Annotated in this window: 40 protein-coding genes (1 of these 40 running past the window's edge); 23 read left to right on the forward strand and 17 right to left on the reverse strand. The window is 65.7% G+C overall.

From position 1 onward, the window contains the following. The 4 genes from ACM9HJ_RS17600 to ACM9HJ_RS17615 form a co-directional block, all read left to right on the forward strand. On the forward strand, positions 1-1,580 hold the 3' portion of the coding sequence (locus ACM9HJ_RS17600) for a tetratricopeptide repeat protein (protein ID WP_416573064.1). The gene continues 373 nt to the left of window position 1, outside the view; 1,580 of the gene's 1,953 nt are visible here — the last part of the coding sequence; its start codon lies off the left edge, out of view; it ends in the stop codon at positions 1,578-1,580. Between the two features lie 169 nt (positions 1,581-1,749). Beyond that, positions 1,750-2,229 (forward strand): hypothetical protein, encoded by a 480-nt coding sequence (locus ACM9HJ_RS17605; RefSeq protein WP_416573065.1) that lies wholly within the window; start codon positions 1,750-1,752, stop codon positions 2,227-2,229. Positions 2,230-2,495: 266 nt separating this feature from the next. After that, positions 2,496-4,391, forward strand: coding sequence for a flagellin (locus ACM9HJ_RS17610; protein ID WP_416573066.1), 1,896 nt, complete (start codon positions 2,496-2,498; stop codon positions 4,389-4,391). A 222-nt stretch (positions 4,392-4,613) separates the two neighbouring features. Continuing rightward, the gene (locus ACM9HJ_RS17615) at positions 4,614-5,075 is read left to right on the forward strand and encodes a flagellar biosynthesis repressor FlbT (RefSeq protein WP_416573067.1); all 462 of its coding nucleotides are present in this window, start codon (positions 4,614-4,616) and stop codon (positions 5,073-5,075) included. Here the strand turns inward: ACM9HJ_RS17615 and ACM9HJ_RS17620 are convergent. From ACM9HJ_RS17620 to ACM9HJ_RS17665, 10 genes are all read right to left on the reverse strand, one after another. Beyond that, on the reverse strand, positions 5,059-6,096 hold the full coding sequence (locus tag ACM9HJ_RS17620; protein WP_416573068.1) for a 3-oxoacyl-ACP synthase III family protein: 1,038 nt from the start codon (positions 6,094-6,096) through the stop codon (positions 5,059-5,061). The genes ACM9HJ_RS17615 and ACM9HJ_RS17620 overlap by 17 nt on opposite strands. A 16-nt stretch (positions 6,097-6,112) precedes the next feature. Beyond that, positions 6,113-6,841: an SDR family NAD(P)-dependent oxidoreductase gene (locus ACM9HJ_RS17625; protein ID WP_416573069.1), complete on the reverse strand. Its 729-nt coding sequence runs from the start codon at positions 6,839-6,841 to the stop codon at positions 6,113-6,115. After that, on the reverse strand, positions 6,838-7,992 hold the full coding sequence (locus ACM9HJ_RS17630; protein WP_416573070.1) for an AMP-binding protein: 1,155 nt from the start codon (positions 7,990-7,992) through the stop codon (positions 6,838-6,840). Before ACM9HJ_RS17630 ends, ACM9HJ_RS17625 begins: the two co-directional genes overlap by 4 nt. 41 nt (positions 7,993-8,033) lie before the next feature. Then, positions 8,034-8,213: a hypothetical protein gene (locus tag ACM9HJ_RS17635; protein ID WP_416573071.1), complete on the reverse strand. Its 180-nt coding sequence runs from the start codon at positions 8,211-8,213 to the stop codon at positions 8,034-8,036. Positions 8,214-8,217: 4 nt separating this feature from the next. Then, positions 8,218-8,469: an acyl carrier protein gene (locus ACM9HJ_RS17640; RefSeq protein ID WP_416573072.1), complete on the reverse strand. Its 252-nt coding sequence runs from the start codon at positions 8,467-8,469 to the stop codon at positions 8,218-8,220. Then, the gene (locus tag ACM9HJ_RS17645) at positions 8,466-9,296 is read right to left on the reverse strand and encodes an alpha/beta fold hydrolase (protein WP_416573073.1); all 831 of its coding nucleotides are present in this window, start codon (positions 9,294-9,296) and stop codon (positions 8,466-8,468) included. The genes ACM9HJ_RS17640 and ACM9HJ_RS17645 overlap by 4 nt, the downstream gene beginning before the upstream one ends. 1 nt (position 9,297) lies before the next feature. Further along, positions 9,298-9,528 carry an acyl carrier protein gene (locus ACM9HJ_RS17650; RefSeq protein ID WP_416573074.1) on the reverse strand — a complete coding sequence of 77 codons (231 nt, stop codon included), beginning with the start codon at positions 9,526-9,528 and terminating at the stop codon, positions 9,298-9,300. A 16-nt stretch (positions 9,529-9,544) separates the two neighbouring features. After that, positions 9,545-10,291, reverse strand: a complete 747-nt coding sequence (locus ACM9HJ_RS17655) for a cytidylyltransferase domain-containing protein (RefSeq protein ID WP_416573075.1) — start codon at positions 10,289-10,291, stop codon at positions 9,545-9,547. Next, positions 10,288-11,334 carry a pseudaminic acid synthase gene (pseI, locus tag ACM9HJ_RS17660; RefSeq protein ID WP_416573076.1) on the reverse strand — a complete coding sequence of 349 codons (1,047 nt, stop codon included), beginning with the start codon at positions 11,332-11,334 and terminating at the stop codon, positions 10,288-10,290. The genes ACM9HJ_RS17655 and pseI overlap by 4 nt, the downstream gene beginning before the upstream one ends. A gap of 96 nt (positions 11,335-11,430) precedes the next feature. Continuing rightward, a complete protein-coding gene (locus ACM9HJ_RS17665) occupies positions 11,431-11,682 on the reverse strand; it encodes a hypothetical protein (RefSeq protein WP_416573077.1) in 252 nt (83 codons plus the stop codon). A 253-nt stretch (positions 11,683-11,935) separates the two neighbouring features. Between ACM9HJ_RS17665 and ACM9HJ_RS17670 the strand changes: the two genes are divergently transcribed. The 5 genes from ACM9HJ_RS17670 (at position 11,936) to kdpC (ending at position 17,171) form a co-directional block, all read left to right on the forward strand. Next, complete coding sequence (locus tag ACM9HJ_RS17670) at positions 11,936-12,361, forward strand: septal ring lytic transglycosylase RlpA family protein (RefSeq protein ID WP_416573078.1); 426 nt, start codon at positions 11,936-11,938, stop codon at positions 12,359-12,361. A gap of 306 nt (positions 12,362-12,667) precedes the next feature. Continuing rightward, positions 12,668-12,754 (forward strand): potassium-transporting ATPase subunit F, encoded by an 87-nt coding sequence (locus ACM9HJ_RS17675; protein ID WP_416573105.1) that lies wholly within the window; start codon positions 12,668-12,670, stop codon positions 12,752-12,754. Positions 12,755-12,783: 29 nt separating this feature from the next. Beyond that, the gene (gene kdpA, locus ACM9HJ_RS17680; protein ID WP_416573079.1) at positions 12,784-14,493 is read left to right on the forward strand and encodes a potassium-transporting ATPase subunit KdpA; all 1,710 of its coding nucleotides are present in this window, start codon (positions 12,784-12,786) and stop codon (positions 14,491-14,493) included. 16 nt (positions 14,494-14,509) lie between these two features. Then, positions 14,510-16,591, forward strand: a complete 2,082-nt coding sequence (gene kdpB / locus ACM9HJ_RS17685) for a potassium-transporting ATPase subunit KdpB (RefSeq protein ID WP_416573080.1) — start codon at positions 14,510-14,512, stop codon at positions 16,589-16,591. 13 nt (positions 16,592-16,604) lie between these two features. Continuing rightward, positions 16,605-17,171, forward strand: a complete 567-nt coding sequence (gene kdpC, locus ACM9HJ_RS17690) for a potassium-transporting ATPase subunit KdpC (protein ID WP_416573081.1) — start codon at positions 16,605-16,607, stop codon at positions 17,169-17,171. Between the two features lie 241 nt (positions 17,172-17,412). Here the strand turns inward: kdpC and ACM9HJ_RS17695 are convergent, their stop codons facing one another. Next, positions 17,413-19,380: a S9 family peptidase gene (locus ACM9HJ_RS17695; RefSeq protein ID WP_416573082.1), complete on the reverse strand. Its 1,968-nt coding sequence runs from the start codon at positions 19,378-19,380 to the stop codon at positions 17,413-17,415. Between the two features lie 166 nt (positions 19,381-19,546). Here ACM9HJ_RS17695 and ACM9HJ_RS17700 point away from each other — a divergent pair, with 166 nt between their 5' ends. From ACM9HJ_RS17700 to ACM9HJ_RS17720, 5 genes are all read left to right on the forward strand, one after another. Next, entirely contained in the window at positions 19,547-20,110 is a 564-nt protein-coding gene (locus tag ACM9HJ_RS17700; RefSeq protein WP_416573083.1) for a cysteine hydrolase family protein, read from the forward strand. 87 nt (positions 20,111-20,197) lie between these two features. After that, positions 20,198-20,755, forward strand: a complete 558-nt coding sequence (locus tag ACM9HJ_RS17705; RefSeq protein WP_416573084.1) for a hypothetical protein — start codon at positions 20,198-20,200, stop codon at positions 20,753-20,755. A gap of 79 nt (positions 20,756-20,834) precedes the next feature. Then, complete coding sequence (locus ACM9HJ_RS17710; protein WP_416573085.1) at positions 20,835-21,947, forward strand: aromatic ring-hydroxylating oxygenase subunit alpha; 1,113 nt, start codon at positions 20,835-20,837, stop codon at positions 21,945-21,947. Between the two features lie 92 nt (positions 21,948-22,039). Beyond that, positions 22,040-23,038 (forward strand): KpsF/GutQ family sugar-phosphate isomerase, encoded by a 999-nt coding sequence (locus tag ACM9HJ_RS17715; RefSeq protein ID WP_416573086.1) that lies wholly within the window; start codon positions 22,040-22,042, stop codon positions 23,036-23,038. Positions 23,039-23,163: 125 nt separating this feature from the next. Beyond that, entirely contained in the window at positions 23,164-23,526 is a 363-nt protein-coding gene (locus ACM9HJ_RS17720; RefSeq protein ID WP_416573087.1) for a hypothetical protein, read from the forward strand. Positions 23,527-23,651: 125 nt separating this feature from the next. Here ACM9HJ_RS17720 and ACM9HJ_RS17725 read toward each other — a convergent pair whose 3' ends face one another. Then, a complete protein-coding gene (locus ACM9HJ_RS17725) occupies positions 23,652-24,281 on the reverse strand; it encodes a TIGR02466 family protein (RefSeq protein WP_416573088.1) in 630 nt (209 codons plus the stop codon). A 118-nt stretch (positions 24,282-24,399) separates the two neighbouring features. On the opposite strand from ACM9HJ_RS17725, the gene ACM9HJ_RS17730 reads away from it, so the two are divergent. Beyond that, positions 24,400-24,789: a hypothetical protein gene (locus ACM9HJ_RS17730; protein WP_416573089.1), complete on the forward strand. Its 390-nt coding sequence runs from the start codon at positions 24,400-24,402 to the stop codon at positions 24,787-24,789. Here ACM9HJ_RS17730 and ACM9HJ_RS17735 read toward each other — a convergent pair whose 3' ends face one another. Next, entirely contained in the window at positions 24,790-25,740 is a 951-nt protein-coding gene (locus ACM9HJ_RS17735) for an alpha/beta fold hydrolase (protein WP_416573090.1), read from the reverse strand. A 138-nt stretch (positions 25,741-25,878) separates the two neighbouring features. Here ACM9HJ_RS17735 and ACM9HJ_RS17740 point away from each other — a divergent pair, with 138 nt between their 5' ends. Then, positions 25,879-26,718 carry a helix-turn-helix domain-containing protein gene (locus ACM9HJ_RS17740; RefSeq protein ID WP_416573091.1) on the forward strand — a complete coding sequence of 280 codons (840 nt, stop codon included), beginning with the start codon at positions 25,879-25,881 and terminating at the stop codon, positions 26,716-26,718. On the opposite strand, the gene ACM9HJ_RS17745 is transcribed toward ACM9HJ_RS17740, so the two are convergent. Next, on the reverse strand, positions 26,708-27,862 hold the full coding sequence (locus ACM9HJ_RS17745) for a hypothetical protein (RefSeq protein WP_416573092.1): 1,155 nt from the start codon (positions 27,860-27,862) through the stop codon (positions 26,708-26,710). The genes ACM9HJ_RS17740 and ACM9HJ_RS17745 overlap by 11 nt on opposite strands. Before the next feature lie 239 nt (positions 27,863-28,101). Between ACM9HJ_RS17745 and purT the strand changes: the two genes are divergently transcribed. From purT to ACM9HJ_RS17780, 7 genes are all read left to right on the forward strand, one after another. Further along, on the forward strand, positions 28,102-29,274 hold the full coding sequence (gene purT / locus ACM9HJ_RS17750; protein WP_416573093.1) for a formate-dependent phosphoribosylglycinamide formyltransferase: 1,173 nt from the start codon (positions 28,102-28,104) through the stop codon (positions 29,272-29,274). Continuing rightward, complete coding sequence (locus ACM9HJ_RS17755) at positions 29,274-30,485, forward strand: MFS transporter (RefSeq protein WP_416573094.1); 1,212 nt, start codon at positions 29,274-29,276, stop codon at positions 30,483-30,485. Before purT ends, ACM9HJ_RS17755 begins: the two co-directional genes overlap by 1 nt. Before the next feature lie 3 nt (positions 30,486-30,488). Continuing rightward, a complete protein-coding gene (locus ACM9HJ_RS17760; protein ID WP_416573095.1) occupies positions 30,489-31,427 on the forward strand; it encodes an AEC family transporter in 939 nt (312 codons plus the stop codon). 174 nt (positions 31,428-31,601) lie between these two features. Next, positions 31,602-32,945: an efflux RND transporter periplasmic adaptor subunit gene (locus tag ACM9HJ_RS17765; protein WP_416573096.1), complete on the forward strand. Its 1,344-nt coding sequence runs from the start codon at positions 31,602-31,604 to the stop codon at positions 32,943-32,945. A gap of 26 nt (positions 32,946-32,971) precedes the next feature. After that, positions 32,972-36,061 (forward strand): efflux RND transporter permease subunit, encoded by a 3,090-nt coding sequence (locus tag ACM9HJ_RS17770; protein WP_416573097.1) that lies wholly within the window; start codon positions 32,972-32,974, stop codon positions 36,059-36,061. Between the two features lie 216 nt (positions 36,062-36,277). Next, a complete protein-coding gene (locus ACM9HJ_RS17775; RefSeq protein WP_416573098.1) occupies positions 36,278-36,625 on the forward strand; it encodes a RidA family protein in 348 nt (115 codons plus the stop codon). A 110-nt stretch (positions 36,626-36,735) separates the two neighbouring features. Next, positions 36,736-38,358 carry a fumarate hydratase gene (locus ACM9HJ_RS17780; RefSeq protein ID WP_416573099.1) on the forward strand — a complete coding sequence of 541 codons (1,623 nt, stop codon included), beginning with the start codon at positions 36,736-36,738 and terminating at the stop codon, positions 38,356-38,358. A 37-nt stretch (positions 38,359-38,395) separates the two neighbouring features. On the opposite strand, the gene ACM9HJ_RS17785 is transcribed toward ACM9HJ_RS17780, so the two are convergent. The 3 genes from ACM9HJ_RS17785 to ACM9HJ_RS17795 form a co-directional block, all read right to left on the reverse strand. Further along, on the reverse strand, positions 38,396-38,929 hold the full coding sequence (locus ACM9HJ_RS17785) for a PadR family transcriptional regulator (RefSeq protein WP_416573100.1): 534 nt from the start codon (positions 38,927-38,929) through the stop codon (positions 38,396-38,398). A gap of 118 nt (positions 38,930-39,047) precedes the next feature. Continuing rightward, entirely contained in the window at positions 39,048-39,485 is a 438-nt protein-coding gene (locus ACM9HJ_RS17790; RefSeq protein WP_416573101.1) for a nuclear transport factor 2 family protein, read from the reverse strand. Between the two features lie 22 nt (positions 39,486-39,507). Further along, entirely contained in the window at positions 39,508-41,517 is a 2,010-nt protein-coding gene (locus ACM9HJ_RS17795) for an FAD-dependent oxidoreductase (protein ID WP_416573102.1), read from the reverse strand. Between the last annotated feature and the right edge of the window lie 110 nt (positions 41,518-41,627).

The following is a 41,627-nucleotide window of genomic DNA, read 5'->3' on the forward strand; positions in this document are numbered from 1 at the left end:
GGGCGGGGGCGGAGCGGATGCTGCGCGAGGCGCTGTCCCTGGCGCCCGGGCATGCCGGGTCGCGGGGCAATCTTTCCGCCGTGCTGTACAACCGTTTCGCCGATGCGGACAGCCTGGACCGTACCGATGCGGCGGCCGGCTTGGCCGAGGCCGCGCGCCTGACGCCGGACCGGGTGGCGATCTGGCATCGGCTGGGACTGGCGCATCTGCGGGCGGAACGGCCGGCCGCCGCACTGGAGGCGTTTGATACGGCCCTGGCGCGGGGTGGTGGTGGCGGCGCGTTGCTGCTGGCCCGTTCCGATGCGCTGTCGGTGCTGGGGCGGTTCGAGGAGGCGCACGAGATGGCGGAACGTGCCGCCGCCATCCTGCCGCCGGATGAGACCGGGCCGCTGGTGGCCGGGGCGGTGGCGCTGCATGGGCTGGGGTTGCTTGGCGAGGCCGCGGATATGCTGCGCCGCGTGCTGGCCATCGATCCGGGTCATGTCGCGGGCCTGCTGAACCTGGGCAATGTGCTGGAGGACCAGGGCGACGGGGACGGTGCGGAGGAATGCTATCGCCGCCTCCTGGCCCGCGCCCCGAACCTGCCCGTCGCCCATTGGCAGCGTGCCCAGGCCCGGCTGCGGGCGGGTGACCTAGCGGAAGGCTGGCGTGAATATGAATGGCGCTGGCACATGCCGGGCTTCGGGCTGCCGGCGCCGCTGCGCGGCCTGCCCGTTTGGGACGGGGTCGCCGATCCGCCGGGCGGATGCCTGCTGGTCCATGCCGAACAGGGGCATGGTGACAGCCTGCAATTCATCCGCTACGTCCCGATGCTGCGTGCCCGTGGCCTGGACCTGCATGTCCAGGTGCAGTCGGCCCTGGTGCGGTTGTTCCGCGACAGCCTGCCGGACGATATCGCCGTGGGGACGCTGGGCGATGCGGTGCCCGACGGCATCGCCTGCCGGTGCCCGCTGCTGGGCCTGCCACTGCGCCTGGGCACGGGCAGCCTGACGGACATCCCGGCCGACATTCCCTATCTGCGGGTGCCGGAGGTGCGGCGGATGCCGTGGCGGGCCCGGTTGCGGGACCTGCCGGGGCTGCGCGTGGGGCTGGTCTGGGCCGGCGACGGACGTGCCGGCGATCCACGTGCCGCCGCCACCGACCGCCGCCGCAGCCTGTCGCTGCCCCAACTGGCCCCCCTGCGCGATATACCGGGCATCAGTTGGGTCAGCCTGCAGAAGGGCCCCAAGGCCGCACAGGCGGCCGACGCCCCGTTCGCCATCGCCGACTGGACGGAGGAATTGTCGGATTTCGCCGATACCGCCGCCCTGGTCGCGGAACTGGATCTGGTCGTCGGTGTCGATACGGCGGTCATCCATCTGTCCGCCGCGCTGGGCCGGCCGACCTGGGTTCTGTCGCGCTTCGACGGCTGCTGGCGCTGGTTGCGCGACCGCGGGGACAACCCATGGTACCGCGAACTGCGCCTTTTTCGACAAGCCGTGTGGGGCGACTGGCGGCCGGCAATCACCGAACTGGCGGATGGGCTGGCAAGGCATACATCCGAAAGTGCAAGTGAAGTCAAAGGGCGGAATCCAAAATGAAAATTCCGGATTCTCTGTGGCCGCTGAAATGAAAGGGCCCGCCTGTGGGGCCTGGCAACAGAGCTGGGACTCCCTTATGATTCAGCCTACTTGGCGGCGCTGAAGAATCCGTTTGCACGCCTTTGGGAACTAGGTTAATGTCATGGTCTGGAGAAGAAGGCTCACGGCCATGCAGATCGAGGGGATCAGGAGTGTAGCGGCACCTATCGCGACCGCGGTTACGCCCAGCAGCGCCGCGGCGGTAGAAGAGTCGACTCCGCCCCAAGCCATCCGGGCCAGCAGCCTTCCCTATATCAGTCCCGTCCTGCAATATGACAGCGACGCCGCCGTGGCGGTCCTGATGTTCCGCGATGGCGGCAGCGGCGATGTGGAAAACCAGTATCCTTCCAAGCGGGTGGTGCGCGAGTACCAGTTGAGGGGCCGCGAGGGCCTTGTGCCGGACGCGGGAGAGGAGCGTGGTGGCGAAGCCTCTGCCGACAATCGCCTCCTGTCCTTGGCGCGCGGCAGTTTCGGTGTGGTTTCGACCAGCGGTACGCCGGGATTCGGTGTCTCGTCGGGGGCCGGTACCTCGCCCACCGTGGCGGCTTCGCCCACGGTCGCCATCGGCGGCGGCGGCACGGTGGTCAGCACAGTCAACTTCGTCGCCTGACCTTACTCTCTTTGATGCCGAATATTCCGATGCCGGAGCGCAGCCAGGGTATCCGGCATTTTATTTAATTGCGGGCGGGAGTTGTTCTGGCCCGTGGCGGGGAATTATTTGACGTCCGGTGACGCGTGCCGTGGGGTGGTAACCTGACCCTACGGATAGTCGAGCGCAAAGCCTGATTCAAACGGCTTGACTCTTTCCGGATAAGGGTGTTCCCTGCCCTTAACCCGAAAAATTCGGGTAGATCATACCTCCAAAGGAGAGACACTATGTCTTCGAGTGACGTCAGCCTTACCGCTGGTATGCGGAACAACCTCCTCCTCCTGCAGAAGACCAACAAGCAGGTCGAGTCGATCCAGTCGCGTCTGGCGACGGGCAACAAGGTTAACAGCGCCCTTGACGGCCCCACCTCCTTCTTCGCCGCGAAGGGCCTGAACACCCGTGCCAGCGACCTGTCCAGCCTCAAGGAGGCGATGGGCCAGGGCATCAGCACGATCCAGGCCGGTGACAAGGGCATCACCGCCATCGAGGATCTGGTCGAGCAGGCCAAGGGCTTGACCACCACCGCCTATTCCAACCTGGGCAATGACGCTGCTTCCATCTCGACCCGCAAGTCGCTGGCTGAGCAGTTCAACCGCATCAAGGAGCAGATCGACAAGATCGCTGGCGATAGCGGCTACCAGGGCAAGAACCTGCTGACCGGTAACGGTCTGACGCTGGACAGCACGTCTGAAAGCCGCGCCGAAGTGAACGCGCTGGAGGGTCTGTCGAACAGCCGCGTGACCAATGTGGTCAGCGCCGACACCTATTCGGTCAGCGTTTCCGGCACGGGCGCCATCAGCGCCGACCTGGAAGATATCGCCAAGGCCGAAGACAGCCGCGGCATCACCTCGCTGAAGGTTTCGGGCACCCTGTCCGCCACCGCCGGCAACTTCGCCGACATCAAGATCGAAATGCGCGGCAATAGCGGCCGTGAGCGTACCGCGGTTGTGACGGAGAATGGCGAGTCGCGTACCGTCAAGTTCTTCGACAACACCCAGTCCGCCACCGCCAGCAGCGTGACGGCCGGCAAGCCCGGTGGCGGCGGCGTCTCCGGCGTGTCGCAGGTTTCCAAGGTCACGATCGGTGGCGCCATCGAAGAGGGCGATACCTTCACGGCGACCGTGAACGGCCAGGCCTTCACCTACAAGGCCACTGCTGCCGACGTTTCCAGCGCTGATCCGGTTGATCGTCGCGAAGCCATCGCCACCGGCCTGCAGGCCGCGGTCGAGGCGGGTGTCGGTGCCACCGGTTCCAACCGCTTCACCATCGCCAGCGATGATGCCGACGGTGACGGCAGCAACGACGGCTTCACCATCACGTCGAACGACACGTCCGGCACGGGCACCAGCTTCTCCATCGGCGCCACCAGCACCAACACCGCCAGCAAGGCCGTGTCGATCACCTTCTCCTCGGGCACGTCGATCTCCTTCACGGTTGACCGCGCGCAGCTGGAAGCCCTGGGCACCTCGGCCAATGGCGCATCCACGATCGAGAAGAATGTCGACATCACTCTGTCGGCGACCAACCTGAACGGCGTGACGGTCGAACGCTCCGGCAACAATGCCCGCGGCGCCGGCAAGCTGGCCGATGGTGAGAACTCGCTGAACTTCGACAGCGGCACGGTCCGTGTCACGGTCGACAGCCAGACCGTCAAGGCCACCGCTTCGGCCAACTCGTCCGCCAACCTGACGACGGTGCAGCGTACCGACGCCAACACGGAAAACGACTTGGCCGTGCAGTTCAACGCGGACAACACGTCGAACATCCAGGTTGTCAGCCGCAACGTGACCTCGGGTGGTCAGGGCCTGCGCATCGACTATGCCCAGAACGATTTCCTGGATCGTTCGGACATCGACAAGGCCGTGGCCAGCCTGGACTTCGCGACCTCGACGCTGCGCAGCGCGTCGCAGGCCCTGTCCACGAACCTGAACGTCATCCAGACCCGCGAAAGCTTCACCAGCGAGTTCTCCAACGTGCTGGTTGAAGGTTCCAACAAGATGGTCCAGGCCGACCAGAACGAGGAAGGTGCGAACCTGCTGCTGTTGCAGACCCGCCAGCAGCTGGGCACCATCTCCCTCTCCCTGGCCAACCAGGCCCAGCAGTCGATCCTGCGGCTGTTCTAAGCCTCAGGGCCGTAAGGCGAAGGGAACGGCGGGCCAAAAGCCCGCCGTTCCTGATTCTGGCCTCTCCCCTGCTTCCCGCTGTCGCCGAACCGGACCTGGGTCAAAAAGTTACGGTGCCCGTATCCGTTTTTTCGTGACCAGCGGGGGGTGGGTGGCTTACTTCCTTGTTCTGCCCGGGGCGGCCGCGGCCATGTCTGGGCATATTGAAACGGGAATGCTGCCGTGCCTTTGAAACTTGTCCTGCGACCGGGGGAAAAGCTGATCGTGAACGGTGCCGTTCTGGGCGTCGGCGATCATCCGGTCTCGCTGTTCTTCTACAACAAGGTCAATTTCCTGCGCGGACGGGAAATCCTGAAGGAGGAGAACTGCGATACCATTGAAAAGAAGCTCTATTTCATCATCCAGCTGATCTACATCTTTCCCGAGGATGCCGAACTGAACCTGATCAAGTTCGGGATCATCCTGGAAGAGGCGCGGCTGTCCCATCCGGGCGAGGCGGCGCTGTTCGACGATGTCCAGACGCTGGTTCAGACCGGGAATTATTATCGCGCGCTGAAAATCTGCCGGAAGCTGTTTCCGGCCGAGTCGGCGGCCCCGGCCTCCGACGCGGTGGAAAAGCCGGCCAAGACGCCGGTGGTGGTGACCAAGGTCCGCCGCCGCCCCGTGCTCAACCAGCCGGAATAATCTCTCCGCTGGCATTTACCAGGATGGTCCGGCAGACCCGCGCCGGGCCTGTCCGCCAGACGGTGGTACCCCAGGACCAGCCGACGCCGAAGCCGCACAACAGCAGGTTTCGCTCTCCGTCCGTCAAGGATGGGGCCAGTGCGTCCGTCATGGCCAGCGGAATGGTGGCGGAGCTGGTATTGCCGCGGTCGGCCAGGGCCAGGACCAACTGGTCCTCCCGCGCGCCGATCTTGGCCCCCAGCCGGCGCAGCATCATCTCGTTCGCCTGGTGCAGCACGACATGGTCGATATCGGCGATGGTCCTGCCGGATGCCGCCAGGGTGGATGCTATGGCCTTCGGCACCTCGCGCAGGGTGAAGGCGAAGACCTGGGTGCCGTCCATGAACAGCAATGGGCCGTCCGGCTGCCGTGCCCCGCCGCCCGGCTGGATCAGATAGGGCCCGCCGGCCCCGTCGGTACCGACATCCACGGTCAGGGGGCCGGCATCGGCATCCCATTCCAGCGCCGTCACCGTACCGGCATCGCCGAACAGCGGGGCCACGGACCGGTCCTGTGGGTCCAGGGTACGGCTGGTCGTGTCGCCGGCCACCAGCAGGGCCCGGCCGCGTCCCATGCTGGACAGCAGCGATGCCGCCAGCCACAGGCCGTACACATAGCCGGAACAGCCGAGGCCCACATCGAAGGCGGCGCATTGCCGGCCCAGCCCCAGGCGGTTCTGCAGCAGGCAGGCGGTGGCGGGCAGGGGATGGTCGGGCGTCTGGGTAACGCAGATCAGCAGGTCGACCGAATCGGATGCCCAGCCCAGCCCGTCCAGCAGTTCCCTGGCTGCCGGTAGGGCCAGGTCGGACATGCATTGGCCGGGGGCGGCGATATGGCGGCGCCGGATGCCCGTGGCGGCGGCGATGCGTTCGGCCTGTTCCGCCCCGAACCGGGCGGCCAGATGCGTCACATCCTCCACGCCTGTGGGCAGGGCCGAGACGATGCCGCGAAGGGCGATGCCGTTGATGCTTGCCTGGGCCATGCGCCGTGCCTTTCCCTCAGCAGGTGATACCGCCATCGATGGTCAGGGTCTGGCCGGTGATATAGGCGCCGCCATTGCCCAGCAGGAACAGGATGGCGGGTGCCACGTCCGCCGCCGTGCCCAGCCGACCCAGGGGCGTGCGCCGCACAATCTGGTCGCGCTGTCCGGCCGACAGGGTGCCCGACATTTCGGTGTCCAGATAGCCGGGCGCCACACTGTTCACGGTGATCTGCCGCCGCCCCACCTCGCGCGCCAGGGCACGGGTCAACCCGTCCAGCCCGGCCTTGGTCGCGGCATAGGCGGCAAGGCCGGTATAGCCGCGCTGGCCGATGATGGAGGAGATGTTGATGATCCGCCCGCCACCCGGCCGCGACAGCATGTGGCGCAGCACGCCGCGCGCCACCTGGATGGCACCGGTCAGGTTGGTCTGGATGAGATGGTCCACCTCCACCAGCGGCAGGGTGGCCAGGATACCCTCGCGTGCGATGCCGGCATTGTTGATCAGGCCCCAGGGGGCACCGAAACGCTGCACCGTGGCATCGATGAAGGCTTGGGTAGAGGCAGCATTGCCAATATCCGCCTGTTGCCAGAACAGGCGATCGGGATGGACTTCCAGCAGGCCGGGCAGGGTATCGCCCAGGCTGCGGCTGCAGGTCGAAACGCTGTAGCCGGCCTCCAGCAAACTGCGGGTGATGGCAAGGCCGAGACCACGGCTGCCGCCGGTGACGATGACGAGACGGCTCATGCTTCCTCCGCGATGCGACGTTTCTTGCCGGCCGCCGACAAGGGCAGGGTTTCAACCAGACGCAGCCGGCGGGGCCTTGCGGCGGTCGGCAGGTCGGCCAGGGCCTGGTTTACCCGTGTCCGCCAGCCATCGTCACCCTGCCAGTCCGGGGCGACGATATCGGCGGCCAGGATGGCGCCGGTGATGGGGTTGGGGATGCCATAGACCAATGCGTCGGTGATACCGCGCAGGGACAGCAGCCGGTTTTCGGCCAACGCCGGATTTACCTTGGCGCCGCCGACATTGACGACAAAATCATTCCGGCCACGGAATAGAACCCGGTTTCCAACAATCTCTACGAGGTCGCCGGTATCCTGCCAGTCGTCGGCAAATCGCACCTGAAGCATATCATTCCATATCCGGAATGAATATCGGCCGGGTGGTTGCGACAGCCAGGCGGCGGGGAATCCTTCGCGGCCGTCCGGGACGGTGAACAGCCTTCCCAGTTCCGTGCTGGCATAGATGCAGCGGATCGGCACGCCGGGAAAGCGGCTGGCCAGCGCATCCAGCAGGGCCTGATCCACCGCTTCTCCGCCGAGCGTGATGCGGGTGAGCGACGGGGTGGCATTGGATAGCAACAGCATGCGCCAGAAGCTGGGTGTGGCACTGATGTGGGTGGCATGCCCGTCAACGGCCAGCCGGGCCAGTCCCGCCGCATCCATGTCGGGATCGGCCAGCAGCACGCCGCCACCGGCCAAGGCGGTCAGCAGCACCTGCAGCCCGGCGAATCCACAGGCATCGTAGGTCAGCAGCCAGCGCCCGCCATCTCCGCCGCGTGGGGCCTCGATCCCGGACAGGACGGAGGCGAAGGAACGGGCGATGCGCTTGGGCGTGCCGGTGGTGCCGGAGGTTTCCAGGAGCAGTAGCGGACCCGTCTCCACCATGCTTTCCGGGGCCGGCAAGCCACCGCGCAGCAGGGCGATGGGCATTCCCCGTTCCCATCCGGCCACCAGGGCCGAGACCAGCCCGGGCAAGTCATGGCCATCGGCGACCAATGGTTCCGCAGGCAGGCACGCCGCCTTCGCCGCCAGCGCCGGCCATGCCCACTCCCGGCCGCCAATGATCAGGCGGAAGGCAGGGTTGATCCAGGATGGGGCAGGGTGGTGGCGCATGGCACCATCATGCGTCAGCGCGGGGCGGCAATCCAAGGACTTCAGCCGCCCTTGACGGCGATCCAGGCCCAGATGACGCCGCCGATGAAGCCCAGCAACCCAGTGACGATGCCCAGACCCCAGAGGAATTGCTTGAACTCCCCCTGTTTCCAGGCGCTGCGGGCCAGGAGCAGCAGATAGAGGACGACGAAACCGCCGATCCATTCCCAGGGGGTGGGCATCGGGTCACGCCGCCGCGTAGAGGGCGGCCAGCTCACCGGCCGTATTGAACTGGCGGAAGCCCTGACGGAACGGGTCCTTGCCCGTCACCCCTTCCAGCGCCACGATCAAGGTGGCCAGATCCAGGCTGTCGAACGGCAGGGGACCGTCCAGGAAGGCGGTATCGGCCGTCACCGGTGCCGCGGCCTCCCCCTTTTCGGCCAGGATGCGGGCCGTCTCGCGCGCGATCAGGTCCAGCATGGCGTGCGTGTCGGTCAATGGAAGCTCCCGATCAGGGCGTTGACGCGGCTGGCCGCCTCCACATGCGGCATGTGGCCGGCGCCGGGCAGAAGATGGAAGGGAATACCAGCCGGGATGAGATCGGCGGGCGGTGGCGGCACGATCGTATCGCGTTGCCCCCAGATCAGTTGCACCGGCACCGACGGCGCCCAATCGCGTTTGACCAGCCGTTCCGACAGTTCGGCGCGGTTGGCATCCAGCAGCGCCTTGATGGCGGCCCGATTCTCCGGCACCGATTGGCGGAGCGTCAGGGCGCGGGCCATGGGTTCGACCAGGGGGACGGGTTCGGCGAACAGCTTGGCGGCGGCCAGCCTGGATTGCTCCAGGTCCGATGCCTCGGCAAGCCGGTCCAGGAAAAGATGGTCCAGGTCGCTGCCCAGCCCGGCACAGGCGATCAGTGTGGCCCGGCGCACAAGTTCCGGCCGCTGATGGGCCAGCGACAGGGCGATGCGGGCACCCAGCGAATGGCCCACCAGATCGACCCGGGGCACACCCCAGGCATCGATCAGTGTGCCCACCCAGCGGGCGAGGTCATCGACATGACCGGCGCCGACATCCAGCGTGCTGGAACCATGGCCGGGCAGGTCGGGTGCCAGCACGGTGCGGTCGGTGCCGAGCGCCGTCAGGTTGAACTGCCAGGTCAGGGCGTCGCCGGCAAGCCCATGCAGCAGGACCAGCGGCGGCAAGTCCCCCTCGCCAATGCCCAGGCGACCGCCATTGATCCAGGCGGCTTGTTTGCCGGCAAGGTCGATCACCTGCCGCCGGGTGCGGCCGATGGGAATGGCGGGGCGGGGAAGGGCGGACATGTCAGGCGAGGTCGGCGCCGGTCAGGGCCAGCAGGTCGCCGATGGTCTTGGCCTTGGCCAGATCCTCACCGGCCACGACATGGTCGAAATGCTCGTCCACCAGGGCGATGAAGCTGATCACCGCCAGGCTGTCCCAGCTATCCAGGCTGTCCAGTGCGGTGTCGGGCGACAGGCTGCCTTCGTCCAGTTCCAGCATGTCCTCCAGGGCGGCCAGGAAATCAGCGCGGGTCATGGCAAGTCTCCTCACATCAGGTCGGGGGAAGGGTTTTCTGCACCACATCCCGGTTGATCAGTGCCCAATCCGGATGGGCGCGCATGGCGCCATCCGCATCACGCCAGCCGAAGGTCGGCATAGCGGGCAAAAGCGTTTCCAGCAAGCGCCGTACCAGCGTGAAATCCTGTTCCGTATCGACGCACCAGCGCCAGGGGGCATTGATGGTCGGATCGCTCAGCCAGCCCAGGCGGAACCGGTCGGGACGGCGCCAGAGGAAGGGCATGACATGTTCACGCTCGAAATCCTCCCGTGCCTTTTCCCAGGCGCAGCACAGGTCCTGCATGCCCACGATCTCCGCATCCAGCCCGCGCGGGTAGCGGGCGACGTCGATGGCGGCGTAGGCGAGCGGCGGATCGGCGGTGCGGTAAAGGTCGATAAGCGCATCGACCAGGGCAGGATCGATCAAGGGGCAGTCGCCGGTGAAGCGCACGGCGATATCGGCCTGCTGGGCAAGCGCTGCCCGGTAGAAACGATCCAGCACGTCACTTTCGCTGCCGCGGAAGACGGGGATGCCCAGCCCTTCCACATGCGCCGCCAGCGGATCGTCACCGGGCAGGTCGCTGGTGGCCACGCACAGACCGGTGAGGTGGCGGGAGCGGCGCAGACGGTCGATCTGATGCGCGATCAGGCTTTTGCCCGCGACCGGCATCATCACCTTGCCGGGCAGGCGGGTGGAGCCCATGCGGGCCTGGATGATGCCGACGATGCGCGGTTCCGTCACGGCGCCTTGCCCAGCATGGTCCAATCCACCGGCTCCCCCCGCTTCAGGTCGCGGGATGCGGTGCGGCCCAGCAGGTCGGGCAGATGCTTGGGCGCCAGACCCAGGCCCGGGCGGATGGAGCGCACATGGGTTTCGGTCAGAACCGTGCCTGCCGCCACGTCGCGATCGACATAGAGCGAGCGACGGAAGGTGCGGCCGCCGGCTTCGGATGGTTTCAGGGCATAGGAGATGTCGCCCAGGGCGGCATGGGCCGCGCGGCAGGCATCGGCCATGGATTTGAATTCCGCCGGTTCCAGGGAGAAGGCAGCATCCGGCCCGCCATCGGCGCGGGCCAGGGTGAAATGCTTTTCGATGATGGTGGCACCGAGCGCCACGGCGGCCACGGGCACGGCCACGCCCATCGTATGGTCGGACAGGCCGACGGGCAGGCCGAATGCCTGGGCCATGTGCGGGATGGTGCGCAGGTCGCAATCCTCCACCGGCGTCGGGTAGCCGGAGACGCAATGGAGCAGGGCGATATTGTTGTTCCCCGCCTCGCGTGCGGCCGCCACCGCCTCGGCGATCTCGCCCAGCGACGCCATGCCGGTGGACATGATCAGCGGCTTGCCGGTGGCCGCGGCTTTGCGGATCAGGGGCAGGTCGATCAGTTCGAAACTGGCGATCTTGTAGGCCGGCGTGTCCAGGCTTTCCAGCAGGTCGATGGCGGTGGGGTCGAAGGGGCTGCTGAAGATCGCGATGCCGGCTTGTCGCGCATGGGCGAACAGGGCTTCGTGCCAGTCCCAGGGTGTGTGCGCCTCCTGGTACAGCTCATAGAGCGTCTTGCCGGCCCACAGCCCGCCTTCCAGCCGGAATTCCGGCCGGTCGACATCCATGGTGATGGTGTCGGCCGTATAGGTCTGGATCTTGACCGCATCGGCTCCGGCATCGCGCGCGGCATCAATCAGGCGGCGGGCGCGGTCGATATCGCCATTATGGTTGCCGGACATCTCCGCGATCAGGAAGGGTCGCTGGCTGGGCTGGAAACGGTCGGGGAACTGGGTCATGCCTGATGCCGGGTGGGATGGCGGTCCGGTGATGGTAGCATTGCCCAAGGTGCCAGCGGAAGCGGCCCGGTTGCGACGACGCAACCGGGCAGGACTTCATGCGGCCCAGGCGAGGTTGGTCCGGGCCGACCGGGACGCATCGCCCGCCTCCAGCCGCAGCATCCCGGGCTGGGTGGTCAGCGCGATGCGCGACGGGATGCCGTACCAGGCCAGCCGGCGCGACACGGCGTGGATCAGGCAAGCCGGCCGCACCAGGATGATGCGCATGCCATGGGTCGGCTGATCCAGGGCGGTGGCGATCTGGCGGGCCAGCAGGTTGGCGCGTTCCAGGGATACGAGTTCGATCATCTGTTCCTCCGGGATGGTGGATCGATGGGTCGGATCATCGGGCCGGGGCGCATAAGGCTTCCATGTGGAACAGGGCAGGGCCGGATAAAATTTCCCTTATTCCGTGCGGATGCCGGCCCGCATAAACGGCTTTTTATTTGATCGGAACCGGCCCGCCCCACAGTTTCGGGCCAGCGGAACATGCGGCTTTCCGATGACGGCATATGCCGCCGGACCCGCCGTTCCCGCCTTGAAAGATGTGGGAGTATTTCACATGCGCTTGCTGGTTCCGGGCCTTGCCGGCCTGTGCCTGCTGGCTTGCCTGCCGGCTGCCGCCACACCCGGCAATGGCTGCCTGATCGATCAACCGGTGGACATGACCGCTTCCTGGTACGGGCCCGGCCATCATGGCCGCCCCACCGCCAATGGCGAGCGGTTCGACCGCAATGCTTTCACCGCCGCCCATCCCTGCCTGCCGTTCGGCAGCATCCTGGATGTGGCAGACCCGCGCACGGGCCGAAGCGTGCGTGTGCGCATCAATGACCGGGGGCCGTTCAAGCCGGGCCGCAGCCTGGACCTGTCGGAGGCCGCCGCCGCCCATGTCGGCCTGTCGTTGCGGGGCGTGGGCAAGGTGCGGGTGACGCCGGTAGCACCGCGCAGGGTCTGCCCGGCGGAGCGGCCATGCCTGTCGGCGCGGTAGGTCCCTGCTTTGGTGTGGGGCCGCCAGGGTTCCTGCAATATCTACCGTCACCCCGGCCTCCGCCGGGGTGACGGTAGAGAGGGTCGCAACGTAGGCACTCCTCGCATAAAGGGATTTTAATACCAAAGCCCCTGGTTCCGTCTCGAACCTTTATGGGCTTCCGGGGTCCAATCACCAACGATGCCGTGCCATCCGCACGGCCATTCGATGTGGGGAACCCATGTTTGACATCATCATGATCGCGCTGGGCCTGGGGCTGTTCGCCCTGGGTATCGGCTTCGCCTATGCCTGTGAGGGGTTGTGACCATGCTGGACCTGATCCTGGGCATGGTGACCGCTATCGGCCTTGCCCTTTACCTGATCCATGTCCTGTGCCGGCCTGAGCGCTACTGAGCGCCACCGGCCCCCTGGAGTTTTCAGTCTTGACCCTGATCGGCTGGATACAGATCGCGCTCTATTGCGCGATCATCATCGCCGTCACGCGGCCGCTGGGCGGCTTCATGACGCATCTTTTCACAGGGCGCCGCACGCTGTTGTCGCCCGTCCTGCGCCCCGTCGAAGTGTGCTTCTACAAGCTGGCCGGCGTCGATGAGCGGGCGGGGCAGCATTGGTTGACCTATGCGGTTTCCATGCTGCTGTTCAACCTGGCCGGTGCGGCTCTGCTTTATGCCATCCTGCGGGTGCAGGATGTACTGCCGCTGAACCCGCAGGGCCTACCCGCCCTGCCGGCGGAGCTGGCCTTCAACACGGCGATCAGCTTCGTCACCAACACCAACTGGCAGTCTTATGGTGGTGAGACCACCATGAGCTATCTGTCGCAGATGGTTGGGCTGACGGTGCAGAATTTCCTGTCGGCTGCCACCGGTATCGCCCTGGCTTTGGCACTGGTGCGCGGCTTCGCCGGCCGGTCGGCGAAGACTATCGGCAATTTCTGGGTTGATATGACCCGGGCGACGCTGTACCTGCTGCTGCCCCTGTCCATCCTGGCCACGGTCTTCTTCATCTGGCAGGGCGTGCCGCAGAATTTCGATGCCTATACGGTGGCCACCACCGTGGAAGGGGCACAGCAGACCATCGCCCAGGGGCCGGTGGCGTCGCAGCTGGCCATCAAGATGCTGGGCACCAACGGCGGTGGCTTCTTCAACGTCAATTCGGCGCATCCGTTCGAAAACCCGACGGCCCTGTCCAACTTCGTGCAGATGCTGCTGATCTTCACCATCGGTGCCGGCCTGACCAACCTGTTCGGGCGGATGGTCGGGAACGAGAAGCAGGGCTGGGCCATCCTGGGCGCCATGGGCGTGCTGTTCATCGCCGGCGTGGGTGTCACCTATTGGGCCGAGGCGGGCGGCAATCCGCTGTTCGCCGGCTTCCATGTCGACCAGACGCTGGGCAATTTCGAGGGCAAGGAGGTGCGGTTCGGTACCGCCATGTCCGCCCTGTTCGCCGTGATCACCACGGCGGCGTCATGCGGGGCCGTCAATGCCATGCATGACAGTTTCATGCCGCTGGGCGGCATGGTGCCGATGATCAACATGCTGCTGGGCGAGATCATCGTCGGCGGCGTGGGGGCGGGCCTGTACGGCATGCTGCTGATGGCCATCATCGCCATGTTCGTGGCCGGCCTGATGGTGGGCCGTACCCCGGAATATGTGGGCAAGAAGCTGGAGGCACGGGAGATCAAGCTGGTTGTGCTGTCCATCCTGGCCATGCCGGCGATGATCCTGATCCTGACGGCGGTATCGGTCGCCATCCCGCAGGGTACGGCCGGCATCCAGGATGCGGGGCCGCACGGTTTCTCCGAGGTGTTCTACGCCTTCACGTCGGCGGCCGCCAACAATGGCAGCGCGTTCGGCGGGCTGACGGCGAATTCCGTCTGGTACACGGTGAGTTTGGGCATCGCCATGTTCGTGGGCCGCTTCTTCATCATCGTGCCCATGCTGGCCGCCGCCGGATCGCTGGCCGCCAAGCGCCCGGTGCCCGTCTCCGCCGGCACCTTCCCGACCACGGGGCCGCTGTTCGTGGGCTTGCTGGTGGGCGTCATCCTGATCGTCGGCGGTCTCACCTATTTCCCCGCCTTGTCGCTGGGTCCGGTGGTCGAGCATCTGATGCTCGTCGCCTCGGTCATCCCTTGAGCGACCGGAGAGCATCATGCGTCATGAAGATATCCTGACCGGTCATGGCAACAAGCGCCTGTCCGGCACCTCCTTCCTGGACGGCGACATATTGTGGCCAGCGCTGCGCGCCAGCTATGGCAAGCTGAACCCGGCCACGCTGATCCGTAATCCGGTGATGTTCCTGGTGGCCGTGGTGGCGGTGCTCAGCAGTGTGCTGCTGGTCCGCGACCTGGCAACAGGGGTCGGCAATGCCGGCTTCACCATCCAGATCGTGCTGTGGCTGTGGTTCACGGTGCTGTTCGCGAACTTCGCCGAAGCGGTGGCCGAGGGTCGCGGCAAGGCCCAGGCCGCCAGCCTGCGCCGGGCGCGCACCGATGCCATGGCCCGCCGGCAACTGGCGGGCGGGGGTGAAGAGACCATCTCCGCCGCCCGCCTGATGGTGGGTGACCATGTGATCGTCGATGCCGGTGAACTGATCCCCGGCGATGGTGAGGTGGTGGACGGCATCGCCACGGTGGATGAAAGTGCCATCACCGGTGAAAGCGCCCCCGTGATTCGCGAGAGCGGCGGCGACCGGTCGGCCGTGACCGGCGGTACCCGCGTTCTGTCCGACCGGATCGTCGTGCGCATTACGGCGGCCCAGGGCAGCAGCTTCCTGGACCGGATGATCGCCCTGGTCGAAGGGGCGGAGCGGCAGAAGACGCCCAACGAGATCGCGCTGAACCTGCTGCTGGTGGGCTTGAGCCTGATCTTCCTGCTGGCCGTGGTGTCCATCCCCGGTTTCGCCGCCTATGCCGGCGGGTCGGTGTCGGTGGTGGTGTTGGTGGCTTTGTTCGTCACCCTGATCCCCACCACCATCGGCGCGCTCTTGTCGGCCATCGGCATTGCCGGCATGGATCGTCTGGTGCGCTTCAACGTGCTGGCGACCTCCGGCCGCGCGGTTGAGGCCGCCGGCGATGTGGATACGCTGCTGCTGGACAAGACGGGCACGATCACGCTGGGCAACCGTCATGCCACCGAATTCCTGCCCCTGCCCGGCGTGGGCGAGAAGGAACTGGCCGAGGCCGCCCAGCTTTCCAGCCTGTCGGACGAGACGCCGGAAGGCCGCTCCATCGTCGTTCTGGCCAAGGAGAAGCATGGGCTGCGTCAGCCCGATCTGTCCGGCCACCGCGCCCAGTTCGTGCCGTTCGCGGCGCAGACGCGGATGAGTGGGGTGGACCTGGACGGGGTGCAGATCCGCAAGGGGGCCGTGGATGCCGTGCTGCGCCATGTCGCGGCGCTGCGCGGCACCGGATCGGTGAAGATGCCGGAGCTGGAAGCCCTGTCAGAACGCATCGCCAAGGCCGGTGGCACGCCGTTGGCCGTGACGCGGGGCGACCGGGTGCTGGGCATCGTGCATCTGAAGGACATCATCAAGGGCGGCATCCGCGACCGCTTCGCCGAACTGCGCCGCATGGGCATCCGCACGGTGATGATCACCGGCGACAATCCGCTGACGGCGGCAGCGATCGCGGCGGAAGCCGGTGTCGATGATTTCCTGGCCCAGGCCACGCCGGAGGACAAGCTGAACCTGATCCGCAAGGAACAGGCCGATGGCCGCCTGGTTGCCATGTGCGGTGACGGCACCAACGACGCGCCCGCTCTTGCACAAGCGGATGTGGGCGTGGCCATGAATACCGGCACGCAGGCAGCGCGTGAGGCCGGCAACATGGTCGATCTGGACAGCGATCCGACCAAGCTGATCGAGATCGTGTCCATCGGCAAACAGCTGCTGATGACGCGCGGGGCCCTGAGCACGTTCTCCATCGCCAATGACGTGGCCAAGTATTTCGCCATCATCCCGGCCATGTTCGCGGGGCTTTACCCCGCACTCGGCGCGCTCAACATCATGGGCCTGTCCACGCCGCAATCGGCCATCCTGTCAGCCATCATCTTCAATGCGCTGGTGATCATCGCCCTGATCCCGCTGGCCCTGAAGGGGGTTGCCTACCGCGCCCGCTCCGCCGCCAGCCAGCTGTCGCGCAACCTGCTGGTCTATGGGCTGGGCGGGCTGGTGGTGCCGTTCGTCGGCATCAAGCTGATCGACATGGCGGTCACGGCCCTGGGTCTGGCGTAAGGAGTATCTGGAAATGTTGAGAGAAATGCGTCCCGCCCTGGTGCTGCTGGTGCTGTTCACGCTGCTGCTTGGTTTGGGTTATCCGCTGCTGATGACGGGGGTGGGCAAGGGCCTGTTTCCGTCGCAGGCCGAGGGCAACCTGATCCGGCGGGAGGATGGGAGCGTCATCGGCTCCTCCCTGATCGGGCAGGGCTTCACCGGCGAAGGCTATTTCCAGCCCCGCCCGTCGGCGGCGGGTGCCGGCTATGATGCCGGTGCCTCCAGTGGCTCCAACCTGGGGCCGACCAGCGCGCCCTTGATCGAGCGGGTGAAGAGGGAGGCGGAGAAGCTGGGCGCTTCCGCCGCCACTCCGGTGCTGGTCGATCTGGTCACCACGTCCGGCAGCGGGCTGGACCCGCATATCACGCCCGAGGGTGCGTTGTATCAAGTGCCCCGCATTGCCAAGGCGCGTGGGGTGGAAGAGGCGGCGTTGCGGGCCCTGGTCGACCAGCATACCGAAGGCCGGTTGCTGGGCGTGATCGGGGAGCCGCGGGTGAATGTGCTGCTGCTGAATCTGGCGCTGGATGGGAAGGGGAAGTGAGGGGGGGGGGTGGATTTCGCGAGATCTTCGAGGAACTCTTGGGCACCCTCGTTGCCACCCTCTCTACCGTCACCCCGGCGGAGGCCGGGGCCCAGATGACAAGCACCTCGCTTTACGACTTGGGCCCCGGCCTCCGCCGGGGTGACGGTGGATATTGCGAAAGCCCTCACGGCCCAAACTTCCGCGGGGGAAGCAATGACGGTGCGGCGGGAGGGGTGATCACCCCTCCCGCCGCCATTCCTCACTTCTTCTGCCCGAACACCTTCTGGAAGAACTGCGCCTGGGCCATCATGGCGACGAACTGGTTCGACTTCTTCTTGAAGCCGTGGCCTTCGTCCATGGCCAGGACATAACCGACATCGCCGCCATTCTTGCGGATGGCGGCCACCATCTGCTCTGCCTCGCCCACCGGCACGCGGGGATCGTTATAGCCCTGGATGACCAGCATGGGCTTGGTGATCTTCGCCACGTTGGTCAGGGGCGAGATCTTCTGCAAGAAGGCACGCATCTCCGGATCACGCTCGTCACCATATTCCGGGCGGCGCAGGTCGCGGCGATATTCGGCCGTGGCCTCCAGGAAGGTGATGAAATTGGAGATGCCGACCGTGTCGGCGCCGCCGGCCAGCTTGTCGTTGAAATGGGTCATCGACGCCAGGGTGACATAGCCGCCATAGGACCCGCCGGCGATCACCACCTTGTCCTTGTCCAGGTCGGGCTGGGTGGCGACCCAATCGATGAGCGCCCCAATATCCTTGATGCTGTCCTCGCGCTTGAAGCCGTTATCCAGGCCCAGATAGGTCTTCCCGTAGCCTTCGGAGCCGCGGATGTTGGGCAGCAGCACGGCCGCCCCCAGCTCATTGGCCCAGAACTGCACCGTGGCGCTGAAATTCGGGCGGCTCTGCCCCTCCGGCCCGCCATGGGCCAGGATGATGACCGGCAGTTTCCCGCTGGCGTTTTTCGGCTTGAAGACGAAGCTGGGGATCTGCTGCTTGTCGAAGGTGGGGAACTGGATCAGGCTGGCATCGGCGAACAGGCCCGTGTTCAGGCCGCCCACCTCGCTCTTCGTCCATTGCTCGATGCTGCCCTTGCCCAAATCCACGACATGCACGTCGGCAGGGGCGGTGGGGGTGGTCAGGGTCACGGCCAGCCTCGATCCATCGGGGCTGAAGCCGATGCCGCCCATGATGCCCTTGGCCAGGGCCGGCAGCTTCACCGGCTTCAGGCTCTTGGTGTCGATGACGCGCAGGGTGGACCAGCCACCCTCGTTCAGCACATAGGCCAGACGGGTGCCGTCCTGCGACAGCACCGCTTCCTCCACGTCCCAGGGATCGTCGGCGGTGATCCAGGTGGTCTTGGCCGAGGCCAGGTCATGCAGGCCCAGCCGCTTGAACTCCCCTTCCTCGTCCGAGGTCAGGAACACGCCCTTGCCGTCGGGGGAGAAGCCGATACCGGTCAGGGCGATCGTGTCCTTGTCCGGCTTGATGCGGGTCAACTGGCCCGAGGCCACATCCACCACCGACAGGTAGGATTTGGTGATGGCGATATACTGGCCGACCAGCAGCTTCTTGTCGTCCTGGGAGAAGGCCACGGCCCCCCAGGAGCCGGTCTGCGCCACCAGCGGGGCGACGGTGGCGGCATCCTTCAGCCCGCCGACATAGACATCGGTGTTCTTGCCGTCGCGGCGCGTGCTGGAAAAGGCGAAACGGTCGCCCTTGTGGTTCCAGACCAGACCCTGGTTGCGCGACTTGCCGTCGGTGACCAGGGTGTTCTTGCCGGTGGCGATGTCCAGGTGGAAGAACTGGAAATTCTCCGACCCGCCCTTGTCCCAGACATAGACCAGGTCGGTGGAGCCCTTGGCCGGGCTGAAGGCGGCCGACGTGATCGGTTCGGCCGCGAAGGTCAGCTGCTGGCGGTCCATCATCGGGCCGCCGACCAGATGCAGCTGCGACGTCTCGCCGAAGCGGGTGGTGATCAGGATGCCCTTGCCGTCGGGCGTCCAGTCCAGCAGGTTGGCGGACCGGGCCGACAGATAGGCGGCCAGTTTCTCGCCCAGCGCCGCATCGACGGCCGGGATATTCTCCGTGGCGATATTGCCGTTCTGGATACGCTCCACCTTGGCCGGTGCCGTCTGCGCCTGGGCAGTGATGGAAGCCAGGGCCAGAACCAGGCCGAGCGCGCTGCCGCGCGCGATATGTCCGATGATCCGCACCGTGTTCGTTCCTTGTTTCTTCGCCCGTCAAGGGCCTTTGGATTGCGTTGGCAGCGTAGCGTATCCCCCGCCCATCGCAAGGGTCGCACCACCCGCTGAAATGATTCAGATACAAATCTCGGTTAGAGCTTTCCGGATTCCGACGCCAAAGCAGGGAGCGAAAACAATGCAAGCCGCCAAAGAAACCGCCCTGATCGTCATCGATGTGCAGGAAGGCATCCTGCCGGAGGGCGAAGGCCCCCGGTTCGAAGCCGCCGCCAGGGCCCTGGACGGGGTGGTTGCCCGTCTGGCCGATCTGCAGGCCCGCGCCCGTGCCGCCGGGGCCACCCTGATCCATGTGCAGCATGACGCGCAGGATGATCACCGTCTGGCCAAGGGCACGCCCGGTTGGGAAATCCGCCGCGAGCTGACCCCGGCGCCGGGTGAACTGGTGGTGCACAAGACCACCTGCGACAGTTTCCTGGATACCGGGCTGAAGCAGGCGCTGCTGGATGGCGGGATCAGGCATCTGATCATCGGCGGCTGCATGACGCCCTTCTGCATCGATACCAGCGTGCGCAGCGCCATCGCCCATGGCTTCGACGTCACCCTGGTGTCGGACGGTCACACGACCTGCGACATGGGCAGCCTGACCTTCGAACAGATCATCGACCACCATAATACGGTGCTGGGCTGGTTCGGCACCGCGACCCACAAGGTCACGCTGAAGGTGGCGGCCGAGGCCCTGTGACGTTCCGTCCCCCCCCCCCCGCCGGCATAGAAAGCCATCACGCGATGGTTTAATGTCTTTGGCCAGGCAGCAACCTTGAGGGGCGCCATGCTGGCGGCGGAACATTTCGACCGGATCGTGGATTTCCTGCGCGGCATCGGCTTGCCGGTGGAGGTCGGGCCCTTCGGGCCGGCCGGGTTCCTGCCCGGTGTGACCATCGCCGATGGCGGATTGCGGGTTGATCCGGAGCATCTCTATGTTTCCGGCGATCTGCTGCATGAGGCGGGGCACATGGCCACGGTGCCGGCGCGGCTGCGGGCCGGCCTGGGCAACGATCTGGAGACCAGCCTGCGGGCGCTGGCGGGCGACGATCCCGACCCGCTGCTGCGTACGGCCATCGACCAGACGGAGGTGATGGCGCTGGCCTGGTCCTATGCGGCGTTGCGGGCGCTGGACCTGCCGCCCGATACCCTGTTCTTCGCCGGCGGCTATCGCATGGATGGTGAACAGCAGGTGCGGTTCCTGCACCTGCTGGAAAGCGGTAACAATTTCGGCATCGGGCATCTGGCGCGCCTGGGCATGACGGGTCCGTGCGGGATCATGGCCATGCTGCAATCCAATGGCCTGCCGCCCTTTCCGCAGATGACCCGCTGGCTGGCGGCGTGACGCGGCGGCGCAATGCCGCCTTGCCGCGAAGGGCCATGCCGGTGCAGGCTGTGCCCGTCACAATCCCTTGGGATTTCCCATGCTGGCCCGCCCCGCTGCCCTGACCGCCGCCGATTATCGCGATCCCGCCCGGTTGGAGGCGGAGCGGCGGGCATTGTTCGCCCGCCACTGGCAGTTCGTGGGCTTCACGGACGAACTGTCCACCCCCGGTTCCTGGCTGGTACGGGAGATCGCGGGCGAGCCGGTGCTGGTCCAGGATTTCGACGGGGAATTGCGGGCCCTGCGCAATGTCTGTTCCCACCGTTTCGCCCGGCTGCGGGCGGGGGAGGCGGGGACGGATGGGGGCCCGCTGCGCTGCCCCTATCATGGCTGGACCTATGATCGCGACGGTGTGCCGGTTGGCATTCCCGGCAACAGGGAATGTTTCGGCCTGGACCGGGAGGGCAAGCGGGCGCTTTCCCTGAAACGCTATGAGCTGGACCGGGTGGGCCGGTTCCTGTTCGTGCGGGTGATGCCGGGCGGGCCGCCGCTGGCCGACTGGCTGGGCCCGCAGGCCGGGCTGCTGGCGGCCCTGTCGGACGGCATGTCCGCCCCCTTCTCCCAGGAGGCCCAGCCCTGGGATGCGAACTGGAAGGTCGGGGTGGAGAATGTGCTGGAAGTCTATCACGTCGACGCCGTGCATCCCGACAGTTTCCGCACTGTGGTGGACGGGTCCTGGCGCGTCGTGCCGTCCGGCCCGCATTCGGTCGGTTACGCCGGTATCCGGCCGGAGGCGCTGCGCTGGTGGGAAGGGGCGGGCAAGCGGCTGGGCCTGATGCCGGTCGACGCTTTGGCGGATGTCGAGGGCTATGTCCATCTGCTGCTCTTCCCCAACCTGGCCATCGGCGTCACCGCCGGCCGGATGATGAGCGTGCAGACGCTGGAACCCACGGGACCGGACAGTTTCACCCTGCGTTACCGCCTGTGCCTGGCCAACGCGCGCGAGGGTGCCAGCAAGGCCGCCATGGCCGCCGTCACCAGCCATCTGGCGGCACTGAACAGCCAGCTTCTGGCGGAGGACCGGGCCGTCTGTGCCGCCGTGGGGGCTGGCCTGCGTCATGTGGACGGGGCGGCCCTGCTGGGGGTGAACGAGGATCGCATCCGCCATTTCCATGACATTATCCAGGGGCAGATGGCCGACACCATCCCCTGACCGCAGCCCTGTCCCCCGCATCAGGGGGGATGCGGCGACGGACCCTGGGCCCTACATCCGTGCCAGCCCCACCCATCCCGACGGGAACAGACATGACTTCGCCCAAAGACCCCGCCCTGGAAGCAGCATCCGACCTGCTGCGGATCGAGGCCAAGGCCGTGCTGGCCCAGCTTGACAGTTTGGATGCCGACTTCCTGGCCACGGTGGCGCATATCGCCGGGGGTCATGGCAACACGCTGGTGGCCGGCGTGGGCAAGTCGGGCCTGATCGCCCGGCTGCTGGCGTCCAAGCTGGCCTCGGTCGGAGTGCCGGCCTTCTATTATTCGGCCCTGGACGCGCTGCACGGGGAACTGGGGGCTCTGCGCGAGGGGGATATGGTCATCCTTCTGTCCAACAGCGGCCAGACCCAGGAACTGATCGACCTGGGCAAGGTGGCGGTCAGGCGCGGGGTGAAGGTGGCGGCCATGGTGTCGCGCGTGCCGTCCGGCCTGTCGCGCATCGCGGACTGGACGCTGCGCTGCCATGTGGAGCGGGAGGCGACGGAGACCAAGCTGCCGACCGCCAGCACCACGGCCATGCTGGCGCTGGGCGATGCGCTGGTGGTGGCGGTGGCCAAGCGCCGGGGCTTCACCATCGCCCATTACGGGGAGAACCATCCCGGCGGCACCCTGGGCATCGTGCTGGCCGGCAAGGTCGATGACCTGATGGTCAAGGCGCCGGAACGTGTGGCCCTGGTCCAGGCGGGGCAGCCGATCTTCGAAACATTGCTGGCCATGACCCGCCATCCCAATGGTGCCGCCCTGGTGGTGGATGCCGGCAACCGCCTGACCGGCATTGTGACGGAAGGCGATATCCGCCGCGGCCTGGCCGCCCATGGCAAGAGCTTCCTGGAGCGGGATACCGGCTCCTGCATGACGGCCCCCGTGCGCCGCACCTGCGGGCCGGACGCGACGGCGCTGGAGGCGCTGGAGATCATGGAGACGCCGCACCAGATCAACGTCCTGCCCGTGGTGGACAGGGATGGCACTGTCCTGGGCCTGCTGCGCCTGCATGACATTGCCGGGCTGGAGGTCGAGAAATCGCTGGGTTGACCGGCGGGGGCGCTTTCAGCGGAGAGTCCGGTTTGCCGTGCGATTCACGCTTCAAATGATTCCATTTGAAGCGATCGCACTTTAATGTTGAACCAAATACTGATGCGGAACGGAAGGGCTGCCCCGTGAAGGAGATGCGTACCCTGGGCTTCACGGAACGTGAAGCCATGCAGGCCATCATCGACCTGATGCGCAAACAGCGCCTGGAACTGCCCGTGGGGCAGATCGTGGGCCTGGAACTGTGCGAGGACCCGGTCGGCGCGCAACTGGTCATCGAGGATAATGAGGGCAAGCGCACGACCATCAACCGGTCGGCGGCCGAACTGGCGGCCTCGCTGGTCAATTACTGCATCGACCGGAAGATCCGCCTGCCGTCCATGTCGAACAAGTTCGTCGAGGTGATCGGCGGTACCCTGAACCTGATCGTCTATCTGGACGATGTCGAGAATGCCACGACATCGTCCAAGAAGAAGACGATCCGGAGATGAGCTTTGCATATTCCCTCAGGCGCCGGGCGCCGCCATCCGGCGGCTTGGCTTGACGAGCGCATGTGCGCCGGGCCGGCGGTCGCCGGCCTTCAGTGACATGAGTTGGAAACTCATGTCACTGGGCTTCACCGCCAAGCGTAATTGAAGCTGATGGAGATGCGCTCGCTCTCCGCCTGATTGAGCACCACCTCGTGCCGCAGCCAGCTTTCCCACATCATCAGCGTCCCGGCCTTGGGCGCCACGGGGATGCTGGTTTGCAGCTCCCGCGCCGCCTTGGGCTTGCGCGGCGGGGCGGCCATCATCAGGGCCAGGCGCGGGTCCTCGAACCGGATGGAAGAGGCGCCGTCGGGGATTTCCACGTAATAGGTGCCGCTGATCACGCTGTTGGGATGGATATGCGACCCGTGGAAGCCGCCGGGGTCCAGCACGTTGATCCACAAACTGTCCAGCTCCAGCTTCTTGTCGCCCAGGTTCCATTCCTGGAGCTTGGCAAAGGCCTTCGCATGCCGGTCCAGATGCGCCTTCAGGGTCTTCACGGCCGGAAAGCGCCAGGGCAGGTCGTCCAGCGACGAATAGGATGTGTAACCGGTATACCCGTTCCTGGCCGACCATTTCTGGCCGGCCATGTCGTCCTCCGCCGCGGACCGGCAGCAGGCGGCCAATTCGTCGTTCAGCGCCTCCACCCCGTCCAGTTCGGCACGGTAGAGGCGGGTTGCGAACAGGGTGTCGATCAGGGGGGCGCTGGGCTCTGTCATGATGCGACAGGCTTACGGTGACGGCAAAAGCTGGTCAAGACTGGTGTTCGTTGTTGTGATTAATTGGTATATATAATACGATAATGTATCAACCTATGGGGAGGGGGTCTTGGTAAAGGTGGCTGACATTATCGGTGGTAAATATAGAGTTCTCATGGTCACTTACGACCTTGCAAATACGAGTAATCGTGAAAATATATCGCAAGTTTATGCTGACGTTGATGCTGCATTGGGTAATATAGGAGAATTATTTAAGCCATTTTCCCAAATTAGACTCCTGATAACGGAACTTAGCAAGGAGTACGTTCTTTCGTCTGTTTTGCAATATGTCGGAGAGCATAAATCTATCATGGTGAATGATTTTGGAACTGGTGTTGTGCTGCGGATACCAGATAGAAAGAAAAATGAGGAGTGGATGAAATTCTTGAGAATAACGAATATTCACGGAATTGATTACAGTGAGAATGATCAAAAATCTGACGATACAGATTCTTGGGATATCCTGTAATCATGCATTAACACCCCACAGTTTCTTCGCCTCTTCCGCGATCAGGTCTGGGAATTCCTCCGGGAAGAACAGCATGGCGCCCGGCACCTCCCGCACGCCGCCGGAATTGGGGAACAGGGCGTCCAGATATCCGGGACCCTTGGGGGAGAAGGTGGGGTCGGCCATGCCCCAGACGATGCGCACGGGCTGGCCCTTTTCCCGCAGGGCCGCCGCCGTGCCGGCCAGGGCATTGGCCTCCAGCGCCACCGCATAGCCGTTGGTCAGGGTCTGGTTGGCGACCAGCGGGCCCAGATACATGTCGATGGCCGCATTGGACAATTTGTCGGGATAGGTGAAGGTGAGGCCGCCCAGGCCGTCCTTGGAACGGGCCAGATCATGGTCGGCCAGCCAGGGGGCCAGCCATTGCCTGGCGAAGGCGCCCTTCTTGCCCAGGTCGATGACGGGCAGCAGGGCCGGTGGCGGGCAGTCGATCTCCGTATCGCCATTGGTCAGCAGCAGGCTGCGTACTCGGTCGGGATATTTCAGCAGGAACAGCTGGGCCACGCCCGTGCCGCTGTCATTGGCGACGAGGTCGACATAGCGTTCGCCCAACCCGTCCAGGAAGGTGGCCAGCATGTCGGCCTGTGCGGCCGGCGCCAGGCTCTGGCCCGCCCGCGGCCTGGTATAGCCCAGGCCCATGAAGTCCGGCGCCAGGCAGCGCCGGTATGGCGACAGACGCTCCAGCTGCCCCCGCCACTGGAACCCGTTCAGGGGAAAGCCGTGCAGGAACAATGCTGCCGGACCCTTGCCCCGCTCCACATAGGCGATATCGCCGAACGGGGTGGGCAGGAAGCGGCGGGAGGCGTGGAAGCCTTTGGCATCCAGGGCGCCACCGGTACCGGCGGCACGGGCGGGCAGGGCGGTGGCGGCCAGCAGGCCCAGGCCGGAAAGGGCGAAAGTGCGGCGGTTCATGGGGCGGCTCCGGTTCGTCGTGATGTTGACCGGAAGGTGCCGCCGTCCCGTCATCGCCTCAATGACGCCCCCGGTCATGGCGATATGACCTGGGAGGTTATTGTCTTCGGTACCCGTCGCCGCTTACGCTTGACCCCCATGAGCAAGCCGCAGCCCCTCCCCGCACCCTCCCTTTCCGGCGCCAGCCTGGGCGTCATGCTGCGTGAATGGCGCGCGGCACGGCGGCTCAGCCAGCTGGACCTCGCCCTGGATTCGGAGATATCGGCCCGTCACCTCTCCTATATCGAGACGGGCAAGGCGCAGCCGAGCCGCGAGGTGCTGATGCGTCTGGCCGATGCGCTGGAAATGCCGCTCAGGGAGCGCAACGCCCTGCTGGTGGCGGGCGGGTTCGCGCCCATCTTCCGGGAAACCGGTCTGGGCACGCCCAAGCTGGTGGGCATGAAACAGGCGATCGAGGCCATTCTGGCCCAGCAGGAACCCTATCCGGCCTTCGTGCTGGACCGGCGCTGGAACATCGTTCAGGCCAATGGGGCGGCGGCGCGGGTCAACCAGTGCGTGATGCGCGGGGCGGTGCCCGAACATGACAACATGATCCGCCTGCTGTTCGCGCCCGGTCCCTTCCGTGATGCGGTGGGGAACTGGCACGAGATCGCCGGTGACCTGCTGCGCCATCTCTACCAGGAGGTGGCGATGAACCCGGCCGACCGGGCGGCCAAGGCGCTGCTGGACGAATGCCTGCGCTTTCCCGACGTGCCGGCCAGCTGGCGCTTCCGCGACCTGTCGGCCGGCCCGTCGCCGATGGTCACCACGGTTCTTCGCCACCCCGACGGCGGGCGGTTCCAGTTCTTCTCCACCATCACCAGCTTCGCCACGCCCTATGATGTGACGCTGGACGAGCTGCGCATCGAATGCTGTTTCCCGCTGGACGAGGGCACGGCGGACATGTGCCGTGCCCTCGCGGCGGGGATCAGAGCGTGAAGCCGGCCTGGTCGGAGAGGTGGAGCGTCCGGCCCTCGTTGACGCCGTAGAGCAGGAAATGGTCCAGCGGATTGACACCGACCAGGGCCACATCCCTGTGCGTGGCCAGGTAATCCGACGTGTCGAAGAAGGCGGAGGGATCGCGACCCTCCTTCCAGCCATAATCCTGGAAATGCCGCCAGGCGGTGGTGTTGCCGGACCGCACCGCCGCGGCGATATCGGGATTCTTGGCCAGATAGAAGGCGCTGTCGAACAGGATGTTGGGATTGCGCCCCTCGAACTGGCCGTAAGCCAGGAAATGGTCCTTGCCGCTGGCCAGATGACCGGCCTTGATGGCCGCGTCCACGTCGGGATTCTGGGTGCGGTAGAAATTCTCGTCGAACAGGCCACCATTGACCGAGGCGACGGTCACGGAAGCCAGCAGCTTGACCGTGTCATTGTTGACGACCAGGAATTCAACGCCGTCCAGCGTGTCGCGGCCGGCGCCGCTGGTGACGATGGTCTGGCTGCCCGAACGGCTGATGGTGGCGGCAGTGTTGCCGGTGCTGATCAGGGCCGCATCGATACCGGCCCCGCCGGTCAACAGGTCGTCACCCCCATTCCCGATCAGCAGATCATTCCCGGCCCCGCCATTCAGCGTGTCCCTGCCGGCGCCGCCGCGCAGGGTGTCGGCCCCGTCGGTGCCGGTCAGCGTCACGCCGGGCACCGTGGCGGCGGCGGTCTGCGTTACGCCCACGCCGTAGAAGCCGAAGGCACCCGGCACATATTCATACCCGACGGACAGCTTGTAGGTGCCGGTATAGCTGGCGGTGAAATTGACGATGGTGTCGGCGCGCAGCGGTTCGGTAAGGCCCAGGGTCTCACCGTCGGTGAAGGTCAGCAGATAGCCGGCATCGTCATAGATGGCCAGCGTCGTCGTGTAGGAGGAGGAGCTGGACAGGAACAGGTAGGTGTTCCCCGCCGTCAGCTGCACATCGATGAAGTCGTCGACCTCGGTGGTTTCCAGGGTGCCGCCGAGGGAGGCGGTGATTGCCCCGTCCGACTGGAGGACGGGAACCAGTCCGCCGTCGGGCTGTTTCCAACTGCTGGTATTGACCAGCTGGTTGGCCATCGTACTGGTCCAATAGGGATTGCGGGATGCCATTTGCACGCTCCAGAGGTGTGTGCTCTTGTGGGTGCCCCCTATCGGGTTTGGCCCTGGGTGCAGGTTGAGTTTTGTTTCCGGAAACGGGCAATTTGAAGGTTGGCGTGGATCATTTCCGTGAAATTGCAACTTCAGGAGAGAGCCATGCCGCCGGGGCTGGGTGCGTTTGAGAATTCTCTAGCTGTTGTCGTCAGGCGAAGGCTGTATTCGGGAGGGACATTGAATTGGAAGGGACGACCATGGCTTTCACGGCGAAAATCCTCCTCCTGGGTTCCGGCGAGCTGGGCCGCGAGTTCGTCATTTCCGCCAAGCGCCTGGGCGCGCAGGTCATCGCCTGCGATGCCTATGACAATGCACCGGCCATGCAGGTGGCCGACGGGCGGGAGGTGTTCCCCATGCTGGACGGCGACAAGCTGCGCGCCGCCGTGGAGAAGCACCGGCCCGACTTCATCGTGCCGGAGGTGGAGGCCATCCGTACCGAGATGCTGGCCGAGCTGGAAGGCGAAGGTTTCACGGTGGTGCCGTCGGCCCGCGCCACGCAGATGACCATGAACCGCGACCGTATCCGCGAGCTGGCGGCCGTCGATCTGGGCCTGCGCACCAGCAAGTACCGCTATGCCGAGAGCTTCGCCGAGGTGCAGGCAGCCGTCGCCCATACCGGTCTGCCCTGCGTCATCAAGCCGGTCATGTCCTCGTCCGGCAAGGGCCAGAGCACGGTGAAGACCGATGATGCGCTGGAGACCGCCTGGAAATACGCCGTCGCCAATATGCGTGGCGACCGGGCCAAGGTGATCGTGGAGGAATTCATCCCGTTCGAGTACGAGATCACCCTGCTGACCGTGCGCACCAAGGACGGCATCGTCTTCTGCCCACCCATCGGCCACCGGCAGGAGCGCGGCGATTACCAGGAAAGCTGGCAGCCGATGGCCATGACCCCGGCGCTGCTGAAGGATGCGCAGGACATGGCGGCCAAGGTGGTCAACGACCTGGGCGGCCACGGCATTTTCGGGGTGGAGTTCTTCGTGACGAAGGACGAGGTGATCTTTTCCGAACTGTCCCCCCGCCCGCACGACACGGGCATGGTGACCCTGACATCGCAGAACCTGTCGGAATTCGACCTGCATGCCCGCGCCATCCTGGGCCTGCCCATCCATGCCGTGGAACTGAACGGCCCGTCGGCCAGCGCCGTGATCCTGGCCGATCGCGATGCCAGCGAATTCGGCTTCTCCGGCCTGGCCACCGCCCTGTTCACGGGCCGTCCGGACCAGGCGGTGGATGTGCGCCTGTTCGGCAAGCCGACGACGCGCCCCTATCGCCGCATGGGCGTGGCCCTGGCCCGTGGCACCGACACGGACGAGGCGCGGGCCACCGCGCATGAGGCGGCATCGCGCATCCGCATCGACTACAAGTGATGGCGGAAAGCCCGCCGCCCTACAGCGCCATGACCGGCATCCGCACCGGCACGCCGGAGGCCCGCCGGGTCTCCCTGGCGCTGTTCGCGGCGGGCTTTTCCACCTTCGCCTTGCTTTATCATGTGCAGCCACTGTTGCCGCTGCTGGCCGACGCCTTCCATGTGGCGCCGGCGGAGGCGGCATTGGCGCTGTCCCTTGCCACCGGTTTCCTGTCGGTCTCCCTGCTGCTGTCGGGCGCCCTGGCCGATATATTCGGGCGCAAGCCGGTGATGGTGGCCTCGCTCGCCATCTCGGCATTGCTGACCCTGGTCACGGCCATCATCCCGTCCTGGCACGGGCTGCTGCTGGCCCGCGCCCTGTTCGGGGTGACCCTGGCCGGATTGCCGGCCGTGGCCATGGCCTATCTGGGGGAGGAGATGCATCCCGCGGCCCTGGACCGGGCCATGGGGTTGTATGTCGCCGGGTCGGCCATGGGCGGCATGGCGGGGCGGCTGGTCACCGGGGTCGCGGTCGATTTCCTGCCCTGGCAGGCGGCGACCGTGGGGGCCGGCCTGCTGGGGCTGGCGGCGTCGTTCGCGGTGTGGCGGTCCTTGCCCGTGTCGGCCGGTTGGGTGCGGCGACCATCGCGGCCGGGCCTGATGCTGCGGGCGCTGGCGGCACCGCTGGCCGATGGCAGGCTGCGCCTGCTGTTCATCCAGGGCTTCCTGCTGATGGGCGCCTTCATCACCATCTTCAATTACATGGGCTTCCGCCTGCTGCTGCCGCCCTTCGACCTGCCGCAATCGGTGGTGGCGCTGATCTTCAGCGCCTATCTGCTGGGCATGGGATCCTCGTCCAGCATCGGACGGCTGACGGCCCTGTGGGGACGGCCGCGCACCATGGCCGCCGCCGTCCTGGTCATGGGGCTGGGCATTGCGCTCACCCTGCCCGACAGCCTCTATGCCGTCGTGCCGGGCATCGGGCTGATGACCTTCGGCTTTTTCGGGGCGCATTCGGTGGCCAGCGGCTGGGTCAGCGCGCTGGCGCCGACCGGGGCCAAGGCCCAATCCTCCTCCCTCTACCTGTTTGGGTATTACATGGGGTCCAGCCTGGTGGGGGTGGCCGGGGGGGTGGTCTGGGCGGTGCTGGGCTGGGGCGGGCTGGTGGCTGTCGTGGGCGCCATGCTGGTCCTGTCGCTGACGGCCATCCGGCTTCTGGCACGCAAAGGGTAGGGCATGGATACGATCCTCAACATCATCCTGCCCGTGTTCGGCCTGGTGGCCATCGGCTTCTTCGTGGGGCGGCCGCCCCTGTTTCCCGCCGATTTCGCCAAGTCGCTGTCGAACTTCATCTTCTATCTGGCGCTGCCCTGCCTGCTGTTCCGGTCGATGGCGTCCAGAGGCCTGCCGCACGGGGACGAGATGGACCTGGTGGCCTCATATTATCTGGCGCTGACCCTGGTCATGGCCGCCAGCTTCCTTTACGCCCGCTGGGTCTATCGGGAGACGCTGGGCGGGGCGGCGACCCTGATGCTGGGCTCCTGCTTCTCCAACACGGTGCTGGTGGGCGTGCCGCTGATGCTGGCCGCCTTCGGTCAGGCGGGATTGCAGCAGATGCTGCTGCTGGTCACCGGCCATGCCGCCTGGCTGATCGGCATCGCCACCATCCTGGCCGAGGCCTCCAGGGCCGGCAGGGGCGGGGGCATCCCGCGCATCCTGGTCCAGACGCTGGTGGCACTGGTGAAGAATCCGGTCATCGTCGCCATCCTGTCCGGCCTGGCTTTCGGTACCGCCGGCTTTTCCATCCCCGGCCCCATCGATGCCATCGTGCGCATGCTGGGGGAAGCGGCGGTGCCCTGTTCGCTGTTCGCACTGGGTGCCAGCCTGGTGGGGCTGACCGTCACCGATCTGGTGGGGCGCACCTTGTTCATGACCATGGTGAAGCTGTTCGTGCTGCCGGCGGCGGTATTTGTTTCAGGCCGTTACCTTTTCGACCTGCCGCCCCTGACCCTGGCGGTGGCTGTGACAACCGCATCGATGCCCAGTGGCATGAACGCTTTCTTATTTGCCCAGCGCTATGAAAGCCACGTGGCGCGGACGGCCAGCTCGACAATGCTGACGACGCTGTTCTCCGCGTTCACGACCGGTTTCATCATCGACACGCTTCGTCCGTGACCGCCATCACAAGAGCGCCAGTGTAACAGAAATATGCATAAGTGCTGGATGGGTCTCGTAATGATTCGTTACATCCGTGAAACCATGTGTGACTTTCCGCCATAAATTTCCGCATGTAATGTCCGCAAACAGGACGGGGGGAGCGTGGAGTGCCGCAGGGGGCGGTTATCCGCGATGGATCGCCCTCGCCCGGAAGCCGCGCCCGTTGTCGCGGCCCCGACGATGGTGAACGATATGACGGTGCAGCCTCTCCATTCCCGCCCTGGCCATGATGGCAATGACGCCCGGCCCAACCTTACGGGTGGCCAGCGCTGGACCCCGCCGGGCGGCCGCCGCCCGTCGAAGCTGAAATGGATCCTGCTGGGCACGGTGATCGCGGCCGTGGCCGGCGCCGGCCTCTATGTGGCGTTGAAGTCCAAGCCCGCGGCCGACGGCAAGCCTGCCGCCGCTGCCGCCGCCGATGGCGACAAGGACAGCTCCAGCATCCTGTCCGTGACCACGGTGACCGCCGCCGCCGGCGACGTGCCGCGTCAGCTGCTGGTCACCGGCTCGCTGGCCGCCTGGGACGAACTCCCCATCGGCACCCAGACCTCCGGTCTGGCCATCACCGAGGTGCTGGTGGATGAGGGTGACAAGGTCAAGGCCGGCCAGCTGCTGGCCCGGTTCGACGACAAGGTGCTGCGCGCCGACCTGCTGTCGAAGGAGGCCTCGCTGCGCGAGGCCCAGGCCCTGGCTACCGAAGCCGATGCCAATATCCGCCGTGCGGAGGAACTGGCCCGCACCGGTGCCATCTCCACCCGCGACCTGGATGCCCGCCGCTCCACCGCGCTGACCACCAAGGCCCGCGTCGGCGTGGCCGAGGCCGCGAAGGTGCAGGCCATCGCGCGCCTGGCCCAGACGGAGGTGCGCAGCCCCACCGACGGTACCGTCGCCCGGCGCAATGCCCGCCTGGGGGCCGTGATGTCGGCCGGCGGCACGGAGCTGTTCCGCATCATCCGCGATGACCGCGTCGAACTGCTGGCCGAAGTGCCGGAGATCGATCTGCGTCAGCTGGCCGTCGGCCAGATGGCGGAATTGTCGGCGGTCGATATCAATGGCAAGCCCTTTGTCGGCGCCGTCCGCATCATTTCCCCGGTCGTTGACGTCAAGACCCGCATCGGCACGGTGAAGATCGAAGTACCGCACGATCCCGGCCTGCGCCCCGGCATGTTCGTGAGTGCGAAGGTGCAGACCGGCACGCAGAGTGCCCCCATCCTGCCGGAAGAGGCCGTCGTCTATCGCGATGCCAGGAGCTGGGCCGTGGTGGTGAACGCCGCCAAGGACGACAAGGGCAATCACACCGTCACCGCGCGCGAAGTGCAGACCGGCCCGCGCGACGGTCACCGTCTGTCCATCCTGTCCGGCGTTCAACCTGGTGAGCAGGTGGTGCTGACCGGTGCCGGATACCTGAAGACGGGTGACAAGGTGATTATCACCGAGACGCCCAAGGACAAGGTCAACCCGCTTCCCGCCAACTGACGACCGCTCAAGAAAGGGCAACGGACATGAGCCGTGGCAATATTTCGGCGGTCGCCATCCGCCATCCCGTACCACCCATCGTCCTGTTCATCATCCTGACCCTGGCCGGTCTGGTGTCCTTCATGAAGATGGACATCACCGGCAATCCGGATATCGACTTCCCCGTCGTCAATGTGGGTGTGTCGCGTCCGGGTGCGGCCCCGTCCGAACTGGAACAGGAGGTGACGAAGAAGGTCGAGGATGCGGTGTCCAACATCACGGGCATCGACCACGTTTCTTCCAACATCACCGACGGCTATTCCAACACCACGATCGAATTCAAGATCGGCTATGACACCGACCGCGCCGTCAATGACGTGCGTGACGCCGTCAGCCGCATCCGCTCCGACCTGCCGCAGGACATCTACGAACCGCAGGTCCAGCGGCTGGACGTCACCGGTGACGCCATCCTTTATTACGCCGTCACCTCGACCCACCGCAGCGTCGAACAGCTTTCCTGGCTGATCGACAGCGACCTGGCCCGCTCGCTGAAGCGCGTGGACGGCGTGGGTGAGGTGGAACGGCTGGGCGGCCAGAACCGCGAGATTCGCGTCAACCTGGATCCCGCCCGCATGATGGCGCTGGGCGTCACGGCCGGTGAGGTCAATCAGCAGTTGATGGGCCTGAATGTCGATATGCCGGGCGGGCGCGGCACCATCGGTGCCGCTGAACAGTCCATCCGCACCCTGGGCCGCGCCCAGAGCGTGGACGAGCTGCGCAATGTCGAGATCGCAGTGTCGGGCGGCCGCAAGGTCCGCCTGCTCGACATCGCCGATGTCGTGGACGGTACCTCGGAACTGCGGGGCGTGTCGCGCCTGGACGGCGTGCCCACCGTGGGCTTCGCCATCAGCCGCTCGCCCAATTCCTCGGAAGTGACCATCGCCAAGGGCGTGGACAAGGTCATCGAGCAGCTGAAGAAGGACTATCCCGACCTGACCTTCAAGCTGATCATCTCCAACGTGAAATACACGGTGGACAGCTACATCGCCTCCATCGAGGCGCTGCTGATCGGCGCCCTGCTGGCCGTGGGCGTGGTCTGGTGGTTCCTGCGCGACATGCGGGCCACGCTGATCTCGGCTTTGGCCATGCCACTGTCCACCATCCCCACATTCCTGGTCATGGATTGGTTCGGCTTCACGCTGAACGGCGTCACCATGCTGGCGCTGGCGCTGGTGGTCGGCATCCTGGTCGATGACGCCATCGTGGAGATCGAGAATATCGTCCGCCATATCCGGCAGGGCAAGCGGCCCTACGCCGCGGCGCTGGAGGCGGCGGACGAGATCGGCCTGGCCGTGGTGGCCACCACCATGACCATCGTCGTCGTGTTCCTGCCCGTCTCCTTCATGCCGGGCATCGCGGGCCAATTCTTCAAGTCGTTCGGCGTCACGGTCGCGGTGGCCGTACTGTTCTCGCTGCTGGTTGCCCGCCTGCTGACGCCGCTGATGGCGGCCTATTTCCTGAAGCCGTCACAGGATGAGGAGCATAAGGAAGGCCCCTGGACCCACCGGTACCTGAAGCTGCTGGACTGGTGCCTGGTCCATCGCTGGAAGACCATCGCGGCCGGCACCTTCTTCTTCTTCGCCTCGGTCGGTCTTGCCACCATGCTGCCGTCAGGCTTCATCCCCTCGCAGGATATCGGTTTTTCCAACCTGCAGATGGAAATGGCGCCCGGCGTGAACCTGGAGCAGATGGATGCCGCCGTACAGCGCGCCGCGACCGTTCTGAAGGCCCAGCCGGAGGTGGAAACCACCTGGGCCCGTGCCGGCCGTGGCGGCCAGGTGCGCCGCGGGTCGATCATCGTGCTGCTGAAGCCGCGCGGCGACCGTATCCACCAGAAGGAGTTCGAGACCCGCGTCCTGCCGGAATTGCAGAAGATCGCCGGCGTGCGCTTCTCCTTCAATTCCACGGGCGGCTTCGGCAACCGTGACGTCTCGATCATGCTGACCTCGGAAAATGGCCCGCTGCTGGATGCCCACGCCAACAAGGTGCTGGCGGAAATGCAGACGCTGCCGATCCTGAAGAACGTCACCTCCACCGCCGCCCTGCAGCGGCCGGAGATCCAGATCAAGCCGATGTTCGAACGGGCCGCCGAACAGGGTGTGTCGGTGCTGGCGATCGGGCAGGTGGCGAAGGTGGCGACGCTGGGCGAGATCGATACCAACTCCGCCAAGTTCAACCTGGGCGACCGTCTGGTGCCGATCCGCGTGCAGCTGGACAATGTCGCCCGTGGCGATCTGGATACCATCGCCAACCTGCGGGTCCGCACCAGCAGCGGCGCCACCGTGCCCCTGTCGGCCGTGGCGACGCTGGAAATGGGCTCCGGCGCGGTGCAGATCGACCGGTTCGACCGTGCCCGCCGCATCTCCGTCCAGGCCGACCTGAACGGTGCGGAGCTGGGCGAGGCGATGAAGGCCGTCAATGCGCTGCCTTCCATGGCGCATCTGCCGGCCGGCATCTCCAAGCCGGCCTATGGCGGCGGCGAGCAGATGCAGATCATGATGATGGGCTTTGCGGTGGCGCTGGGCACGGCGTTCCTGCTGATCATCGCGGTGCTGATCCTGCTGTTCCACAATTTCTTCCAGCCGGTGACCATCATGACCGCACTGCCCCTGTCGCTGGGCGGGGCGGTGGCGGGGCTGCTGCTGGGCAACATGGCTTTGTCCATGCCCGCCTTGATCGGCATCCTGATGTTGATGGGCATCGTCACCAAGAACTCCATCCTGCTGGTCGAGTATGCCATCGTGGCCATGCGCGACCATGGGATGGGCCGGCGCGCGGCCCTGCTGGATGCCGGTGCCAAGCGTGCCCGCCCCATCATTATGACCACCATCGCCATGGTGGCCGGCATGATCCCCATCGCCGCCGGCTGGGGGGCGGATACGGAGTTCCGCCAGCCCATGGCGGTGGCCGTGATCGGCGGCCTGATCACCTCCACCCTGCTGTCGCTGGTGTTCGTGCCCACCATGTTCACGCTGATGGACGATATCCAGAAATGGATCGGGCCGAAGATGGGCCGGATGTTGACTCCCAAGGAAGCGGATATGCCGCTCCGGCCCCATCCGGTGGATGGCGAATAAGCCAGTCCTGGAACGGAAGTGATGTCGAGAGTGCCCGGATGGTTCCGCCATCCGGGCGTAATCTTTCTACGGATTTTGTGGGCAGCTTTGTAATAACCGGCACATGGTGCATGACTGGCATTTGCGGGGGGCCTCTTGCGGGCGGCGTCCTTGCCCCTTATCCCGCTGGGTGCCGGCCGCCATTGCGCGCGGCCTCCATCGGAAAGGACCTGTTCGGTGAGCATCACCCGTCTGCATCCCGGCCGCCGCATGAGCGAAGCCGCCATCCATAACGGCACCGTCTATCTGGCCGGCCAGGTGGCCGACGATACCGGCGCCGACATCAAGGGCCAGACGACCCAGGTGCTGGCCGCCATCGACAAGCTGCTGGCCGAGGCCGGTTCGTCCAAGTCCAAGATCCTGTCCACCACCATCTACCTGTCCTCCATCGGCAATTTCGCCGCGATGAACGAGGTGTGGGATGCCTGGGTGGATCAGTCTAACCCGCCGGCCCGCGCCACGGTGGAGGCCCGCATGGCCGCCCCCGGCTATCTGGTGGAAATCGTCTGCATCGCTGCGGTGTGATGTCCCCCGGACCAACGGCCCCCTGGCGGTGGGCCGTTGGTCGCGCTATGTGAACGGCATGAACGGCGGCACCCGGCCTGCCGCCCCCGAAAGCCCCGGAGCAACCCCCGATGCCCGATGATGTTGTGAAGCAGAGCTTCAGCCTGTTCCCCCTGGGTGCCGACACCACCCCCTATCGCAAGCTGACCAGCGATTACGTCTCCACCGTCGAATTCGACGGCGAGAGCGTGCTGAAGGTGGAGCCGGAAGGTCTGCGCCTGCTGGCCGAAGCGGCCTTCATGGACATCAACCATTATCTGCGCCCGGGCCATCTGGGCCAGCTGGCCGCCATCCTGGACGATCCCGAGGCATCGGCGAACGACCGGTTCGTGGCCTTGGACCTGCTGAAGAACGCGTCGATCGCCGCCGGCGGCATCCTGCCCATGTGCCAGGATACGGGTACGGCCATCATCATGGGCAAGAAGGGCCGCAAGGTCTGGACCAAGGGGGCCGACGAGGCCGCCCTGTCCGACGGCGTGCGCGACGCCTATCTGAAGCGCAACCTGCGCTACAGCCAGGTCGCACCCTTGTCCATGTATGAGGAAAGGAACACCCGCACCAACCTGCCGGGCCAGATCGAGATCTTCGCCGAGGGCGAGGACGCCTATAAATTCCTGTTCATGGCCAAGGGCGGCGGGTCGGCCAACAAGACCTTCCTGTTCCAGGCCACCCCGTCGGTGCTGGCGCCCGACCGCCTGATCCCCTTCATCAAGGAGAAGATGGCCTCGCTGGGCACGTCGGCCTGCCCGCCCTACCACCTGTCGGTGGTCATCGGCGGCCTGTCGGCGGAGCAGAACCTGAAGACGGTGAAGCTGGCCTCGGCCCGTTACTATGACAGCCTGCCCACCCAGGGCTCGGAGACCGGTCACGCCTATCGCGACCTGGAGATGGAAAAGGCTTTGTTCGAGGCGGCCCAGGGCCTGGGCATCGGCGCGCAGTTCGGCGGCAAGTATTTCTGCCATGATGTCCGCGTCATCCGCCTGCCGCGCCATGGCGCCTCCATGCCCATCGGCATCGGTGTCTCCTGCTCCGCCGACCGTCAGGCCCTGGCCAAGATCACCAGGGACGGCATCTATCTGGAACAGCTGGAAACCGATCCCGCCCGCTTCCTGCCGGAAGTGGACGAGGGGGCGCTGTCCGGGGACGTGGTGAGGATCGACCTGACCAGTCCGATGGACGAGATTCGCAAGGTGCTGAGCCAATATCCGATCCGCACCCGCGTGTCGCTGACCGGGCCGCTGATCGTGGCGCGTGACAGTGCGCATGCCAAGCTGCGCGCCGCACTGGAGGCCGGGCAGCCGTTGCCCGACTATTTCAAGAACCATCCGATCTATTATGCCGGCCCCGCCAAGACGCCGGAAGGTTACGCATCCGGCTCCTTCGGCCCGACCACGGCGGGGCGCATGGACAGCTTCGTCGACCAGTTCCAGGCCGCCGGCGGTTCCTTCGTCATGCTGGCCAAGGGCAACCGCTCGCATGTGGTCAAGGAAGCCTGCCAGAAGCATGGCGGCTTCTATCTGGGTTCCATCGGTGGTGCGGCGGCCCGTCTGGCCCAGGATTGTATCAAGAAGGTTGAATGCATCGCCTTCCCCGAGCTGGGGATGGAAGCGATCTGGCGGATCGAGGTGGAGGATTTCCCCGCCTTCATCATCACCGACGACAAGGGCAACGACTTCTTCGACGGTGCGAAGTAAACGAAAAGGCGCCCCATCTCATCGGTGGGGCGCCTTTTTAGTCCTCGTCCCGCATCAGAGCGATGGCCTCCTCGCAGAAGGCAGCGCGCAGCCGCTCGTACTCGATACCGGCCTTCAGCACCAGATGCTGGAGCTTCTGGGCACGGCTGTCAGGCGGGGGCGTGAAGCCTTTGGCCTCGATCCCGCGATAAATCTCCAGCCGCTCGCGGTGGTGCGCGGCCAGCTTGGCCAACGCGTCCGCCAGTGCTGTCGGGCCGATCACCGCCTCGGCCCGCAGCCGCACCATCACCTCGTCCCGGATGGGCATGGGCTCCTGGCCCGCCACGGTCCAGCGGGCCAGTTCCTTCCGGCCGGACGGCAGCACGCGATAGGCTCGCTTGCGCCCCTTGGCGCCTTCCACAGCCGTGCCCTCGATCCAGCCAGCCGCTTCCAGCCGGGCCAGCTCGCGATAGATCTGCTGGTGGGTGGCCTGCCAGAAATAGCCGATCGACCGGTCGAACCGCCCCGCCAGCTCCAGGCCGGAACCGGGGCGTTCGATCAGGGCGGTCAGCAGGGCGTGAGGCAGGGACATGGGAACTGTCCAATCGTAGGTCAGGTCGAGCGGAGCGAGCCCTGACAGCATTGCATTGACGCTTCTCCGTCAGGGCTCGCTCCGCTCGACCTGACCTACGGAGATTGCCTACCTTTCGTCAAGGCACGGCCTTGAAGGCGGAAATCTCCTGGCCCACACGGCGGCCCATCTCCAGGGCGAGTGCCTGCAGCCCGTTCAGCGGCCGTACCATCACCTCGAACTCCAATATCCGGCCCTCTTCATCGAAGCGGATGAAGTCGATGCCCTTCAGCGCCTTGCCCTCCACACTGGCGCTGAATTCCAGCACGACGTTCAGCCCGTCACCGGTGACGGCCGTGCGGTGATAGGTGAAATCCTGGAACACCTGGATGACGGTGCCGATGGCCAGCACCAGCGCATCGGCACCGCGATAGGCGGTGAAGGCGACGGGGGAACGGAAGATCGCATCCGGATGGGTGATGGAGCGCAGAGCCGACAGGTCGCGGCTGGCGACCATGGTGTGCCAGATACCCAGCGAGCGGGCGACGGACGGGTGCAGGATGGGGTGATCGGTCATCTCAGGCTTCTCCCTTCGTTCGTTAAATATTGGCGGCCAGGCGGGTGCCCTGGTTGATGGCGCGCTTGGCGTCCAGTTCGGCGGCGACATCGGCCCCGCCGATCAGGTGGACTTTGCGGCCTTTGGCCTCCAGGGCCGTTTGCAACTCGCGCAACGGCTCCTGTCCGGCGCAGATCACGACATTGTCGACGTCGAAAATCTGGTCCTTGCCGGCGATGGTGACATGCAGCCCCGCATCGTCGATGCGGCGATAGGTGACGTCGCCGACCGTACCCACCCCATGGGCCTTCAGAGCCGCGCGGTGGATCCAGCCCGTGGTGCGCCCCAGCTTCTCGCCCAGCTTGCCGGCCGACCGCTGCATCATGATCACCTGGCGGCCATTGCGCTCCACCACCGGTTCGGCCAGGCCGCCGGCGCGGCTGTAGGTGGGGTCCACCCCCCAATGCTTGAAGAAGCGTTCAGCCGAGGGCGGCTCGTGGCTTTCCACCAGATACTCACACATGTCGTAACCGATGCCGCCGGCCCCGATCACCGCCACCTTCCGGCCCACCGGCACCTCGTCGCGCAGCACGTCCAGGTAACCCAGCACCTTGGGATGGTCGATGCCCTCGATCTCCGGCTTGCGCGGTACCACACCGGTGGCCAGCACGATCTCGTCGAAACCACCCTCGGCCAGCATATCGGCATCCGCGCGGCTGTTCAGGCGGACATCGACGCCGGTCAGTTCCAGCTGCCGCTTGAAATAGCGCAGGGTCTCCGCGAACTCCTCCTTGCCGGGGATTTTCTTGGCAATGTTGAACTGCCCGCCGATCCGGGATGACGCCTCGAACAGGGTGACCTTGTGGCCGCGTTCGGCGGCAGTCACCGCGAAGGACAGGCCGGCCGGGCCGGCCCCCACCACCGCGATATGCTTGGGCGTTGCCGCCGGGGCGATCACCAGCTTGGTCTCATGGCAGGCGCGGGGATTGACCAGGCAGGAGGTGATCTTGCCGCTGAACGTATGGTCCAGGCAGGCCTGGTTGCAGGCGATGCAGCTATTGATCTCGTCGGCCCGCCCCTCCCGTGCCTTCTTCACGAAGAAGGCATCGGCCAGAAAGGGACGGGCCATCGACACCATGTCGCAAGCGCCCTCGGCCAACAGTTTCTCCGCCACCTCGGGCGTATTGATGCGGTTGGTGGCGATCAACGGGATCGACACCTTGCCCTTCAGCAGCTGCGTGACCCAGCCGAAGGCGGCGCGCGGTACGGAGGTGGCGATGGTCGGGATGCGCGCCTCATGCCAGCCGATGCCGGTATTCAGGATGGTGGCGCCCGCCGCCTCGATGGCCTGGCCCAGCTGGATCACTTCCTCCAGGCTCGACCCGCCCTCCACCAGATCCAGCATGGACAGGCGATAGATGATGATAAAGTTGGGGCCGACCTTGGCCCGGATGCGCCGCACGATCTCCACGGGCAGGCGGATGCGGTTCTCATAAGACCCGCCCCACTCATCCTCGCGCCGGTTGGTGCGGGCCGCGATGAATTCGTTGATCAGATAGCCTTCCGATCCCATCACCTCGACACCGTCATAGCCGGCGAACTGGGCGAGCGCCGCACAGCGCACGAAATCGCCGATGGTCTCTTCCACTTCCTCCCCGGTCAGGGCGTGCGGTACGAAGGGATTGATCGGGGCCTGCAGCGCCGACGGCGCCACCAGTTCCGGCTGATAGGAATAGCGGCCGAAATGCAGGATCTGCATCGCGATCTTGCCGCCCTCCTGATGCACCGCCTCGGTGACGATGCGGTGGTGCCCGGCCTCATCCTCATGGGTCAGGGTGGAACCGAACGGGGAAGGGCGGCCGCGCTCATTGGGGGCGATGCCGCCGGTGACGATCAGCCCGACCTCACCCCGCGCGCGTTCGGCATAGAATTCGGCCATGCGTTCGAACCCATTCGGCGCTTCCTCCAGCCCGACATGCATCGACCCCATCAGCACGCGGTTGCGCAGGGTGGTGAAGCCCAGATCCAGCGGGCGCAGCAGTTCAGGATACATGGCGTGTTCGTCTCCACCCTGTTTTGCAATTAATTGCAAAACAGGTAACTCGCAATCACGCTATATGCAACTGGTTTCATAAATTGAGGAAACCCAGGCAATCCGCGGTC

The sequence above is a fragment of the Niveispirillum sp. KHB5.9 genome, assembly GCF_048066115.1.
Lineage (GTDB): Bacteria > Pseudomonadota > Alphaproteobacteria > Azospirillales > Azospirillaceae > Niveispirillum.

Coding starts and splice junctions, on each gene's coding strand:
- ACM9HJ_RS17605 (WP_416573065.1), top strand. CDS start 1,750: ATGCAGATCGAGGGGATCAGGAGTGTAGCGGCACCTATCGCGACCGCG.
- ACM9HJ_RS17610 (WP_416573066.1), top strand. CDS start 2,496: ATGTCTTCGAGTGACGTCAGCCTTACCGCTGGTATGCGGAACAACCTC.
- ACM9HJ_RS17620 (WP_416573068.1), bottom strand. CDS start 6,096: ATGGCCCAGGCAAGCATCAACGGCATCGCCCTTCGCGGCATCGTCTCG.
- ACM9HJ_RS17625 (WP_416573069.1), bottom strand. CDS start 6,841: ATGAGCCGTCTCGTCATCGTCACCGGCGGCAGCCGTGGTCTCGGCCTT.
- ACM9HJ_RS17630 (WP_416573070.1), bottom strand. CDS start 7,992: ATGCGCCACCACCCTGCCCCATCCTGGATCAACCCTGCCTTCCGCCTG.
- ACM9HJ_RS17635 (WP_416573071.1), bottom strand. CDS start 8,213: ATGCCCACCCCCTGGGAATGGATCGGCGGTTTCGTCGTCCTCTATCTG.
- ACM9HJ_RS17645 (WP_416573073.1), bottom strand. CDS start 9,296: ATGTCCGCCCTTCCCCGCCCCGCCATTCCCATCGGCCGCACCCGGCGG.
- ACM9HJ_RS17650 (WP_416573074.1), bottom strand. CDS start 9,528: ATGACCCGCGCTGATTTCCTGGCCGCCCTGGAGGACATGCTGGAACTG.
- pseI (WP_416573076.1), bottom strand. CDS start 11,334: ATGACCCAGTTCCCCGACCGTTTCCAGCCCAGCCAGCGACCCTTCCTG.
- ACM9HJ_RS17665 (WP_416573077.1), bottom strand. CDS start 11,682: ATGATCGAACTCGTATCCCTGGAACGCGCCAACCTGCTGGCCCGCCAG.
- ACM9HJ_RS17670 (WP_416573078.1), top strand. CDS start 11,936: ATGCGCTTGCTGGTTCCGGGCCTTGCCGGCCTGTGCCTGCTGGCTTGC.
- ACM9HJ_RS17675 (WP_416573105.1), top strand. CDS start 12,668: ATGCTGGACCTGATCCTGGGCATGGTGACCGCTATCGGCCTTGCCCTT.
- kdpB (WP_416573080.1), top strand. CDS start 14,510: ATGCGTCATGAAGATATCCTGACCGGTCATGGCAACAAGCGCCTGTCC.
- kdpC (WP_416573081.1), top strand. CDS start 16,605: ATGTTGAGAGAAATGCGTCCCGCCCTGGTGCTGCTGGTGCTGTTCACG.
- ACM9HJ_RS17700 (WP_416573083.1), top strand. CDS start 19,547: ATGCAAGCCGCCAAAGAAACCGCCCTGATCGTCATCGATGTGCAGGAA.
- ACM9HJ_RS17705 (WP_416573084.1), top strand. CDS start 20,198: ATGCTGGCGGCGGAACATTTCGACCGGATCGTGGATTTCCTGCGCGGC.
- ACM9HJ_RS17710 (WP_416573085.1), top strand. CDS start 20,835: ATGCTGGCCCGCCCCGCTGCCCTGACCGCCGCCGATTATCGCGATCCC.
- ACM9HJ_RS17715 (WP_416573086.1), top strand. CDS start 22,040: ATGACTTCGCCCAAAGACCCCGCCCTGGAAGCAGCATCCGACCTGCTG.
- ACM9HJ_RS17725 (WP_416573088.1), bottom strand. CDS start 24,281: ATGACAGAGCCCAGCGCCCCCCTGATCGACACCCTGTTCGCAACCCGC.
- ACM9HJ_RS17735 (WP_416573090.1), bottom strand. CDS start 25,740: ATGAACCGCCGCACTTTCGCCCTTTCCGGCCTGGGCCTGCTGGCCGCC.
- ACM9HJ_RS17740 (WP_416573091.1), top strand. CDS start 25,879: ATGAGCAAGCCGCAGCCCCTCCCCGCACCCTCCCTTTCCGGCGCCAGC.
- ACM9HJ_RS17745 (WP_416573092.1), bottom strand. CDS start 27,862: ATGGCATCCCGCAATCCCTATTGGACCAGTACGATGGCCAACCAGCTG.
- purT (WP_416573093.1), top strand. CDS start 28,102: ATGGCTTTCACGGCGAAAATCCTCCTCCTGGGTTCCGGCGAGCTGGGC.
- ACM9HJ_RS17755 (WP_416573094.1), top strand. CDS start 29,274: ATGGCGGAAAGCCCGCCGCCCTACAGCGCCATGACCGGCATCCGCACC.
- ACM9HJ_RS17760 (WP_416573095.1), top strand. CDS start 30,489: ATGGATACGATCCTCAACATCATCCTGCCCGTGTTCGGCCTGGTGGCC.
- ACM9HJ_RS17765 (WP_416573096.1), top strand. CDS start 31,602: ATGGATCGCCCTCGCCCGGAAGCCGCGCCCGTTGTCGCGGCCCCGACG.
- ACM9HJ_RS17770 (WP_416573097.1), top strand. CDS start 32,972: ATGAGCCGTGGCAATATTTCGGCGGTCGCCATCCGCCATCCCGTACCA.
- ACM9HJ_RS17780 (WP_416573099.1), top strand. CDS start 36,736: ATGCCCGATGATGTTGTGAAGCAGAGCTTCAGCCTGTTCCCCCTGGGT.
- ACM9HJ_RS17785 (WP_416573100.1), bottom strand. CDS start 38,929: ATGTCCCTGCCTCACGCCCTGCTGACCGCCCTGATCGAACGCCCCGGT.
- ACM9HJ_RS17790 (WP_416573101.1), bottom strand. CDS start 39,485: ATGACCGATCACCCCATCCTGCACCCGTCCGTCGCCCGCTCGCTGGGT.
- ACM9HJ_RS17795 (WP_416573102.1), bottom strand. CDS start 41,517: ATGTATCCTGAACTGCTGCGCCCGCTGGATCTGGGCTTCACCACCCTG.